This window comes from Stenotrophomonas sp. 2694, from assembly GCF_040548715.1.
GTDB lineage: Bacteria > Pseudomonadota > Gammaproteobacteria > Xanthomonadales > Xanthomonadaceae > Stenotrophomonas > Stenotrophomonas indicatrix.
On the sequence record NZ_JBEPSG010000027.1, the window covers coordinates 1 to 48,865 of the forward strand.

Consider the following 48,865-nt stretch of genomic DNA (forward strand, 5'->3'; position numbering starts at 1 on the left):
CTGCGGGGGGGGGGGGGGGGGGGGGGGGGGGGGGCGCGCGCGCGTGTGCGCGCCCCCGAGCCTCCATGGACGGATTTACGGCGGCCCCCGCAACCGGACCCACCCCGCCAACCCGCAGGAAGCCAGCTTTTGACGTTGCTTCGGCCGTTGCTTCGGCCTCTGCGGGTGCCGGGCGCAGCCCGGCCGAACTACAATCCCGCTCATGCTGAAATTCTCGAATGAACCTCGCCAGGGGCGGCTGTGAGCGGCCGCGGTGGCAACGAAGGCCAGGTGCGCATCATCGGTGGGCGCTGGCGCAATACCCGACTGCCGGTTCCGACCCTGCCGGGCCTGCGGCCCAGCAGCGACCGCGTGCGTGAGACCCTGTTCAACTGGTTGATGCCCAAGCTGGGCGGGGCGCGCGTGCTGGACCTGTTCGCCGGCAGCGGCGCGCTGGGGCTGGAGGCGGTCTCGCGGGGGGCCGCGCATGCCACCCTGGTCGAGCGCGACCCGCAGCTGGCGCGCAACCTGTCGGCGGCCGTGGCCAGACTGCAGGCGGGTGACGTCGTGACGGTCGCCCAGGCCGATGCGCTGCGCTGGCTGCAGGCCGCGCCGGCACAGCAGGCGGATCTGGTGTTCATCGACCCGCCGTTCGCCGATGGCCTGTGGCAGGACGTGCTGGCCCAGCTGCCGCGGCACCTGGCCGCCGATGCCTGGCTGTACCTGGAATCGCCGGCCAGCCACGTGCCGGTGCTGCCCCCGGAATGGCTGCTGCACCGCGATGGCGGCACCCGCGAGGTGCGCTTTGCCCTGTACCGCCGCGCCGCTGCTACACTTTGACCTCATCTGAACATCTGCTACCGCCCATGACCGTGGCCAACCGCCGCATCGCCGTCTATCCCGGCACGTTCGACCCCATCACCAACGGTCATATCGACCTGGTGAGCCGGGCCGCGCCGCTGTTTGAAAAGGTCGTGGTGGGCGTGGCGCAGAGCCCCTCGAAGGGACCGGCCCTGCCGCTGGAACAGCGCGTGCAGCTGGCGCGTGGCGCCCTGGGCCACCACAGCAACGTCGAGGTCATCGGCTTCGATACGCTGCTGGCCCATTTTGTGCGTTCGGTGCAGGGCGGTGTGCTGCTGCGCGGGCTGCGCGCGGTGTCCGACTTCGAGTACGAATTCCAGATGGCGAGCATGAACCGCCACCTGATTCCGGAGGTCGAGACCCTGTTCCTGACCCCCGCCGAGCAGCACAGCTTCATTTCGTCCTCGCTGGTCCGCGAGATCGCACGCCTGGGTGGCGATGTGTCCGGCTTCGTGCCGGCCGCCGTGCTCGAGGCGCTGCGCAAGGTCCGCGAAGCGAAGTCGGCGCAGTCGTAAGCCCTGGCCAGCAGTAGATCCTGTAGCACCACGCATTCCATTACGCACACCAACACGCAACATTCCGGGAGGAAACCCATGAACAACACCATGCGCGCGATGCTGATCGCTTCGTTTGCCCTGGCTTTCACCGCCTGCAAGAAGGAAGAAGCCGCTCCGGTCGACGAAGCCAAGCAGGCGCTGGTCGCGCCGGCCAAGGAAGACGACGCAGGCTGGAAGAAGTACCTGCAGGAAGTGGCCATCCAGAACATGGGCAACATCACCAACAGCCCGTTCCTGTACTACCTGTCGCCGGAATCGGATCCGGACTTCCAGGCCAAGTACGAGCGCCAGACCGAAAGCGCGACCCAGGCCGTGGCCCGTGGCGTGCAGCCGGGCAACATGCTGGCCTTCGGTTCGTCGGCCTCGGGCAAGATGGCTGACATGATCCAGACCGTGTTCAAGGATGTCTCGCCGGATTCGATGAAGGGCGTGCGCGTCGTCTTCATCGGCCAGTCCGCCGACAACGCCCGCGTGCAGGCCGTGGTCCAGCCGACCGGTGCCGAGTACATTTTCGTCGAAGCCAAGTAAGACCGAGCCGAGGCGGTCGTGCTTCGGCACGGCCCGGGCGGCGCCCTGCGATGGGCGCCGCTGATGACCTGACCGGCCCGCGCGCCCGCGCAGGCCGGTCCTTGTCCCAAGGCGCGGGCGTGGAGTATCGCCATGTCGCTGAAAATCAATGAGCTCTGCGTCAACTGCGACGTATGCGAGCCGGCCTGCCCGAACCAGGCCATCACGATGGGTGAAACCATCTACGTGATCGACCCCGCCCGCTGTACCGAGTGCGTGGGCCATTTCGACGAACCGCAGTGCGTGGTCGTCTGCCCGGTCGAATGCATCGACCCCGATCCGGACATCGTCGAAACCGAAATCGAGCTGCTGGCCAAGTTGCGCCAACTGCAGCACGATCATCCCGAACTCTATGCGGAGCCCCCATCCGAATGAAGTCGTTCGCCCGCCCCCTGTTGCTGCTCGGCCTGCTGCTGAGTTCCGTCGCCTGGGCTGATGCCCCGGTCCGTGCCGAGCGCCCCGATGGCGTGGCCATCGCCAGCGGTCACGCCCTGGCCACCCAGGCCGGTGTCGACATCCTGGCCCAGGGCGGCAACGCCTTCGACGCGGCGGTGGCGGTGTCCTCCACCCTGGCAGTGGTCGAGCCGATCAGCTCCGGTCTTGGTGGCGGCGGCTTCTTCCTGCTGCATGATGCGGCTACCGGCAAGGACGTGATGCTGGACGCGCGCGAGACCGCGCCGGCCGCGGCCACGCCGCAGGCCTTCCTCGACAAGAAGGGTGACCTGGACCGCGACCGCTCGGTCAACGGCCCGTGGTCGGCCGGCATTCCGGGCCTGCCGGCGGCGCTGGTCGAACTGTCGGCCAAGCACGGCAAGCTGCCGCTGGCGGCATCGTTGCAGCCGGCGATCCGCATCGCGCGTGAAGGCTTCCCGGTGTACGACCGCATGGCCAAGGGCTATGCCTCGCGCCGTGAAGTGATGGAGCGTTATCCCGGTACGCGCGAGGTCTACCTGCGCAATGGCAAGCCGATCGCCACCGGTGACCTGTTCAAGCAGCCGGAACTGGCGCAGACCCTGGAGCGCCTGGCGGCCGGTGGCTTCGACGGCTTCTACAAGGGCCAGACCGGCAAGCTGCTGCTGGCCGGCGTGAAGCAGGCGGGCGGCAAGTGGACCGCCGAAGAGCTGGCCGGCTACCGCGTCAAGCAGCGTGCGCCGATCGTCTTCAACTACAACGGCTGGAAGATCACCACCGCACCGCCGCCGTCCTCCGGTGGCATCGCCCTGGCCAGCATGCTGCAGATCCTGGAAGGCTGGGACATCAAGCAGATGGATGCCGCGCACCGCACCCATCTGGTGGTCGAGTCGATGCGTCGTGCCTACCGTGACCGCACCTTCTTCCTTGGCGATCCGGATTTCGTGCAGATCCCGCAGAAGGTGCTGGCCAGCAAGGATTACGCGCAGGGCCTGCGCGCCACCATCCACCCGGAAAAGGCGACCCCCAGCGACCTGCTGTCGGGCAACCCGACGCCACTGGAGGATGACGAGACCACCCATTTCTCGATCATCGACCGTGATGGCAACCGTGTCGGTGCCACCCAGACCGTCAACCTGCTGTACGGCTCGGGGCTGATTCCGAAGGGCACCGGCGTGCTGCTGAACAACGAGATGGACGACTTCGCGCTGAAGCCGGGAACGCCCAATGCCTTTGGCGTGATGGGCTACGCGGCCAACGCGCCGAAGCCGGGCAAGCGCATGCTCAGCTCGATGACGCCCACCTTCATGGAAAACGACGACAAGGTGATCGTGCTGGGCACGCCCGGTGGCAGCCGCATCATCACCATGGTGCTGCTGGGTATCCTGGGCTACGACGCTGGCCTGGATGCGCAGCAGGTCGCCGCGCTGCCGCGCTACCACCACCAGTGGCTGCCGGACCTGATCGAAGCGGAAAGCAATGCTTTCGACGCTGGCACCATCAAGCAGCTGCAGGCGATGGGCCACAAGATCGACCTGCCGGGCGAGGTCGCTGCCGGCGGCCGCGGCTCCAGCCACGTGTGGGGCAACCTGCAGACGGTGGAGTGGGACCGCAAGGCCAACAAACTGTTTGGCGGCAGTGACCCGCGCAACCCGGTCGGCAGTGCCCAGATTGTGACGGCTCCCTGATCCGGCGGTAGCGCCGGGCCATGCCCGGCGGACGCAAACCTGGGAACCCCGCCCGCAACGGCGGGGTTTTTCATTTTCCCACTAGCGATTATTTAACGAGCGGCCACCGATAATTGCGTCATGAAACTATGGTCGATCCGCGGTAATACCCAACGCCTGGATGGCGGTGCAATGTTCGGCAACGCGCCGCGCGCGTTGTGGGAAAAGTGGGCAGCACCGGATGAGCTCAACCGCATCGAGCTGGCCTGTCGTGCGTTGTTGGCGAGCCCGCTGGAAGGCAAGACGGTGCTGTTCGAAACCGGCATCGGTGCGTTCTTCGAGCCGCGCATGCGCGAGCGCTATGGCGTGCAGGAAAGCCAGCATGTGCTGATCGATTCGCTGCGCGAAGCCGGCTTCGAGCACGAAGACATCGACGTGGTGGTGCTCAGCCATCTGCACTTCGACCATGCCGGCGGCCTGTTGGCCGCGTGGCACGAAGGCCGTGAACCGGAACTGCTGTTCCCCAATGCGACGTACGTGGTCGGGGCGCAGCATTGGCAGCGCGCGCTGCAGCCGCACCCGCGCGATCGCGCCAGCTTCATTCCAGAACTGCCGGGCCTGCTGCAGGCCAGTGGCCGCCTGGAAGTGGTGGACGGCGAGTATTCGAAGGTGCTGGGCCACAGCGTGCGTTTCAGTTACAGCGACGGGCACACGCCGGGGCTGATGCTGGCCGAGATCGTCGGGCAGGCACGCACAGGCGAGGGGGCGCATGGCGGCGTGGTGTTCTGCGCCGATCTGATTCCGGGTCGCTCGTGGGTGCACGTGCCGATCACCATGGGGTACGACCGCAACGCCGAGCTGCTGATCGACGAGAAGCGACAGTTCCTGGAAGACAAGCTGGCGCGCAACGTGCATCTGTTCTTCACCCATGATCCGCAGGTGGCGCTGGCGCAGGTCGGGCGGGATGAGAAGGGACGTTTCGTGACGCTGCATGAGCAGGGCGAACTGAAGGCGCGCGCGCTGGGGTGAGGTTGGCCGGCAGGGCTGCGCCCTGCACCTGCTGTAGTGCCGGCCGCTGGCCGGCAACCTCAACAGCAACAGCAACAGCGGGCTATCCGTGGGGTGGCGGGGCGGTGTCGGATGGCGGGGACGCCGCAAGTACGTCCTTGTAGGCTTGGCAGCCGCATCCATGCGGCTGACACCCCGCAATCCGACACCGCCCCGCCTTCGACAGATTTCCGGCGACGGATGGGACACCCGTTGGATCTTTCGGGGTCGGATCCCGTTGCTGGGCAATGGGCTCTGACCCCATTCGACGGACAGGTTCCAAATGACGGTCAGTAGATCCACGCCATGCGTGGATGGGGCCTTTCTTCGCTGTCTTTACGATGCCTTGAGGCAGCTGCTCATGAAGGTCTTGCGGGCGTCGCCGGCGAGCTTTTGGGTGGCGGCGTCTGCGTTGCACTTCTTCATGCGCTCCTGCGGCGTGGCAGGGGTTGCCGGTGCGGCTGCGTGCGAACTCAGGCATGCGCTCTGCGCGGACTTGTAGGCGTCGCCTTTCAGCCCTTTGTTCTTTGCCGAACAGTCGGCCATGCGCTGCTGCTGTGGGGTGGCTGCGTTGGCGGCAAACGGTAGGCCGACCAGCAGGGCGGCGGCGAGCAGCAAAGAGGCTTTCATGGTGGCTCCAGGGCAGGGCGGGTGCGCGGAGCATTCGCCCGTTGCCGCAAAGCCGGCGTGAAGGTGCCTGGAGCAGGTGGAGCACTTCCTTTCGAAAGCGCTCCGACCCGGTCGATCTCAGCCCACGCGGGTACCGAAGATGCGGTCGCCGGCATCACCCAGGCCCGGCAGGATGTAGCCCTTGTCATTGAGCTGCGCGTCGATCGCGGCGGTGTAGATCTCCACGTCCGGGTGCACGGCCTTCACCGCTTCGATGCCCTCCGGCGCGGCAACCAGGAAGATGCCCTTGATCCGGCGGGCGCCGGCGCGCTTGAGCATGTCGATGGTGGCGATCAGGGTGCCGCCGGTGGCCAGCATCGGGTCGAGGATCAGCGCGTCGCGCTCTTCCAGGCGGCCGGTCAGGCGCTCGAAGTAGGGCACCGGCTGCAGGGTTTCCTCATCGCGCTGCAGGCCGACTACGCTGACACGGGCGGCCGGGATCAGCGACAGCACGCCGCTGAGCATGCCCAGGCCGGCGCGCAGGATCGGCACCACGGTGATCTTGGCGCCGGCGATGCGCTGCACGGTGACCGGGCCGGACCAGCCCGGCAGGGTGTGCGGCTCGGTTTCCAGGTCGGCGGTGGCCTCGTAGGCCAGCAGCGTGCCCAGTTCGTTGGCCAGTTCGCGGAAATCCTTGGTGCTGAGCGCGGCGTTGCGCATCAGGCCGATCTTGTGCTGCACCAGCGGGTGGCGCACTTCGACGATCTTCATGGGAGGGTCTGGCAGAAGGGGAGGCCCCCATTTTAAGCGGAATGCGCGGTGGTGCCGAGCCGGGTCCGGCAGGCCAGGCTTCACCGGTGTCATGCCCATGCAACCTGCCGGACATACCGTGCTGACCCAATCTTTACACCGTTGGGGATAGCTGTGCAGAAGAAGAATACGTTGGGCCTGGCAATCAGCCTCTCGCTGCTGGTGACGGCCAGCCCGTCGGTGCTGGCGGCCGAAAACGCTGCCGCTGCCGTGGCAGGGGGTGCCGCCGCAGCGACCGATCTGGAGCGCATCGAAGTGCGTGCACAGCTGGAATCGCAGGTACGCGCCGTCGACCTGAAGCGCAGCAGCGATGCCATCGAAGACGCCGTGTCCTCCGACGCGCTGGGCCAGTACCCGGACAAGAACGTGGCCGAGTCGCTGCAGCGCCTGCCAGGCATCAGCGTGACCCGCGACCAGGGTGAAGGCCGGTTCGTGGTGGTGCGTGGCCTGGATGCCAACCTCAACAGCGTCAGCGTCGACGGCATCGCCATCGGCACCCCGGAAGATTCCAGCCGCGCGGCGCCGCTGGATGTGATTCCGTCCGATTCGACCGAGCGCCTGCGCGTGGTCAAGTCGCCCACCCCGGACATGCCGGGCGACGCCATCGGTGGCGCGATCCTGGTTGAATCGGCCTCGGCCTTCGATCGTGACGGCCGCAGCCTGCGTGGCAAGATCGAAGCCAGCCACCAGCAGCTGTCCGGCGAAACCAGCCCGAAGGCGGCCTTCAACTACAGCGAAGTGTTCAACGACACCTTCGGCGTCGCGCTGGGCGTGAACTACCAGAAGCGCACGTTCGAATCGGACAACACCGAAGTGGAGTACGACGGCGAAGACGATGCCGCACCGGGCGACGTCACCGCGATCAACCTGCAGCACCGCAAATACGAAATCGAGCGCAAGCGCATCGGCGCCAACCTCAACCTGGACTGGCGCCCGAACGAGGACAGCAAGTACTACCTGCGTGCGCTGTACAGCCAGTTCGATGATGCCGAAACCCGCCAGCGGGTGATCTTCAACTTCGATGACGCCAAGATGGTGAAGACCGGTACCGACCAGTACCGGTTGGACGGCATGCCGAAGGATTCCATCGACAAGCGCATGCGCTACCGCACCAAGGAAGAGAACACCTTCGCGGCCAGCCTGGGCGGCGAGAACACGCTGACCAACGCCGTGGTCGATTACAAGGTTGGTTTCACCCGCACCGAAGAGCGGGTGAACGATGAAATGGAGGCGCGCTTCAAGCTCAACGGCAAGGCCTTCAACGGTACGCTGGACCAGAGCAGTCGAATGCCCAGCTACAGCTTCGACAATCCGCAGTGGCTGGACAACGCGAACTACGCGTTCGACCGCTTCGTGATTTCACCCAAGCAGGTGAACGACAAGGAGCACAGCGCACAGGTCAACGTCCGCTTCGACGGCGACAGCAGCAGCATCAAGTTCGGCCTGCTGGGGCGCTGGCGCGACCGCGACGTCAACGTCGACGAAAGCGAACTGCGCGTCGGCCCGAAGGTTGCCCTGTCCAGCTGGACCACCGGCTCCCCGGATCACCGCCACGGCACCCTGGGTGACGGCATGGATTCGGACGCGATGCGCGCGTACTGGGCGGCCAACCGTGGCCAGTTCAGTGCCCGTCCGCAGGATGCCGGCGCCAACGCGATGACCTCGCTGGAAGAGGACTACACCGCCAGTGAAGACATCTTCGCCAGCTACGCCATGGGGACCTGGGATGTCGGTGCGCTGCGCATCATCGGTGGCGTGCGTGTGGAGAACACGCGCTTCAGGGCCGAAGGCAACCAGGTCGATGTGGCGGCCAACGGCCGCAGCTACACCGTAACCCCGCGCGTGGCCAACAGCAGCTATACCAACGTACTGCCGGGCCTGCACCTGCGCTATGACGCGGCCGATGACTGGGTGCTGCGCGCCTCGGCCAACAAGACCGTTTCGCGCCCGTCCTTCGGCGATATCTCGCCGCGCGTCGGCTACAGCCGCGGCGACGAGGAAGTGCGCCTGGGCAATCCTGAGCTGGACCCGTACGAGTCGAAGAACATCGACCTGTCGGTGGAGAAGTACCTCGGCAGCACCGGCATCGTTTCGCTCGGTCTGTTCCACAAGTCCATCGACGGCTATATCGTCGAGACGGTGCGCACCAATGATCCGGCCTATGGTGGTTTCGACGTGACCCAGCCGATCAATGGCCGCAAAGCCACCGTGCGTGGTGCGGAGCTGAACTGGCAGCAGCAGCTGGCCTTCCTGCCCGCCGGCCTGGACGGCCTGCTGGTGGGCGCCAGCGGCACCTGGCTGGATACCGGATTCGACGCTGGCATCGAGGATCGCGCCGGTGAGGATTTCACCCTGCCGCGTGCCTCCAAGCACGTTTACAGCGCCCACATCGGCTATGAAAAGTACGGCCTGAGCACCCGTCTGGCGGCGGTGTACCGCAGCGAGTACCTGGACAGCATCGGCAAGGGCCGTGCGTTCGACATCTACGTCGCGCCCAACACCCAGCTCGACTTCTCGCTGGACTACAAGTTCAACGCGAACGTAAGCGTGTACTTTGAAGCGCAGAACCTGCTGGACAAGCCCCTGGAGCTCTACCAGGGCACGCGCTCGCGCACCCTGCAGATGGAGGAATATGGCCGCACCTACGCCGTGGGCCTGAAGGTGGCCCTGTGATGGCGCGTTGCATGATCCTGATGGCGGCCTCGCTGGCAGCCGTTCTTGCCGCCGGCTGCACGCCGGCCGCGGACAAGGCGCCGGCAGCGGCTGCAGCGACCGGCGCTGTGGCACCGGTCGAGCGCAACGTGGCGACCATCGCCGAGGCCTTCCTGACCCCGATGACCCCGGCCGACAACATCGATTCGCCCGCGTCCTGGCAGGCGCCGGATGGCAAGACCTGGCTGATCGCCACGGCCAAGACCACCGACAAGCTGGTGGTCTATGACGGCAGCAACGGCCAGCACCTGCGCGACGTCGGCAGCACCGGCACCGGCCTGGGCCAGTTCGATCGTCCCAACGGCATCGCGGTGATCGATGACCTGCTGTGGATCGTCGAGCGCGACAACCACCGTGTGCAGGTGCTTTCGCTGCCGGACTTCACTCCGTTGGCCACCTTCGGTGCCGACGACCTGCGCAAGCCCTACGGCCTGTGGGTGGACCGCCGTGCCGATGGCTACAGCGTCTACGTCACCGACTCCTGGGACAACGGCGAGGACGCACAGGGCAAGGACATCCTGCCGCCGCTGGCTGAGCTGGACAAGCGCGTGCGCCAGTACCACGTGTCCCGCGATGGCACGAAGGTGCAGGCAACACTGTCGGCCAGCATCGGTGATACCAGCGAAGCCGGCGCGTTGCGTGTGGTCGAATCGATCTGGGGAGATCCGGCCAATGATCGCCTGCTGATCGCCGAAGAGGACGAAAGCTACGCCAGCGAATTCAAGGTCTACACCCTGGCGGGGCGCTTCACCGGCACCACCTTCGGTCGCGACGTGTTCAAGGCGCAGGCCGAAGGCGTGATGCTGCGCACCTGCGGCAAGGACGGCTGGTGGGTCACCACCGAGCAGGGCAAGCAGCGCAGCGTGTTCCATCTGTTCGACCGCCATACGCTGAAGCCGGTGGGTGCGTTCCAGGGCAATACCGTGGCCAACACCGATGGCATCTGGATGATGCAGCAGCCGACGCCACGCTTCCCGCACGGTGCCCTGTATGCGGTGCACGATGACCAGGGTGTGGTGGCCTTCGACTGGGAGAGCATCGCCAAGCAGTTGGCCCTGCCGCTGGAGTGTGGCTCGTGAGCGCGCGTTTGGTGCGCTTGCTTGCGATCGGGCTGCTGCTGGCATTGCCATCGATGGCGACGGCTGCGGCCGAGCCCAATACGCAGGTGCCGTCGGGCAGCCGCTACTACGCGGCCACACCGGTGCCGGACCGCATCGTTGCCTCTCCATCGGTCGACCCCAGCCACGGCTTTGCAGTGGCCTGGCGCACCGATGGCAGCGTGCAGTCGCCGCTGCTGGAAATCGCACGGGCCGACGATTCGCCGGCCATCGAGGGCATCGTCCAGGTGCGCGCGAAGACCCAGGTGCTGCAGACCGAGAACGGCCTGTCGCATCATCATCGCGCCGACATCGATGGTTTGCAGCCGGACACCCTGTATGTCTACCGCGTACAGGGCAATGGCAGCTGGAGCGCGTGGAACCAGCTGCGTACGCTGGCCGCTGCCGACCAGCCGCTGACCCTGCTGTATTTCGGCGATACCCAGAACAAGAACGTCAGCCATGTAAGCCGCGTGGTGCGGGCTGCACAGAAGGCCGCGCCGGATGCACGGATCAGTCTGTTTGCCGGCGACCTGGTCAGCGGTGGCGACAACATGGACGACAGCGAATGGGGCGAATGGTTCGCCGCCACCAGCTGGCTGGCACAGGAGACGCTGGTGGCGCCGGCGATCGGCAACCACGAGTACTTCGAGGAATTCGAGGACACGCCACAGGAGCGCCGTGTGCTGGGCCGCCATTGGCCGGTGACCTTCGCCCTGCCGGGCAACGGTGCCAGCGCGGCGGCGGGTACCAGCTACTGGTTCGACGCACAGGGCGTGCGCGTGGCCGTGGTCGATGGCACGTCGGCGCTGGATCTCGGTACCGCCAAGGCGCAGGCACAGTGGTTGGACAAGGTGCTGTCCGGCAACCGGCAGCCGTGGACGATCGTGCTGCTGCACCAGCCGTTCTATTCGCCGCGCGAGGGCCGCGAGAATGCTGCCCTGCGCAAGGTGCTGCTGCCGGTGGTGCGCCGTCACAAGGTGGATCTGGTACTGCAGGGGCATGACCATACCTACGGCCGTCGCGGCGAAGGGCAGGCGGCAACACCGCAGTACGTTGTGACAGTGGCTGGACCGAAGCAGTACCGCCTGTCGGACGAGGCACGCAGGACGATGGACCCCGTGGGCGAAGACACCCAGCTGTTCCAGGTGTTGCGCATCGATCCGCAGCGCCTTCGCTACGAGGCCCGCACGGTGACCGGGCGCCTGTACGACGCCTTCGAGCTGAAGCGCGATGACAATGGCGGCAAGCAACGGGTGGAGCAGCGAGAGGGACGGATCACGCCGCGTGACTGCGCGCGTGCCCAGACCGCCAAGGGCCGCACCGACCGGTGCTGGGAGTGAGGAACGACCGATGAGCACGCGCCCGCGCCTCGTTCCGATGGCCGCCATTGCCGTTGCCCTGCTGCTGGTGGTGGGCGCGGTGGCTGCTGCCGATACCGTACTGCACCCGTTCCTGGCCGCTCAGCCGGAGCAGGTGCCGCAGGAAAGAACGACGGACGGGTGATCAGCGAAGCGATGCAGCAGTCCAGAAGTGGATCCATGCCACGCGTGGATTGAACCTTTCCGTGCACCATCCGCGCATGGCGTGGCTCTACTGCATCGCGTCCAGGAACAGTTCTGCTTCATCCGTGCTGCCCAGCACCACAGCGACAGCGCGCAGCGCCGCTTCGCGATGAACCGGACGGATCCCGCCATCATCGTCATCGCTGTACAGATCCTCATCGGCATCGAGGTAAACGCTGCCGGCCGCAGCCAACGCGGCCATCAGGGTCGGCACGTCGGCGGCGAACCCGCCGGCGTCCCAGTGGCCCGCACCATGACGGGCGAACAGTACGCGGCCGTCGTCGATGTCGAGGATGAGGGGATCGGCGCCACGGTCGGCGATCACCAGCCACTGCGCCGGCCAATCGCTGATCGGTTCGCCATCGTTGCCGTTCCAGCGATAGCCTGCCTGGTAGGCCCAGAGGCGCTGCAAGGGCGGTATCCACACCTCAAGGCCTGGAATGGTGATGCCGCAGGGGCCTTTTGCAGGATTGAATACCTCGCCGAACGGGCCGACGCGTGCGTAGAATCCGGCCAGCACGTCCGGCAGCGGGAACGGCCCCTGCCACGCGCCGGCGGATTGCGGTTGCAGGGCGCCGAAGCGGGCAAACGTGGCGCGAAGATCATCCATGACGAGGGCCGGGCGGAAGCGGAAGAGCGCGCAGCCTAGCAGAGCCGGTCGCACGCATCGCCTTCACCGTCACTGGCTATCATGGCCGCCCAGCAACTGAGAGGCAGTGCACGTGTCGGTAGCGTTGGTATGGTTCCGTCGGGACCTGCGGTTGCAGGACAATCCGGCGCTGCAGGCGGCGCTGGAAGCGGGCCACGCTGTGGTGCCGGTGTACATCCACGCGCCGCACGAAGAGGGAGAGTGGGCGCCGGGCGCGGCCTCCAATGCGTGGCGCCATCGTTCGCTGGCGGCACTGGATGCCGGCCTGCGTGCACGGGGTTCATCGCTGGTGCTGCGTGCCGGTGACAGCCTGCCTGCCCTGCAGGCGTTGATCGAGCAGACCGGCGCTGAAGCGGTGTACTGGAACCGCAAGTACGAACCGGCCACGCAACCGCGCGATGCCGCCATCAAACGCACGCTGCGCGAGCAGGGCATCGATGCGCAGAGCTGCAACGGCAGCCTGCTGTTCGAGCCTTGGGACATCGCCACCCAGCAGGGGCAGCCCTACAAGGTATTCACTCCGTACTGGCGCAACGTACTCAGCCACTGGCGTTTGCCCGCCTTGCGGGCCGCACCGGAGACGCTGCCGGCGCATACGGTCGACACCCTCGCGCTGGATACGCTGCAGCTGGCGCCCACGCTTCACTGGGATACCGGGTTCTGGGAACACTGGCAGCCGGGCGAGACCGGTGCGCTCGAGGCGTTGTCCGTGTTCGAGGATGGTGCGCTGCGCGGCTATCGCGAGCAGCGCGACCTGCCGGACCGGGTCGGTACCTCGCGGCTGTCGCCGCACCTGCATTTCGGCGAAATCGCGCCGTGGCGCATCGCCCACGCGCTGGAAGGCCTGCGCAGTGCCGGTACCGATGCTGACATCGATGGCTACCTGCGCCAGCTTGGCTGGCGTGACTTTGCCCATCACCTGCTGCACCACTTCCCGAAGACGCCCACCGACAACCTCAATCCACGCTTCGATCGCTTCCCGTGGGCCAGCCCCGGTGCCGCCCAGCTGCACGACTGGCAGCGCGGCAACACCGGTGTGCCCATCGTTGATGCTGGCCTGCGCGAGCTCTGGCATACCGGCTACATGCACAACCGGGTGCGGATGATCGTTGCCAGCTACCTGTGCAAGCACCTGCGCGCGCATTGGCTGCACGGTGCGCGCTGGTTCTGGGACACGTTGGTGGATGCCGACCTGGCCAACAACACGATGGGCTGGCAGTGGGTGGCCGGCACCGGTGCCGACGCGGCTCCGTATTTCCGCGTGTTCAATCCCGTCACACAGGCCGAGAAGTTCGATCCGCAGGCGCGCTACATCAGCCGCTGGGTGCCTGAGCTGGCGGTGCTGCCGGTGAAAGCGCGGTTCGCTCCATGGCAGCATCCGCACCTGCTGGCCGAACGCGCGCCGGGCTACCCACGCACGCCGCTGGTGGACCTCGCCGCCGGCCGGGATGCCGCTCTGGCCGCCTACCGTCAGTCGGCGGCGGGGTAAAGCGCTGGCTGAGCGGTCCAGACAGCTAGCTGAACACGCCCCTGTCGACCGGCGTGATCATCATCCCGACATCGCGTCCGGCTGTTTATCCTCGTTGCCGCCCGCAAGCCGCCGGCCCGACCGGAAACCAAGGAGAACACCATGATCCGCAACACCACCCGCAACGTCGCACTGGCCCTGATGAGTGCGGCCGTCCTGTCGGCCTGCGCCACCGGCGGCTCCTATGTGCAGAGTGATCCGTACGGCAACCCGACCGAGCAGCAGAACCGCACCGGCCGCAATGCCCTGATCGGTACCGCCATCGGCGTGGCCGCGGGCCTGCTGTCCGGCGACAGCGCGACCGAGCGTCGCCAGCATGCGCTGATCGGCGCGGGCATCGGCGCACTCAGTGGCGCCGCGGTGGGCCAGTACCAGGATCGCCAGGAGCGCGCGCTGCGCGAGCGCACCGCCAACACCGGCATCGACGTCGAGCGACAGGGCGACAACATCATGCTGAACCTGCCCGACGGCATCACCTTCGACTTCGGCAAGTCGGCACTGAAGCCGCAGTTCTACGGCTCGCTCAATGGCGTTGCCGGCACCCTGCGTGACTACAACCAGACCATGATCGAAGTGGTCGGCCACACCGACAGCATCGGCAGCGACGCGGTCAACAACCGCCTGTCCAAGGAGCGTGCTGATTCGGTGGCGCAGTACCTGATCGGCCAGGGCGTGCAGAGCGTGCGCATCGAAACCCTGGGCGCGGGCAAGGCCTACCCGATCGCTGACAACAGCACCGATGCCGGCCGTGCCAAGAACCGCCGCGTCGAGATCCGCGTGATTCCTCTCAAGCAATAACGCGCAGCGTTATCGCTGTTCCGGCGCAGCCGGAACGAAAATGCCGCCCTAGCAGGCGGCATTTTCTGTAGGTGCCGAGTGTGCTCGGCACGCCGATAGCCCATGTGGAGAGCCGTGCCGACCAAGGTCGGCATCTACCGGAGGCCATCCAGGAGAGCAGGGTACAGGCGGCATCGCTGCAGCTTACGCCGCCGAAGCAGCCACCTTCTCCAGGATACGCTTGCCGCTGCTCGCCAGCGCCGCTTCTTCCTGTTCCTGCTGCTGCCGCGCCAGCTTCGCACCGGGGCACTGCGCCAGCATGTAGTTGGCGTCGAAGTTGAGCTTCTCCACCAGGAAATCGACGAACGCGCGTACCTTCGGCGACACCAGGCGGCCACCGGCGAACACCGCGTTGAAATCCACTTCCGGGCCGGTCCAGCCGGCCAGAACCCGGCGCACCATGCCCGACTCGACGAACGGCTTGGCCATCACGTCGCCGGTCAGCAGCAGACCTTCGCCACACACCAGCGCGCCATTCAGCGCAGACATGTCGTTGGCCGTCATCAGCGGCGTCACCGGGAAGTCGCGCAGCTCACCACCGTTCTCGCCCAGCTGCCAGGTGAAGCGTGGCGAATTGCCGGTGTGGTACGGCTTGCGCATGGCCAGGATGCGGTGGAACTGCAGCTCTTCCGGATGCAGCGGCTCGCCGTAGCGCTCGATGTAGGCCGGGCTGGCGAACACCTGCGTGCGCAGGCTGCCGAGCTTGCGCGCCACCAGGTTGGAATCGGGCAGGGCACCCACGCGCAGGGCAAGATCGGCCTCACCGGCGATCAGGTCCAGCTTCTCGTTGCCCATGTGCATGTCCAGGCGGATTTCCGGGTACTGCGCATGGAACTGGCCCAGCAGCGGTGCGATCCAGGTGATGCCGATCGAATAGGGCACGGTGAAGCGCAACCATCCGCGTGGACCAGACTGCAGCTGGCTGACCGCGCTTTCGGCTTCTTCAAGTTCGCGCGCGATGCGCTGGCAATGCTCGTGATAGATCGAACCGGCTTCGGTGAGGCCGAGGCGGCGCGTGGTCCGGTGCAGCAGGCGCGCACCCAGGCGCGTCTCAAGTTCCTGCACTTTGCGGCTGACCGTGGTCTTGGGCAGGCCGAGCGATTTGGCAGCCGCGATGAAGCTGCCTTGCTCGACCACTTTGACGAAGATCAGCGTCTCGTTGAGATCGTGGGACATGGTCAGGGATCCTGGACGTCGGGGATGGGGCAATCGTGACAGAACGATTGGACCGGGGACGGGATGATTATTCCCCTTAATCAGGACTAATCAAGTAGGGGTTTGAGGTCTATCGTGGCGCCATTCGCTAATTGGAGCCCGTCCGCCATGAGCCTGCGCAACATTCTTGCCCGCTTCCGGATTGCCGGCCAGAACGCCTTGGACCTGGCAATGACCGTTGAATCCCGTCCCAGCTCCTTGGTTAACAAGGATTTTCGGGAGTTTACCGCACCCATGCGTCAGCAGCGTGGCGGTGCCTTGCACCTTGCTTCACACAAGGGTGACCGACTGCGCCGAATCGGGACTATCCCGGATTTGGGAGGAAATGTCCCGTGAATGGGATTCTGACGCCCGAGGTCCTGGTTCTCGGCGGCACCGGTGCCGTGGGCCAGGGTGTGGTCGGCGCATTGCTGGAGGCCGGCAGCCCCGTGCTGGTGGTCGGCCGCGATCCCGGCCGCCTGGCGGCGTTGCACGAGCAGTTCGCTGATGAGCCGGGCCTGCAGACGATGCTGGGCTCGCTCAGCGACGACAGTTCGGCACGCGTGCTGGCCGAACGCGTGGCGCAGCGCCCGCGCCCGCTGGCAGCGGTGGTTGCCGCGATGGGCGGCCCGTACAACCGTGGCCGCGTGGTCGAGCGTGGCGGTGACGCCCTGTCGGCGGCATTGCAGGCGGACCTGATGCCGCATGTGCACGCAGTGCACCACCTGCTGCCGCTGCTGCAGGACAACGTGCACGCCCGCCGCTACGTGATGATCGGCAGCCCGGCCGGGCTCAAGCCCTGGGCAGGCTATGGCGAGACCTCGATCACCACCGCCGCGCTGCGCATGTACGCGCAGGTGGTGCACCAGGAAGCGCAAGCCGTAGGCGTACGCGCGCAGATGCTGGAAGTGTGCAGTCCGGTCTGCACGCCGGCCAACGCTGCCAACGCCTGTATTGAATGGCCGAGTTCACTGCTGGTCGGTCGCCGCGTGGTGTCCCTGCTCGACGGGTGCCGCGACAACCGCGCAATCGTCCGTTGCGACAGCAGTGATGCCGAACTGCCACGCGGCCTGCTGCACCTGGAAATACCGCCGCTGTGGCGCGACACCGCAGGCGTTGCTTGACCTCGACTTTGGTTGAGGTCGCAGGATACGCCGCCGAAAGTTGATAGCAATTCTCAAATAGCTGTACCACCCCTCCGTACGGATGCATGCCATGACTTCCCCCAATACCACTCCACATCGTTTCGGTCATCGCATCGCGATGGCTGGCGTGTCGATCCTCGCTGCCGCCGTCCTGGCGGCCTGCAGCGGTGGCCATGCCGAAGAAGCCGGCGCGCCGCCCCCGCCGCAGGTCTCAGCTGCCCCCGTGCTGCTCAAGCAGGTCAGCCAGTGGGATGAATTCAGCGGTCGCGTCGAGGCCGTGCAGAGCGTCGAGCTGCGCCCGCGCGTGTCTGGCTACATCGACAAGGTCAACTACGTTGAAGGCGAAGAAGTGAAGAAGGGCGCCGTCCTGTTCACCATCGATGCCCGCAGCTACCAGGCCGAGTACGATCGCGCCAACGCCGAACTGGCCCGTGCGCGCACCCAGGCGGTGCTGGCCCGCAGCGAGTCCGAGCGTGCCAAGCGCCTGGCCGAACAGCAGGCGATTTCCACCGAGACCGCCGAACAGCGTCGTGCGGCCGCCGACCAGTCCGGTGCGGCGGTGCAGGCTGCGCAGGCCGCGGTGGATGCCGCCCGCCTCAACCTGGAGTTCACCAAGGTGCGTGCGCCGATCGACGGCCGTGCCGGCCGGGCGATGGTCACCGCCGGCAACCTGGTGACCGCCGGCGACAGCGCCAGCGTGCTGACCACGCTGGTCTCGCTGGATACGGTGTTCGTGTACTTCGATGCCGACGAAAGCACCTTCCTGCGCTACGCGCAGATGGCACGCAAGGGCGAGCGCCCGAGCGAGCGCGACAGCGAGCTGCCGGTGAAGATCGGCCTGTCCGGTGAAGAAGGCTACCCGCACTCGGGCAAGGTCGACTTCCTCGACAACCAGGTGACCCGCAGCACCGGCACCATCCGCGTCCGCGCACTGCTGGACAACGCCGATCGCCAGTTCACCCCGGGCCTGTTCGCCCGCGTGCAGCTGCTCGGCAGCGGCCAGTTCCAGGCCATGCTGATCGACGACAAGGCCGTGCTGACCGACCAGGACCGCAAGTACGTCTATGTGGTCGACAAGGATGGCAAGGCCCAGCGCCGTGACATCCGCCTCGGCCGCACCGCCGAAGGCCTGCGCATCGTCGAGCAGGGCCTGGCCGCCGGTGACAAGGTGATCATCGATGGCGTGCAGAAGGTCTTCATGCCCGGTATGCCGGTGCAGGCGAAGGCGGTGGCGATGCAGCCCACCGCTGCGCCGGCGCCGGGTCGCGATGCAACTGCCGCACTGAACCACTGATCCGCCGGCTCCTGATCCGCGTCCCCGCTTAGCTGCCGGTGCCAGCGGCAGCCGTCACTGCCTTCGCCAGATTGGCGAGGGGCAGGGCGGCTGTTGCCCGCCGACGGCCTTTTCCAGGAATTCTTCCATGGACTTTTCCCGTTTCTTCATCGACAGGCCGATCTTCGCGGCGGTGCTGTCGATCGTGATCTTCGCCGCAGGCCTGATCTCGATTCCGATGCTGCCCATCGGTGAGTACCCCGAAGTGGTGCCGCCGTCGGTGGTCGTACGCACGGTCTACCCGGGCGCCAACCCGAAGGTGATCGCTGAAACCGTGGCCACCCCGCTGGAGGAGGCCATCAACGGCGTTGAGGGCATGATCTACCTCAAGTCGGTGGCCGGTTCCGACGGCGTGCTGCAGATGACCATCACCTTCCGCCCGGGCACCGACCCGGACGAAGCGGCGGTGAAGGTACAGAACCGCGTTGCCCAGGCCCAGGCGCGACTGCCCGAGGACGTGCGCCGGCAAGGCGTGACCACCCAGAAGCAGTCACCCACCTTCCTGATGGTGGTGCACCTGACCTCGCCCAACGGCAAGTACGACACCCTGTACCTGCGCAACTACGCCCGCCTGCACGTCAAGGACGCGCTGGCACGTATCCAGGGCGTCGGCGACGCACAGATCTTCGGCGGTGGTGACTATGCCATGCGCGCCTGGCTGGACCCGGACAAGGTTGCCGCGCGCGGCCTGACCGCCAGCGATGTGGTGCGCGCCATGCGCGAGCAGAACGTGCAGGTCTCGGCCGGCCAGCTCGGCGCCGAGCCGATGCCCAACAGCCAGTTCCTGACCCTGATCAATGCCCAGGGCCGCCTGCGCAGCGAGCAGGAGTTCGGCGACATCGTGCTCAAGAGCGGCACCGACGGTGAAGTGGTGCGGCTGGCGGACGTGGCCCGTGTCGAACTGGGTGCCGGTGACTACACGCTGCGCTCGCAGCTGGACGGCAAGAACGCGGTGGGTATCGGTATCTTCCAGGCCCCCGGCGCCAATGCGTTGGAGATCCGCGATGCGGTGATGGCCAGCATGGATGAGATGCAGAAGACCATGCCGGCCGACGTGAAGTACGAAGCGGTGTATGACACCACCATCTTCGTGCGCGACTCGATCAAGGCCGTGGTCTCCACCCTGCTGGAAGCCATCGCGCTGGTGGTGCTGGTGGTGATCCTGTTCCTGCAGACCTGGCGTGCTTCGATCATCCCGCTCATCGCGGTGCCGGTGTCGATCGTCGGTACGTTCGGCGCGCTGTACCTGCTGGGCTTCTCGATCAACACGCTGAGCCTGTTCGGCCTGGTGCTGGCGATCGGCATCGTGGTCGATGACGCGATCGTGGTGGTGGAAAACGTTGAGCGCAACATCGAAGAAGGCCTGACCCCGCTGGCCGCTGCGCATCAGGCGATGCGCGAAGTGTCCGGGCCGATCATCGCCATCGCGCTGGTGCTGTGTGCGGTGTTCGTGCCGATGGCGTTCCTGTCGGGCGTCACCGGTCAGTTCTACAAGCAGTTCGCGGTCACCATCGCCATCTCCACGGTGATCTCGGCGATCAACTCGCTGACCCTGTCGCCGGCCCTGGCGGCCCGCCTGCTCAAGCCGCATGGCGCGCCGAAGGATGCCCCGACCCGCATCATCGACCGTCTGTTCGGCTGGGTGTTCCGTCCGTTCAACCGCTTCTTCAAGTCCAGCTCTGAAAAGTACGAGCGTGGCGTGTCGAAGATCCTCGGTCGTCGTGGTGCGGTGTTCGTGGTGTATGCGGTGCTGCTGGTCGGTACCGGCTTCATCTTCAAGCTGGTGCCGCCGGGCTTCATTCCGACCCAGGACAAGCTGTACCTGATCGCCGGCGTGAAGCTGCCGGAGGGCTCGTCGATCGCGCGTACCGATGAAATGCTGCGCAAGGTCGCCAAGATCGCCCAGGAAACCGACGGTGTGGCTCACACCATCTCGTTCCCCGGTCTGAATGCCCTGCAGTTCACCAACACGCCCAACACCGGTGTTGCGTTCATTCCGCTCAAGCCGTTCAGTGAGCGCCATGGCCGCACCGCGGCGCAGATCAATGCGGAGATCAACCAGAAGATCGCAGGCCTGCAGGAAGGATTCGCCTTCGCCATGATGCCGCCGCCGATCCTCGGCCTCGGTAACGGCAACGGCTACCAGATGTTCATCCAGGACCGTGGCAACCTCGGCTATGGCGCGTTGCAGAACGCGGTGCAGTCGATGCAGGGCGCGGTTGCGCAGACCCCGGGCATGGCCTTCCCGATCACCAGCTACCAGGCCAACGTGCCGCAGCTGGATGCCGAGGTGGACCGTGTCAAGGCGAAGGCCCAGGGCGTACAGCTGACCGAGCTGTTCGACACGCTGCAGACCTACCTGGGTTCGGCCTACGTCAACGACTTCAACCAGTTCGGACGTACCTGGCAGGTGATCGCACAGGCCGATGGCCAGTTCCGTGACAGCGTCGAGGACATCGGCAAGCTGCGGACCCGCAACGACCGTGGCGAGATGGTGCCGATCGGCTCGATGGTCACCGTCAAGGAAACCTACGGTCCGGACCCGGTGCTGCGCTTCAACGGCTACCCGGCCGCTGACCTGGCCGGTGAAGCCGACCCGCGTGTGCTGTCCTCGGCCGAAGCGATGAACAACCTCACCGCCATCGCCGCCAAGGTGCTGCCGGTGGGCATGGCTACCGAGTGGACCGACCTGAGCTACCAGCAGGCGACCCAGGGCAAGGCGGCCTTCATCGTGTTCCCGGTGGCGATCATGCTGGCGTTCCTGGTGCTGGCCGCGCTGTACGAAAGCTGGTCGCTGCCGCTGGCGGTGATCCTGATCGTGCCGATGACCCTGCTGTCCGCGCTGTTCGGCGTGTGGATGACCGGCGGCGACAACAACGTGTTCGTGCAGGTCGGCCTGGTGGTGCTGATGGGCCTGGCGTGCAAGAACGCGATCCTGATCGTCGAGTTCGCCAGAGAGCTGGAAATGGGCGGCAAGGGCATCGTCGAAGCGGCACTGGAAGCCTGCCGCCTGCGTCTGCGCCCGATCGTGATGACCTCCATCGCCTTCATCGCCGGCACCGTGCCGCTGGTGCTGTCGCATGGCGCTGGCGCCGAAGTGCGCTCGGTGACCGGCATCACGGTGTTCGCCGGCATGCTGGGCGTGACCCTGTTCGGCCTGTTCCTGACCCCGGTGTTCTACGTGGCACTGCGCAAGTTCGTCACCCGCAACGGTGGTGGCCAGCTGGTGCAGCACGGCGAGCCGACCATCCATCACTGACATGGAAAACAGCGGCGCCGGCAATCACCGGCGCCCGCTTCCCCCTACCAAGGCAACGAATCCATGAACACCCATCAGAACAAGATCGCGCTGGTCACCGGCGCAACCCGCGGCATCGGCCTGGAAACCGTGCGCCAGCTGGCACAGGCCGGCGTGCACACGCTGCTGGCCGGGCGCAAGCGCGAAACCGCAGTGGAACTGGCGTTGAAGCTGCAGGCCGAGGGCCTGCCGGTGGAAGCGCTGCAGCTGGACGTCAATGATGGCGCCAGCATCGCCGAGGCGGTCGAGCAGGTGCGTCAGCGCCACGGTCGTCTGGACATCCTGGTCAACAACGCCGGCATCATGATCGAGAACCCAGCGCAACTGCCGTCGGAGCAGTCGCTGGACACCTGGCGTCGCACGTTCGAGACCAACGTGTATGCGCTGGTGGCGGTGACCCAGGCCTTCCTGCCGCTGATCAAGGAGGCCAAGTCCGGCCGCATCGTCAACGTCTCCAGCATGCTCGGCTCGCAGACCCTGCATGCCGATCCGACCTCGGGCATCTACGACTTCAAGATCCCGGCCTACAACGCGTCCAAGGCCGCGGTGAACAGCTGGACCCTGGCCCTGGCCCATGAACTGCGCAGTACGCCGATCAAGGTCAACACCGTGCACCCCGGCTACGTGAAAACCGATATGAACGGTGGCAACGGCGAGATCGAAATCGCCGAGGGCGCGCGTTCCAGCGTGCAGATGGCGCTGATCGGCGAGTCCGGCGCCAGCGGCAGCTTCACCTACCTGGGCGAGGTGCTGCCATGGTGATCCGCACCCTGGCGATGGCCGTCTCCAGCCTGGTGCTGGCGGGCTGTGTCAGCGTCGGCCCCAACTACAAGGCACCGGTGCAGGAGCCCGTCGTCCTGCAGGGTGCACAGCAGCCGGTCTTCAGCACCACCTCGCCGGTGGCCAGCTGGTGGGCGCAGTTCGATGACCCCGTGCTTGAAGAACTGGTGCACGGCGCGCTGTCGGACAACCTGGACCTGCGCGTGGCTGTCGCCCGTGTCAGCCAGGCCCGTGCCGTGTTTGTCGAGAGCCGCTTCGACCAGGCGCCACACGTTACCGCTGGCGGCAGCTACGACCGCCGCAAGCAACCCGATCCGCAGCTGGGTGGGCAGCGGGTGTTCAGTGAAAGCTACCAGCTCGGCTTCGATGCGGGCTGGGAGCTGGATCTGTTCGGCCGCAAGCGCCGTGCTGCAGAGGCCGCGCGTGCCGACCTGGACGCCGAGCAGGCCAACCTTGCCGACGCGCAGGTGCTGATCGCTGCCGAAGTGGCACGCAACTACTTCGAACTGCGTGGCACCCAGAAGCGCATCGCGGTGGCCCAGCGCACCCTGGTCAACCTGCGCGATACGCAGCGGCTGACCGAGGCGCGCTGGGAACTGGGTGCCGGCAGCGAACTGGACGTGCAGAGCAGCCGCGCACGGTTGAAGGCCATCGAGGCCGACATCCCGCTGCTGGAAGTGGCCGAGACGCAGTCGCGCAACCGGTTGGCTGTCCTGCTTGGCCAGCGTCCGGAAGTATTGACCGCCATGCTGGCGCCGCACGAAGTGCCGGCGTTTGCCAAGGCACTGCCGCTGGGTGATACCCGCGAACTGCTGCGCCAGCGTGCCGACGTGCGCGTGGCCGAGCGTCGCCTGGCTGCCGCCACCGCGCGTGTCGGCGTGGCCACGGCCGATCTGTTCCCGCGGCTGTCGCTGTCCGGTTTCGTCGGCTTCCTCGGCGGCGATGCCAGTGGCCTGGTCAACGGCAACAACAAGGCCTGGTCGCTGACCCCGTCGTTGAGCTGGGCGGCATTCGACTTCGGTACGGTCAAGGCACGCCTGCGTGCCAGCAAGGCCGAGGCCGAGGGCGTGGCCGCGCAGTACGAACAGGCGGTGCTGCTGGCGTTGGAAGACACCGAAAACGCGTTGACCCGCTACTCCAAGCAGCAGGCACGGTTGGCCATCGTGGTCGAGCAGGCGCAGGCGGCGCGGCGTGCCGAATCGCTGGCGCAGATCCGCTACCGCGAAGGGTCGGAGGACTTCCTGACCCTGCTGGACGCGCAGCGCACGCAGCTGGTGGCCGATGATGCACTGGCGGCCGCCGAATCAGAGGTCAATGTCAGTGTCGTGGGTGTGTACAAGGCACTTGGTGGCTGGGGCCAGTCACCGCAGGCGCCGAGCGTGGCGCAGGCGCGCTGATCGACAGGGGACGGAAGCATCTGCTTCCGTCCCTTTTTTCATCATGGCCAGTGGTTGGCCGGAGCATCGTGATCACGCATGCGCACGATGCAGAATCGATGACCGGTGGGCGCTTCCATCACCCACCAGCGTTTGACGAAACCGACCCGGCGGGCACCGAGTTTTTCCAGCCTTTCGGCTTCGGCGTCGATGTCGTCGCTTTCGATATCCAGATGCACCCGCGACGGGTGATCGACCCGCTGCACCTCCACGTTCAATCCCGCCGGCGCGCCCGTCAGATCGGCATACTCTGCGTCGCCTTCAGCACGGGCGGGCTCGGCCTGCAGGCCCAGCGCTGCCGCCCAGAAGCGCGCGCTGTCTGCGGCGGGTGTGTCCTGGCAATCGATGATGAACCCGGCCAGTCGGCTGCGATGGGTCATGCGTTGTCTCCGCTCAACGAGGATGCTGGCAGGGTAGCGCGTGGGCCGCCGTGGACGTTCTCGCCGCTGTGACGTTTCTGACTCTGCCGGAAGTGCCGCCCGCCGTGTAACTAGTGGGGAAAACCACGGGAGGACAGGACATGGGCGAACAGAAGCAATCGGCGCAACGGACGCTGCTCGGTGATCCCGGCCTGCCGGGGGCCGGGCTGTCGGTCGGCGTGGTGGTGTTGCTGGTACTGGCAGCGATGGCCGCGGTGATCGGCTTCGTGCGCCTGCCCGATTCAATGCTGGGTGTTGGCCTTGTCGGCATTGCGGTGTTCCTTGCCGTCGGCGCACGCATCTGCCAGGCGCGCGACCAGCACCAGGCGCTGTACCGCCTGCTGGGCAAGCGACCGTCGCCGTAGCGAGGGTCGCTGCATTGTTCAGTGCTTCGGCCAGTCCAGCTCAACCACCAGCGGGAAGTGGTCGGAGGGCAGTACGCCGTCGATGCGGCGGTCATCGGTCAGGAAGCTGCGCGCGTGGAAGCCACGTACCAGCACCCAGTCCAGCTCGGCGGTCGCCGTTCCTGTGAAGTTGTGGAAGGTCAGGCGCGGACCCTGCGGCGACTTGACCTGGCGACGGGTGTCCTGAAGCACCCGGGTGAAGGCCTGATAGGTGCCGCCGCCGGGCTCGCTGTTGAAATCACCGGTCAGTACCACCGGCAGGTCGGAAGGCAGCGCGGCCACGCGCGTGGCAATCAGTTCGGCTCCCTTGATCCGGCGCGGTTCGTCCTCGTCGCGGTAGGGCAGGTGGGTGTTCATGAAGTAGAAGCGACGGCCATCATCCAGGCGGCGGAACACGGCCCAGGTGACCATGCGCGGGAACAGGTTGCCCCAGCTGATGCTGCCTGCGACCTCGGGCGTATCGGACAGCCAGAAGTTGCCTGACTCTTCCACCGCCAGCACCTTGCTGTCGTAGAACACGCCCATGTGTTCGTCGCCACTGCCACCGCGGCGGCCTTCGCCGAACCAGCGATAGTCGGGCAGGTGTTCGGCCAGGTAATTGGCCTGCTCCAGCACCAGCTCCTGGGTGCCGATCACCGCCGGATGCGCCTGCTGGATCACCTTGACCATGGCATCGCGGCGGTCTTCCCAGCGCTTGCCAGGGTCGGTGTCGGCAGGCGTGCGTACGTTGAAGGACATCACCTTCAACGGCGCGGGCGATGCTGCCCAGGTGGCGGCGGGCAGTGCAAAAGCCAGGAGTGCGCAGAGCGCGGACGTGCGGAAGCGAGACAACATCGTGGAATCCCTCCATTCCATGAAAGCGGTTTCATGGAGGATGCCATGGAAGGCAAGGGCAGCGGTATGCCGGGATGGGCGGCTGCAAGGGCCGGGCGGACGGCGTGCGGCCGCCCGGCTGATGCCACTGGGCGATCAGGGGTCGTACATCATCCCGTTCTCGTCGCGGTTGTAGTGGTCGCTGGCCACGCGGGTGCCATCGTCATAGACCACGTACAGCGTGCAACGCTGGTGGATGCCGAAGCCGGCCCGGAAGGGCACGCACTCTTCCTGCAGGCCGACCTCTTCGGCGGCATTTGCCGGTGCCGAAGGCACCAGCGCGGCAAGCGCCAGCACGGCACCGAATGAACACGCGAACAGTTTCTTGTGCAGCATCATCGATCACACTCCTTGTAGTCGTAGTCGGTGTCCAATGCAGTTCAGTCTGCCGGGAGGTACCACTGGCCGTTCTGGTCGATCCAGTACACCCAGGTATAGGGATTTCCGTTCTCGTCGATGTCGTGGATCTCGCACCGCTGGTGATAGTGGGGGCCCATTTTCACTGGTACGCAGATGGCACCGCCCGAGGGGTCTGCGTGGGCGTCTCCCATCGCCGCCAAGCTGCCGATTGCCAACACCAATGCGGCCATCGAGGCCAGTTGCAGTTTCATAAGCATCATCCTTGCTTTCTGCAATCGCGCACATGCGCCTGGCCTGTTTAACATGCGACCGCAGTAGCCGGAAGTGCCGCGCCTGCGCTCAGTCCCCGATCTCACCGCGCCGGCTGGCCGCGCGCACTGCCTGCGCCGTGGTCGCCACGCCGAGCCGCTGGCGTGCTCTGCGCAGGTGGTTTTCCACCGTGCGTGTGGACAGCCCCAAAGTCGCAGCAATATCGGCCTGGCGACGACCAGCGGCAACCCAGCGCAGGACCTCACGCTCGCGGGCGCTGAGGGTGCCGGCAGGCACAACCGCCGGGGCGACAGACAGCCGATGCGCCATACGGAAGGCGGCGGTGCCAATCAGCTCCAGCAGCAACCGTGCCGATGGAGATGCGTCGATCGTGCGTCCTCCCCAGCTGACTGCCCCTTCCAGGCCAGTCGCACCGAACACCGGCACCTGCAGGCCGTGCAGTCCTTCGCCGCGCGGTTGCCGCACGACCTGGTAGCGCTCGCCGCGCACGCCCTGCTGCTTGCTCCAGAAGAACGGCGCATCGCTGTCCAGCACATGGCGATTGACCGGGCACGCATGCAGGTAGTGCGCCACGCCACTGCTGGCGCCCTCGCCGAACCAATCGCCATCGATCCAGTACAGGCGCTGCGCGCCTCGGTCCAGATCGGTGCCGGTAGCGAACATCAGCGTGCGGTCATAACCCAGCGGCGCGCCGACGCCGCGCAGTACGGTACCGATGGCTGCCAGCGAACGTGCACGTTCCAGCACCAGCAATGACTGCACGACGGTATCCATGCCGGTCAGCGTGCGGCCAACGCATCCAGCAGGGTGCGCGCAGCCAGCTTGCCCAGCGCATTGCCCGCCAGCGGGCTGTCGCCGGTCAACAGCAGGCGGTCCTGCATCACGCTGCCATCGATGCCCTCGTTGACGATCTGCACGCCCTGCTGGGCCAGGCGCTCACCGAAGAACCACGGCAGTTGACCAGGCATGTAGCCGATATCCGGGGTCTGCCGGTCCATCGCATCGGGGAAGGCGCAGATCCGATGCCCGCGGAACAATGAACCGCCACCGGCTTCATCCACGCCGGCCGCCAGCAGCGCGGCAGGGCCGTGACAGAGGGTGATGATGTGACGTTGATTGTCCACCGCCCACTGCAGGGTGGCCTTCACCGCGCGGCTTTCCGGCAGGCCGATCAACGCACCGTGACCGCCGGGAATGAACACCGCGGCGTAGTCCGAACCGGCATCGAGTGCCCTCGCCACGTCGTCCAGGTGCAGAGGCTGGCGGAAGCGGGATTCGTAGCGTTCGTACAGGCCGCCGATCTCGCGGTCTTCGCGTGGGAACGCCCACCATTCAAACTTCACCGGGTTGCCCGACAGCGTCGCCACGTCGATCCCGAAACCGGCCTTGTGCAGGTGATACATCGGCAGCAGCGTCTCCACCGGATGGTTGCCGGTCGAGAACAGGTGGCCGTTGGCGGTCGGCAGATAGCGTTCGTCGGCGGCGATCATCAGCACTTTCCAGCGTCCGTCACGGCGGGCATCGGGATAGTCCGCGCCGGACAGATCGGTGGTTGCCGAAGTGAACTGGGACAGCGAGTACGGCGACGGGAAAAACGCATCGCGCTCGGCCGGATCGGGGCTGGGCTGACGGCTGGGTTCTGACGTGTTCATGCGGACCTCCTGCGGAAGAGAGTGGTCACCTTAGCCAGAGCGATGCGTACGCACGATGAGGGATTTCCCCCAATGCGATCAGGCAGGGTGCGCTTGCTGAACCCGCTGGTAGGCGTCGTCCAGCATTGCCAGGAAAGCCTGTCGCTGCGCGGCATCAAGCACCACCGCGCGTTCGAACGCATCCACGCTCGCACTCCAGTCCGCCAGTGTGTCGTCGTTGTAGAGGGCCTGATGCCGTTCCCATGCTCCGCCTGCCTTCAGGTACAGCCACTTGTCGAACAGGTGCAGCGGGCTGCCGTTGTCCACTCGCAGGGGGCGGGTGGTCCTGGTGTGGGCCAGCACGCTGCGCAGCGCAGGTGAATCGTGAAGCTGGCCTGCCCAGACGTGGTTGCCAAGATGTTGCTCGGCAAAGCGCAGGATCGCTTGGTGATCATCCTCCAACCCGGCCTCGTAGAGTGCCTGCGGCACCCGCAGGTGCCGGCGATCGAACAGCCACTTCAGTACCAGCGTTGCCGCCTGCGGGGTGGTGTTGTGTTCATTGCCAGGGTCGAAATCATGATGGCCGATGAACTCGCGGTCCTCATGCAGATTGAGCTGGATGGTGTCCACGCGCTGCCTGCGCTTGCAGAACCAGAGCTTGATGTCGACGTCCCCGGTAAGCGGCTTTTCAAAGTAGGCGGTGTCGCCGAATTCTTCCAAACGGCCGTTGAAGTACGCCAGGCAGTCCTGGAGCGTGGCTGATGGCTGCACGTATCCGTCCCAGAAGCCTTCGGGCTTTGGCGGATTGCCCTTGGGCCGGCGACTGAACAGGGTGGCGGACTTGAAGTGGCTCAGCAGGCTGCCGCGCGCTCCGACGGTGGGCGGATAGAAGCGATCATTGATGATGTCGAAGGCAAAGTAGAACTCCATGTCGTGGAGCTTGTCCTTGACCGATTTCTGCCCCTGGTTCGCGCTGATCGTGGTCGGGGGCTTGCCGATACCGTGCTGCGCGAACCATGCCTGCAGATGAGCATCCGAGCCCTTGCTGCCGAGCAGCTCGACCAGTGTTGAGATATGCATTCCATTGCCTCGTTGTCGGTGGCCCGGTCGGGAAAGCACGGGCCATGGTTGCTGTAAGTCGTGCGCTACTTTGCCGGCAGAGGATGAGCCTCCATGTCCTCATGCAGGATGCGGCGGAGTTCGACGATGGCCGGCGTGGCTTCCTGCACGCTGTGACCGGACACGATCACCTTTTCCGAGACGGCCTTCGGCAGATGCGAGCTCCAGTAGGGAACCAGTCCATCGTCGGTCTTTTCCAGCGGACCTTCAGCCTGGGTGCGCGCGATGATCGAGTGGTAACGCACCTTCGGCGATATCGGCAGATCGGCCACGGCCTTGACGAAGGCATCGTCCTTGTCCAGGTTCTGGATGCTGTTCATCTGGTAGCCGTGCTTGTCATCGTTGCGCTCGACCTTGCCGTCGTTTGCCAACGTCGCGACATCCTCCAGCACGGTCAGCGGCAGGCGCACGAAGCGGCCGAGCCAGCGCCCCAGGCGCGTGCCGGCAACATCGGTGCCGCGATGGGGGGTAGCGATGAACACCACCCGCGAGATTTCCGGTTCCGGCTGGAATGTCAGCACCGGCGCGCCCTTCGTACGCAGCAGTTCGCGCTGCGCCGGGGTCATCTGCGCGGTCGCCAGCAGGGTGTCGACCAGATGGTCACCGGAGGAGGACACCATCAGCCGCGAAATCACCCCGCCCATGCTGTGCGCGACCACCACCATGTCGTGCGATGCCAGCGCCTTGCCGGTTGGGTCGAAGTGCTGCAGTGCCTCGTGCAGGATCCGCCGGATCTCATCGTGGCTGAGGGCGATCGGCATGTTGGTCGGGTAGTAGAACTGCCAGATCTGGAAGTCGCCGCGGATCTCATCGTCACGCATCAGTTCGTTGGCCACGTTGACCCACGCCTCCGGGCTGCTGGCCAGGCCATGGATCATCAGCAGCACGCGGCGGTCCGGATCGTACGGCTGCATCATGAACAGATGCGGCTTGTCGATGCCGCCCTTGCCGCCGAACAGCGTACGCAGCGATTGCCGGCTGAAGTTGGAGCGGGCCAGCCACAGCGCGTACCCGGCGGTGAAGTTCGCCGCCAGTGGCACCTGCTCGCCGTGCAGTTCCACCACCGCTACCTGGTACGGGTCGTGGATCTCCAGTTCCGGCTCGTCGTCGTGCAGCACTTCCCACAGGTTGTTGCCGGAAAAACGCAGCAGCACGGTCATCGACGGCGACGGCATCTCGCTCCAGTCGCGCTCGGCCGTCGTTGCGGTACCAGCGGCGGCGGCCGCCAGCCCGGTGCTGGCCGGGTCTGCCATCACCGCCACCAGTTCGGCGCCGAAGCCGTCGCGGCGATGCACGCTGCGCAGGGTGCCGGTGAAGGACATCGATGCGGCCGGTACCAGTTCCAGCGGCTCGCGGGTGTCCGCTGCCGGGCCATCGTCGGCAGGCGCGAGCACGAAGGTCCAGCGTCCCAGCTGGAACCGCCCGTTGTCGTTGCGCACCTGCTTGCTCGAATAAGCTTCGAACAGCAGCACGGCTGATTCCTGCACAGCCAGGTTGTAGTAGTCGCGCACCTGGGTCTGGCGGTCTTCGAAGCCACGCTGGTTGGCGGTGCGTTCGGTGAAGAACAGATATGCATAGGATTGCCGCGCGATCTGCATCCACGCATCCAGGCGCGGCTGGAAGGTCGGGTCAGGCGGGGCGGTCGCGGCCTTGCTGCGGGCCACCGACGCCGACTCGCGCTTCGGCGCCGGCATCGTCATCGCGTACTGCACCCACAGTTCGGCCAGCGCCGAGCGCTTGTCTTCCTCGCGGACGACGATGCTGCCCTCCATCGCCTCGATGCAGGGCAGGCCGGGCTTGGCACAGGCGCCCTCGTCCAGGCCAGCCACGCGCAGGGTCTCCATGGTGGCCGCGCTGAGCTTGCCGCTGGTGAGAATGTCACCGCGCTTGAGCGCGATGTACTGTCCTGGCGTGACCGTGCCCACCTGCACCGATGGGCCGAACTGACGCAGCGTCGCGCACCCGCTCAGGGCGAGCAGGGCAACGAGGACGAAGGTGGTGCGGATGACGCCGATGCCTGTTCTTTCCATGTGAACTCCCTGCGCTGGCGCCACTCTAGCGGCAGGCGTGTCAACGCGGAAGCAGGCCTGCGGCAGCGCCGGACCGTGCCCGGCGAACCCCGCCTGTCAGCCGGTCTCCCCGCAGATCATCCTTCGATCAGGCAGGTCACCGCAGCCGAATAACCTTCGTAGTCGTCACCGGCACCCACATGCAGCGTGTGCGTGGCATCAATCTTCTTGAGGTAGGAAGGCGCTTCGGTCTCGGCCGCGTCGTTGACCGTCGTCACTCCCCAGGATCGGGCCAAACGCTGGTGATCGACGCCCTGCAGATACACATGCAGGCTCTTGTAGGGCTTGGAAATGCTCACATCCGCGCTGGCTACGGTGCCTCCGAACAGCGCCACCGGCTTGCCCTTGGGCTCGAACACGCTGCCGGGGTCGCGGTTCAGGCCGGCGGCATGGAATGCCTGCTCCACCTGCGCTTCGGTGAAATCGGAACCCGCCTTGCAGGCCAGCAGGGCTTCCAGCGCGGTGGTGCTGGTTGCCGGAGGTGCGGCAACAGCGGCGGTTGTTAAGAGCAGTCCCAGCATCAGGGCGATAAGCGGCTTGTTCATTGCAGATCCTTCTGTATGTCGCGGAGCAGCGGAGGCGCCGGCACCAAGTCCGGGAAGACAGGCTGAAGTGTGGGGCAGGGCAGCGTTGTCGGCTAGGCCCCCTCGCTGGGCTGCCAAGGGATTCCCCGATCAAGGGCATCCAAGGCCAGTTGCGCCCACTGGCGGACCTCTTCCAACGGATGCTGCAGCTCAGCCCGCAGGGTCGGGCTGACCGTGCTGTCGCCTGATTCGCCTAGCAGTTCCAGCAGCTTTCCGCGCGAGTAACCATCATCCACCGCCGGCAGCCGGGCAAGCAGGTGGGGCACCGCAATGGCCACGGCCGGGCGAAGACCCCAATAGGCGTCTTCGAAGGTTGCCGGATCCTGATCCAGGATCTGGTCGAGCCAGGAGACAACGTCGATTCTGTCGAGATCCATGGCAGCCCCTTCCGTAGCCAGGGATTACACCATCTGAACGCCAGAGGCGTCGGTTTCCACTGTGATCATTTCCACCAGTGCCCATAGGCCGGTGAACAACACGCCGATCAAGAGCCAGCCCAACAACAGCGTGATCAGTAGTTGGCAGACCGCGCGTCCGTGGTAACCGGCATAGAAGTTGTGGACGCCGAAAATGCCCAGGAACAAGGCGAGCAGGATGTAGATGGCACGGTTCCTGGCGGTAGGCGGGGATTGCGATACCGGTGCCGCATAGACAGCGTCGATTGGCTGCTGAGAGGCCGGTGGGGCAGCTGCATCGCAGGTCGGGCAGATCGCCGTATCGCTGCGTGCCTTGCAGTTGCATTCGGAGCTGTTCATCAACGCCACGGTGCTTCTCCTTGTCGAGGCAGCGGTTCTGGACCTGATGCGGCCAACAAAAAAGCCAGACCCCAATCGACGGGAGATCTGGCTTTTCGTGCCCCGAAGGGCGGTACAAATGGTGGAGGTGGGCGGAATTGAACCGCCGTCCGAAGGCACTCCATCCCCAGCACTACATGCTTAGCTCACCGTTGAATCTCATCCCCGAGCAGCACGGTGTGCAAAGCGCACCCGGGAACCAGCCTGTTGTGTTCTTGTGCCGGACTGACAGGCAGCCGCCCAGCGCGATTCCATGATAATGACTCTACGCTGCGAGCATGGACACAAGCAGTTTCGAGGCTCCGCCTAAGTCGGCAGAAGGTCACGCACCGCAGTTTTTAGGCTGCGAGAGCGACCGGAGCGTAGTTGTCGTCGTTGGCAACTAGAGTTTTGCAGCTGGATTTACGAGGAAAGCTACCCCCTCGGCATGCGCCAGGCGACTTCACAACCCCCGTCGAAACCAATGCACCCCCGGTTTCTTCAAGTTCTGCAAGGTACGAGGCCTGTTCCGTGTCGCCACGGTCAGTACCTGCCCAACGCTGCGCATGCTACGCCAAAAAACCTGAACAGTCACCCGCTTCCGCAGGTCGCTTGTTAGCATCGGCGGTTCCGATAGTCGCCCAGGGAATGGACCGCATGCAGCTCGAAATCGCCGTGACCGACGCCCCCAGCCCGCAAGCACTGGAGCTGATTGCTGATGGCTTGGATCAGTTCAATCTGCAGGCGGCCGGCCATGCCGATCGACGCACCTTGGCCGTGCTGGCCACCGATCCGGCCAGCGGCGAAGTGGTGGGTGGCTTGAGCGGGCGCACCTCGCTGGGCCTGTTGTTCATCGACCTGTTCTACTTGCCGCCCGCACAGCGGGGTAATGGCCTGGGGTCGCAGATGCTTGCCGCTGCCGAAGAGGAAGCGCGCCGGCGCGGCTGCCGTTCCGCCGTGCTCTACACCATCAGCTTCCAGGCGCCGGACTTCTATGTGAAGCATGGCTGGACCGTATTCGGCCAGGTCCCGTGCGATCCACCGGGGACCAGTCGCGTGTTCCTCAGCAAGGATCTCCGCGCGGCGTGAATGGCAGGCGTCGGCCGGTCGTCACGCCAATCCGCAACATGTTGTAGAGCGTCCGTCATAGCGGATTGCTAACGTCGTGGGCACGAATTTGCGACACACTGGCTACGACCATTCCAGCCAGAACAGATACGGAGACGGCCGGTGACCGAAGCAATGCAACAGCGCAGCCTGCGTCAGCTGGTTGGCCCGGTAGGGGCCGATTACCAGCGGCGGGCACTGCCGCCCGGCTGGGTCTGGGCGGTGCTGGCGGTGTTGTTGGCTGCAACCTGGGCAACCGAGTTGCCGGCCACGGCTGCAGCCGCGCTGATCGCCAGTGCGGTGGTGGTGCATTGGCCTCGGCGTGGCCGCTTCCATTGGCTGGGCTGGCGGCTGCCGGCCCTGGCGGTACTGGCCGCACTCCTGTGGGGTCCGGATGTACTGTCACAGTGGTTCGAACATGGCCTGGCCTTGACCCTGATGTCGCTGGCCAGTCTCAGTATTGCCGTGCACGTGTGGCAGTCGCGGCAACTGGCGCGGCAGCTGCAGGCCTCCGCCGACGCGCTGGACGACGCCCAGTTGCTGGCCCTGCTGCCCGTCGACGCCGCGCGGCTGGCGCAGCAGTGGCGTGCCGGTGATGATCGCCATGCCCCGGAGCTATCGGTGGTGATGCACCTGGCGGTGATGCACGCGGCGCTGTCACCGCGTCTGCGCGGGCAGGGCATGCTGGCGGGTTGAGTCGTTGCCCGTAACGGTGGGCGATGCCCCGCGCTGGGGCAGTCTGGCGCAGTCCTTCGAAAACCGACGGAGGTGCCGTGGGCTAAAGGCCTGGCAGCACCTTGCGCAGATAGATCCGCTCGTGGCCCGGCGGGCAATCGGGGAGCCGCCCGAACACTTCATAGCCCTGTCGCAGGTAGAAGTGTTCGGCCTGCCAGTCGAAGGTGTCGAGCATCACCCCGCACGCACCAGCGTCACGGGCCCGGGTCTCGGCATCCGCCAACAGGCGCTGGCCGATGCCACGCCCGCGAAGTTCCGGGTCGACCCACAGGACATGCACCTGCAGCCAGCCTGCGCAGACATCGGCAAGCAGTCCGCCGCGCAGTTCACCTTGTTCATCGCGCCAGGCCAGCCGGACCGGCACGTCTTCGAAGTCGATACCGCTGCTGGCGCGGTTGAACGCAGACAACCGCGCGCACAGCTCGCGCGCGTCTTCAGCATTGGCCGCCGCAGCAGCGTCGGCGCGCTCCATCAGGCGTCGCGGTTGCCGCGACGCATTACCCGCTGCTTCTCGATCGCCCAGTCACGATCCTTGGCGGCATCGCGCTTGTCGTGGGTCTGCTTGCCCTTGGCCAGCGCCACTTCCAGCTTGATCTTGTTCTTGCTCCAGTACATGGCGGTGGGCACGATCGTGTAGCCATCACGCTCGACCTTGCCAACCAGCTTGTCGATCTCGCTCCGGTGCAGCAGCAGCTTGCGCTCGCGCCGGTCGTTGGCCACCACGTGGGTGGAGGCCTGGATCAGCGGGGTGATCTGCGCGCCGATCAGGAAGATCTCGCCGTCCTTCACATAGGCGTAGGCGTCGACGATGTTGCCGCGGCCAGCGCGGATCGACTTCACTTCCCAGCCCTGCAGGGCCAGGCCGGCTTCGAAGCGGTCTTCGATGTGGTACTCGTGACGGGCACGCTTGTTCAACGCGATGGTCTTGTTGGCCGTCGCGCTCTTTGCTTTATCCTTGCCGGTGTTCTTGCTCATTTCCGTATTGTCTCCGATTCGGGCCCGCCCGGTCGATTGCCGAAGCGTCCTGTATTCATGCCTACTATCCGCCGCAGTGCCCTGGTCGAACATTCGGCCGCGCGCATGTTCGATCTGGTCAACGACGTCCAGGCCTATCCGCGCCGCTTCCGCTGGTGCTCCGACGCCCGCATCCTCGAGCAGGGCGAAGACCGGCTGGTCGCTCGCCTGGACCTGGGCCTGGGTTCGTTCAGCACCTGGTTCCAGACCGAAAACACCCTGCAACGCCCGCACAGCATCGACATGCAGCTGCGCGAGGGGCCGTTCAAGCAACTGCACGGCCGCTGGGAATTCCACGCCCTGGCGGAAGATGCCTGCAAGGTCACCCTCACCCTGGACTTCGAGCCGAGTTCACGCCTGCTGGGTCCGGCGCTGGCCATCGGCTTCCAGGGATTGGCCGATCGCATGGTCAACGATTTCGTCCGCGTCGCCGACGAGGGCTGAACGATGATCGAGGTCGAGGTCGTGCTGGCCTGGCCACACCAGGTGCTGTCGCGCCGGCTGCAGCTGGAGGAGGGGGCGACCGTGGCTGATGCCGTGGCAGCGGCCCGGCTCGAAGGCAGTGCCGACTGTCCTGCCGCCGCCGTGCATGGCGTACTGGCGCAGCCGCATCAGGTGCTGCTGGATGGTGATCGCGTGGAGCTGCTGCGTGGCCTGCAGGCCGACCCGAAGGACAACCGCCGGCGACGCGCGCGCGGCGGTTGATCCCCAAGGCCCGTCCGGAGGACGGGCAGGGTGGCTCAGCGGCCGCCCTTCTTCTTCTTGTCCTTCGGCAGATTGCGGCCGAACTGGCGCACGGTCTGCTGGGCAAGGGCCTTGTCGTTGGCCGGGAAGTAATCGCCTTCCCAGCGGGTGACCACATCATTTTCGAAGTACACGACGAAATTCTTCACGTCGGTACGGCCCAGGCGGTTCACGCGCTCGGTCGAGGTGTAGTCCCAACGCTGGGCGTGGAACGGATCCGGCACCGACGGGGTGCCCAGCAGGGCAGTGACCTGCTGCTTGCTCTGCCCGACCTGCAGTTTGGCAACGGCATCTTCCCGGATCAGGTTGCCCTGGTAAATGGGTTGCTTGTAGATGATGCCGCACCCGGTGGTGGACAAGGCGACGGCGGCGACCAACAGGAGATTGCGCATCGGGACTGGCGGTTGGGGAAATCAATCCGATGATACACTCCCGGCGTGCCACCGCGACCCAATCCGAGGCAGCTGGCGCTAAATCGCCAATGAACGGAGACCTATGGAAACCCACGACCTGCGTAAAGTCGGCCTGAAGGTGACCCATCCGCGGATGCGGATCCTGGCGCTGCTCGAGCAGCGCAATGCCCAGCACCACATGACCGCCGAAGACATCTACCGCCAGCTGCTGGAGCATGGCGACGAGATCGGCCTGGCCACGGTGTACCGGGTGCTGACCCAGTTCGAGGCTGCCGGCCTCGTGCTCAAGCACAATTTCGAAGGCGGCCAGGCCGTCTACGAACTCGACCGCGGCGGCCACCACGACCACATGGTCGATGTGGACAGCGGCAAGATCATCGAGTTCGAAAGCACTGAGATCGAAGACCTGCAGCGCAAGATCGCGGCCGATCACGGCTACGAGCTGGAAGAGCACTCGCTGGTGCTGTACGTGCGCAAGAAGCGCAAGTAAGCCCCGCAGCCAGCTGATTGCGACGAAACCCCGGGCATGCCCGGGGTTTTTGTTTGTCTGGCCTCAGCGTCGCGGTAGATCCACGCCCTGCGTGGATGGCCCCATCAGGACGTCCAGATCCACCGCCTCGGCCATCGCCCGGTTCCCCGCATCGCCCGGGTGCAGGTGGTCGCCGGAGTCGTAGGCAGCCGCCATCCGTGAGGGGTCGACCGGATCGCGCAGGGCCGCGTCGAGGTCGATCACCGCGTCGAACGGGCTGTCCGTGCGCAGCCAGGCGTTGAGCTGCTGGCGCAGGGCGTCCTTGTCCGCGGCGTAGTAGTCGTCCAACGGGGTGCCGGGCAGGGCGCCGGCAAACGGGGTCAGGGTCGTGCCGAGGATGCGCAGGCCGCGTGCGTGGGCGCGCTGGGCCAGGTCGCGGTAGCCGGCCTGCAGCTCGGCCAGGCTGGGCCGGGCCTGCGCGCGGGCAAAGGCCGTGCCTGGCCAGCTGATGTCGTTGATGCCGATCAGTACGATCACACTGGCGACACCGGGCTGGTCGAGCACGTCACGCTGGAAACGCTTGCGGGCCGATTCGCCCATGCCATCGCGCAGCAGGCGACCGCCGGATATGCCGGCATTGACCACCGCTACACCTTCTGGTGCCAGCCGCGCGGCGAGGTGATCGGTCCAGCGCTGGTCCTGGTCGAGGCTGGCGGTGGCGCCATCGGTGATTGAATCGCCGATCACCACCACGCTGCGCGCGATGGCCGGGGCCTCGATTTCGATAGCCGACAGGAGCAGGCGGGCCGTGGTGCTGCTGGCGTCCCGCAGCGCGGGCCGTTGATGCTGGTCGCCCGGCGCAATCCAACTGGTCTGCCGCCCTTCCCAATGGAAGGTCTGCAGCGGCGTGCGGTCGGGCAGGTAAACGCTGACCTGCACCGCCTGCCGATCAGCGGTGGGAAGGGGGAGCGGATCGCTCAGGCGGTCCTGCCCGGGCGCAATCACGACCCCGGGCTGGCCGTCGAAGCGCAGCGGCTGCGGCGTGTCCCCGGTATGGGCGGCGATGCTGGCAGCGCCGATCCGCAAAGGTTGGGTGCCGTAGGCATTGCTCAGGCGGATCCGCAGGCGCGACCCGCCCAGACTGATGCGAGCGCTCTGGCGAAAGGTCTGGTCCTGCAGTTGGCCGGGAATGAGGGTAGGAAACAGGAAATCGCTGCCCCACACCGGCTGCGGGCTGGCTTGCCAGCTGGCCACCCAGTGCGGGGCAGGTGACGCGGCGGCGGCGCCGGACAGGGCAAGCAGGGCGGTGGCGGTCAGTTGGCTCAGGCGATTCATCGGGATGACCCGGTGGGAGGGACGGTCATGGTGCGTCCAGGGTTATCTGTGAACTAGACTGCGCATGGACAATCATCTGTGAATCGAATTCATTGACATGGCACGCACCGACATCAACCGATCCGGCGAACTGGAAGTGTTCGTACGGGTGATCGAAACCGGCGGCTTTTCCGCCGCCGCCCGCAGCCTGGAGATGACACCGTCGGCGGTCAGCAAGCTGGTTGCGCGGCTGGAACAACGGCTGGGCACGCGTCTGCTGCAGCGCTCCACCCGCCAGTTGCAGCTGACCCCGGAGGGCTGCGCGTTCTATGAGCGCGGCCTGCGGGTGCTGGCCGATCTGGAAGAGGCCGAACGCTGCGCCAGCGCCCACGCCGAGCCGCGTGGGCGGCTGCGGGTCAATGCCAACGTGCCGTTCGGCCAGCACTTCCTGCTGCCACTGCTGCCGGAATTCCTGCAGCGTCATCCGCAGGTCGGTGTGGACCTGACGCTGACCGACGAGGTGATCGATCTGCTGGAGCAGCGCACGGACGTAGCGGTGCGGGCCGGTCCGTTGAAGAGTTCCAGCCTGGTCGCGCGCCGGCTGGGTGCAACGCGGATGATGATCGTGGCGGCACCGGCCTATGCGGCACGACACGGACTGCCGGCCAATGCCGACGCGCTGCTGGCGCACAACCGGTTGGATATCGGCCATGCACGGTCGGTGCAGGGCTGGCCGCTGCTGCAGGATGGCCAGCAGTTGCGGGTGCTGCCGAGCGGGAATGCGCGCGCCAGCAACGGCGACGCGCTGCGTCAGCTGGTGCTGGGTGGGCTGGGCCTGGCCCGGCTGGCGGCGTTCCAGGTGCAGGCCGACATCGCGGCAGGCCGGTTGCTGCCGGTGCTGGAGGACGCCAACCCGGGTGACCTGGAAGAGGTGCACGCGGTGTTCCTGGGGCAGGGGGGCTACCTGCCGCTGCGGGTGCGCGCGTTCCTTGATTTCCTGGTGGAGAACGTCGACCTGACGCAGCCGCGGGGGTAGTGCCGGCCGCTGGCCGGCAGCGTCATGACCTTCGTCCACGTGCGTCGGGTTGCCGGCCAACGGCCGGCACTACCAGGTCTTCGTCCGCGTGCGTCGGGTTGCCGGCCAGCGGCCGACACTACCAGGTCTTCGTCCACGTGCGTCGGGTTGCCGGCCAGCGGCCGGCACTACCAGGCGTCAGGCCTGTAGTAGATCCACGCCATGCGTGGATGAATGCCCGCGATTCACGCGCGCCAACAGGCGTGCAGGGGCCTACACCTGCAGCAGCTTGCGCGCGGCGGCGCGGGCTTCCTTGCTCACTTCCACGCCACCCAGCATGCGCGCCAGCTCTTCCTCGCGGGCCTTTGCGTCGAGCTTCTCCACCGCGCTCTGGGTCATGCCTTCCACCGGTGCCTTGCTGACCCGGTAATGGGCGTGGCCCTTGGAGGCGACCTGCGGCAGATGGGTCACGCACAGCACCTGGCGCTTTTCGCCGAGGGCGCGCAGCTTCTGGCCGACGATATCGGCCACCGCGCCACCGATGCCGGAGTCGACTTCGTCGAACACCATGGTCGGCACTGCATCCAGGTCGAGCGCGGCCACTTCGATGGCCAGCGAAATACGTGACAGCTCGCCACCGGAAGCGACCTTGCGCAGCGCACGCGGTGGCTGGCCGGCATTGGCAGCCACCAGGAACTCGACGCGCTCGGCGCCCTGCGGGTCCGGCTTGCCGTTGTCCTGCGGCTCCAGCTCGATCAGGAACTGGCCGCCGCCCATGCCCAGCTCGGCGATGATGCCGGTGGTGGTGGCCGACAGCTCGGCAGCAGCGGTGCGACGGCTGGTGGTCAGTGCTGCAGCCTCGACACGCCAGGCCGCTGCGGCCTTTTCAATTTCGCCGGCCAGACGCTGCAGGCGCTCGTCGGCGCCGCGCAGCTGTTCCACTTCGGCGTGCATGCGCTCACGCTGCGCACCCAGCTCATCCATCGGCACGCGGTGCTTGCGGGCCAGGTCGTGCAGGCGGCCGAGGCGGCGCTCGTTCTCCTCGAACTGGTCCGGATCGGCGTCCAGGTCGTCATGCACCCGGTCGAGCAGGGCCAGCGCCTCGTGCAGCTGGATGGAGGCGCTGTCGATCAGGGCATCGACGTCGCCCAGCCGCGGGTCATGTTCGGCCACCCTGGCCAGTTCATGCCGCACCTGCTGCAGCTGATCCAGCGCCGAGTGGCCTTCGTCGCCGTTGAGCTGGTCCGAAGCTGCCTGGCAGGCGGCCAACAGGGCGCTGGCATGCGCCTGACGGCGATGGCTGGCGCCGAGCGCGGTGATCGACTCCGGCTCCAGATCCTCACGGTCCAGTTCGCGCAGCTGATGTTCGAGGAAGCCGATGCGGTCACTCACGTCGCCCTGTTGCGACAGTGCCAGGGATTCATCGACCAGCGCCTGCCAGGTGGCGGCAGCGCGGCGCACCTGGCGGCGTTCGCTTTCGTTGCGGGCATAGGCGTCCAGCAGGGCCAGCTGCGACGGACGCGTCAGCAGGGCCTGCTGCTCATGCTGGCCATGGATCTCCACCAGCAGGCCGGCGAGGTCGGCCAGCTGCGCCAGGGTGACCGGGCGACCGTTGATCCACGAGCGCGAGCCGCCGTCGGCGCGGATCACGCGGCGCAGCTGGCATTGGTCTTCATCGTCCAGCTCATTGCTGGCCAGCCACTGGCGGGCGGCCTGCAGCTGGTCCAGCGCGAATTCGGCCGACAGTTCGGCCCGGGCCGCGCCATGGCGGACCACGCCGCTGTCGGCGCGCAGGCCGGACAGGAAGCCCAGGGCGTCGACCATCAGCGATTTGCCCGCGCCGGTCTCGCCTGAAACCACGGTCATGCCCGGCCCGAACTCCAGTTCGGTGGCGCGGACGACGGCGAAATCCTTGATTGAAAGATGTCTGAGCATGGGTAAGGGGGTGTCTGCAGCCGCGCAACGCTAGCACGCGCGGCGGGGTCGTCCAATGACTTGCCAAGGGGATGCGTCGCCATTATCTAATGTCCCTGTCTCACAGGTTGATTCCATGCACGGTTCTCCCGACCAACTTGCCCCGCGCGCGCGGCACCTGCTGCGCACGCTGATCGCGCGCTACATCCAGGATGGCGAGCCCGTGGGTTCGCAGACGCTGGCGCGCGTGGCCGGCCTGGAGGTCAGTCCGGCCACCATCCGCAACATCCTCGGTGACCTGGAAGACCTGGGCCTGCTGGCCTCGCCGCATACGTCGGCGGGCCGGATTCCGACCGCGCATGGCTACCGGGTGTTCGTCGACAGCCTGTTGCAGATGCAGCCGCCGGGCGAAGGGGAGCTGGCCCGACTGCGTCAGGAGCTGGCCGGAGGCGGCAGTACCCAGGCGCTGCTCGGCAGTGCGTCGGAGCTGCTGTCGGCGATGAGCCACTTCGTTGGCGTGGTCAGCGCGCCGCGCCGCGAGCAGTTCGCCTTCCGCCAGATCGATTTCGTGGCGCTGGACGGGCGCCGGGTGCTGGCGATCCTGGTGTTTGCCGACAATGAAGTGCAGAACCGGGTGATCGAGACCCGCCAGGACTTCGCACCGGGGCAGCTGGAGCAGGTGGCAAACTACCTCAATGCCCACTTTGCCGGGCTGCCCCTGGCCGAGATCCGTACCCGCCTGCTGCTGGAGCTGCGCGACGCCCGTTCCGAGCTGGAACAGGTGCTGGCGCACAGCGTCGAGCTGGCCGAGCAGGCCTTGCAGCCGCCGGCCGACGACATGCTGGTGGCCGGCCAGACGCGTCTGATGGGGGTGCAGGACCTGTCCGACCTGGAGCGCCTGCGCGAGCTGTTCGAGCTGTTTTCCAGCAAGCGCGAGATCCTGCAGCTGCTGGAGCGGACCATCCAGGCCCCCGGCGTGCGCATCTTCATCGGCGAGGAAACCGGCGTGGTACCCCTGCAGGGCGTCTCGCTGGTCACCGCGCCGTACACCGCCAACGGCCAGGTACTGGGCGTGCTGGGCGTGATCGGGCCGAAGCGGATGGCTTACGACCGCATGATTCCGCTGGTCCAGGCCACCGCCGATGTGCTCGGCGCGGCCTTTTCGCCGGGCGGGCGAACTCCGGGTGCATCGGACGCTTGAAACGCAGCATCCCGCCCACACTAGGGTGGGTGGAGGCGGAGAGTGACCGCCAGGGACCCAGACATGAATCAAGATCAGCCAGACATCGCCGCCCAGCAGGCCGCCGCCGACGCAGCTGCCGCCGAGGGCGTCAACGAACAGATCGAACAGCTCCGTGCCGAAGTGGAGCAGGTCAAGGCCGAAGCGCTGCGTGAGCGCGCCGACCTCGACAACCAGCGCAAGCGCGTGGCCCGCGACATCGAACAGGCGCGCAAGTTCGCCAACGAGAAGCTGCTGGGCGAACTGCTGCCGGTATTCGACAGCCTCGATGCCGGCCTCAAGGCCGCCGGCGACGATGCCCATCCGCTTCGCGAGGGCCTGGAGCTGACCTACAAGCAGCTGCTGAAGGTCGCTGGTGACAACGGCCTGGTGCTGCTGGACCCGACCGGGCAGCCGTTCAACCCGGAACACCACCAGGCGATCAGCCAGGTCGCTGCCCCCGGCGCCGCCCCGGGCAGCGTGGTGACCGTGTTCCAGAAGGGCTACCTGCTCAACGAGCGCCTGCTGCGGCCGGCGCTGGTGGTGGTTGCCGCCGATTGACCGCGGGCGCCGGGCCTGGCCTGGCGCGGGTTTTCCCGCCGCGACCGGGGCATCGGCACGACCGACGCTGAACGTGTTGGGCGAACGGAAACACAGCGTTCGGGGGATGGCTTGAATGTTCCACGAGCCTCCCCCACATCCCATTCATCCACCGGCCGAACGGCCGGACTGACAAAAACAACATCCTTCAAGGAGTCTCCCCCATGGGCAAGATCATTGGTATCGACCTCGGCACCACCAACTCGTGCGTGGCGATCATGGACGGCGGCAAGGCCCGCGTCATCGAAAATTCGGAAGGCGATCGCACCACCCCGTCGATCGTCGCCTACACCAAGGACGGCGAAGTCCTGGTCGGTGCCTCGGCCAAGCGCCAGGCCGTGACCAACCCGAAGAACACCTTCTACGCAGTGAAGCGCCTGATCGGCCGCAAGTTCACCGACGCCGAAGTGCAGAAGGACATCGCGCACGTCCCGTACAGCATCCTGGCCCATGACAATGGTGATGCCTGGGTGGCCACCAGCGATGCCAAGAAGATGGCACCGCAGGAAATCTCGGCCAAGGTGCTGGAGAAGATGAAGAAGACCGCCGAGGACTTCCTCGGTGAGAAGGTCACCGAAGCGGTCATCACCGTGCCGGCCTACTTCAACGACAGCCAGCGCCAGGCAACCAAGGACGCTGGCCGCATCGCCGGCCTGGACGTCAAGCGCATCATCAACGAGCCGACCGCGGCCGCGCTGGCCTATGGCCTGGACAAGGGCGACAACAAGGATCGCAAGATCGTTGTGTACGACCTGGGCGGCGGCACCTTCGACGTCTCGGTGATCGAGATCGCCAATGTCGACGGCGAGAAGCAGTTCGAAGTGCTTGCCACCAACGGCGACACCTTCCTGGGTGGCGAAGACTTCGACAACCGCGTCATCGAGTACCTGGTTGAAGAGTTCAACAAGGACCAGGGCATCGACCTGCGCAAGGATCCGCTGGCCCTGCAGCGCCTGAAGGATGCTGCCGAGCGCGCCAAGATCGAGCTGTCCAGCGCCCAGCAGACCGAAGTGAACCTGCCGTACGTCACCGCTGACGCGTCGGGTCCGAAGCACCTGAACATCAAGCTGACCCGCGCCAAGCTGGAATCGCTGGTGGAAGAGCTGATCAGGAAGTCGATCGAGCCGTGCCGCGTTGCGTTGAATGACGCCGGCCTGCGTTCGAGCGACATCAGCGAAGTGATCCTGGTCGGCGGCCAGACCCGCATGCCGAAGGTGCAGCAGGCTGTCACCGAGTTCTTCGGCAAGGAACCGCGCAAGGACGTCAACCCGGACGAAGCCGTGGCACTGGGTGCTGCGATCCAGGGCGGCGTGCTTGGCGGCGACGTCAAGGATGTGCTGCTGCTGGACGTGACCCCGCTGTCGCTGGGCATCGAAACCATGGGCGGTGTGTTCACCAAGATCATCGAAAAGAACACCACCATCCCGACCAAGGCCTCGCAGGTGTTCTCCACCGCCGAGGACAACCAGTCGGCCGTGACCGTGCACGTGCTGCAGGGTGAGCGCGAACAGGCCCGCTTCAACAAGTCGCTGGCCAAGTTCGACCTGTCCGGCATCGAGCCGGCCCCGCGCGGCCTGCCGCAGGTGGAAGTGTCCTTCGACATCGACGCCAACGGCATCCTGCACGTGTCGGCCAAGGACAAGAAGACCAACAAGGAACAGAAGGTCGAGATCAAGGCTGGTTCGGGTCTGTCCGAGGAAGAGATCGCACGCATGGTCGCCGACGCGGAAGCCAACCGCGAAGAAGACAAGAAGTTCCAGGAGCTGGTGCAGGCCCGCAACCAGGCCGATGCCCTGATCCACGGCACCCGCAGCGCGATCACCGAGCACGGCAGCAAGGTTGGTGGCGAAGTGATCGGCAAGGTGGAAGCGGCCCTGGCCGATCTGGAAACCGCGATGAAGGGTGACGACAAGGCGCAGATCGAAGCCAAGTCGAAGGTGCTGGAAGAAGCTGGCCAGTCGCTGTTCGCTGCGGCTTCGGCCGACCAGGGCGGTGCCGCCCCGGGTGCCGACGCCGGCAATGCGGGCAAGGCGCAGGATGACGTGGTGGACGCCGAGTTCACCGAAGTCAAGGACGACAAGAAGTCCTGATCCGGACCGACACGGGACGCTGGTTTCCAGCGTCCCGTTGTCGTACCAGGGTCCTGACCGCCCTCTGGCGTGTCGGGGCGCCCGACGCAAGAGCGGACCTGGTTCCGCTCTTCCGCTTTGACGAATCCCGACTTTCCGGAATGCGATCCACGATATGAGCAAGCGCGATTACTACGAAGTGCTGGGCGTTGCCCGCACCGCCACCGACGAAGAACTGAAGAAGTCCTACCGCCGTTGCGCGATGAAGTTCCACCCGGACCGCAACCCGGGTGATGCGGCGGCCGAAGCCTCCTTCAAGGAGTGCAAGGAAGCCTACGAAGTCCTGTCCGACGGCAACAAGCGCCGCATGTACGACAGCCATGGTCATGCCGCGTTCGAACACGGCATGGGCGGTGGTGGCGGTGGTCCGGGCGGCCCGGACATGAACGATATTTTCGGCGACATCTTCGGCAACATCTTTGGTGGTGCCGGCGGTGGTGGCCCGCGCCAGGCGCGTCGCGGCGCCGACATCGGTTACGTGATGGAGCTGGACCTGGAAGAAGCGGTGCGTGGCGTCGAGCGCCGCATCGAGATTCCGACCCTGGCCGAATGCGGCGACTGCGATGGCAGCGGCTCGGAAGACGGCAAGGTCGAGACCTGCAACGTCTGCCATGGTCGTGGCCAGGTGCGCATCCAGCGCGGCATCTTCGCCATGCAGCAGGCCTGCCACAACTGTGGTGGCCGTGGCCAGATCATCGCCAAGCCCTGCAAGACCTGCCACGGCAACGGCCGTGTCGAAGAAGACAAGGTGCTGTCGGTGAAGGTGCCGGCGGGCGTGGATACCGGCGACCGCATCCGCCTGGCGGGTGAGGGCGAGGCCGGCCCTGCGGGGACGCCACCGGGCGATCTGTACGTGGAAGTGCGCGTGCGCGAGCACCACATCTTCCAGCGCGACGGCGACGACCTGCACTGCGAAGTGCCGATCCGCATTTCGCAGGCCGCACTGGGCGATACCGTGCGCGTGGCCACCCTCGGTGGTGAAGCGGAAATCCGTATCCCGGCCGAGACCCAGACCGGCAAGCTGTTCCGCCTGCGCGGCAAGGGCGTGCGTTCGGTGCGCAGCCGCAGCGAGGGTGACCTGTACTGCCGCGTGGTGGTGGAGACCCCGGTCAACCTCACCAGCGACCAGCGCAAGCTGTTGGAGCAGTTCGAAGCCACCTTCAACGGCGAGGATGCGCGCAAGCATTCGCCGAAGTCGGCGACCTTCATCGACGGCGTCAAGGGCTTCTGGGATCGGATGACGTCCTGATCCCTTGAGGGAAATGTTGAACGACAGCGCCGGGCCATGCCCGGCGTTTTCGTTTCCGGCGCAGCAGATCCGCGCCATGTGTGAACGCGGTGCAACGGATCAACGGAAGAATGCCGCCGGCGTCTGCCCCAGCTGGCGCTTGAACATGCTGGTGAATGCACTGGGGCTGTCGTAGCCCATCGCCAGCGCAACATCGATCACCTTCTCGCCGCGGGCCAGCCGTTCCATCGCGGCCAGCAGGCGCGCCTGCTGCCGCCACTGGCCGAAGGTCATGCCCAGTTCGCTGGCGAAGTGGCGCTGGATCGTTTTCACGTCGATCGCCAACGCCTGCGCCCAGTCCTGCAGGGTCGCCTCGTCGCCGGGATGTTTCTGGATGTGCTGGCAGATCCTGTGCAGGCGCGGGTCGACGGGCTCGGGCAGGTGCAACGGCAGTACGTCCATGCGGCGCAGTTCGTCGAGCATCAGCCGCACCACGCGGCCATCGCGGCTGTCTTCTTCATGCGGCCCGTCGATCAGGATGGCTGCCTGCAGCAGTTCGCGCAGCAGGGGGGGCACCTGCACGGCGAAGGGCTCGGCGGGGAGCTGCGGGGCGAATGACGGTTCGATGTACAGGCTGCGCATGTGCACCTCGGCGATGCAGTCCACCGCATGCGCCATGCCCGCCGGCATCCAGATGGCGCGGGTAGAGGGCACCACCCAGCGGCCGACCTCCGAGCGCACCACCATCAGCCCGGACATGGAATAGACCAGCTGGTGCCGCCGGTGCTTGTGCGCCGCGATGTGGGTGCCGGCGCGGTAGTCGCGTGCGCGGCAGGTGACCGGGCGATGCACCGGCACCTCGTTCCACGGCGCGGTTTCGCGGATGGGGCAGGGGGTGTCCTTTTTGCGATAGGCCATGACCAGAACGCGGCAGAAGGGAGCGGATGCCCACCGTAGCATGCACGGCTCGCCCCCATCCTGACCGTGCGCAATGTCGACTCTGGCTTCTCCCGCCGTATCCGCCCGCCCCGTATCGCCCGGAGTGCTGGCGGCAATCTCCAGCTCGCACATGGTCAACGACATGATGCAGTCGCTGATCCTGGCCATCTATCCGGTGATCAAGGGCGGCTTCAATCTCAGCTTCACCCAGATCGGCCTGATCACGCTGACCTACCAGCTCACCGCCTCGATCTTCCAGCCGCTGGTCGGCCTTGCCACCGACCGGCGGCCGGCCCCGTACTCGCTGCCGATCGGCATGGCCTCGACCTTGTGCGGCATGCTGCTGCTCGGCTTTGCGCCCAACTACGCGATGGTGCTGCTGGCCGCCGCGCTGGTCGGTATCGGTTCGGCCATCTTCCATCCGGAAGCCTCGCGCATCGCCCGCCTCGCCTCCGGCGGCCGTCATGGCCTGGCGCAGTCGGTATTCCAGGTGGGAGGCAACTTCGGCACGGCGCTGGGGCCGCTGATCGCCGCAGCGGTGATCGTGCCCTATGGCCAGCATTCCGCATCGTGGTTTGCCGGTGCAGCGTTGATCGGCATTGCCCTGCTGACCTATGTCGGTCGCTGGTACTCGCTGCATCTGGGCGCGCCCCGGCCAGCAGCGCATGGTGTGACTGCCGCGCGCCATCCGCCGCGCACGATCGCCCGGGTGCTGGCCATCCTGCTGGTGCTGATCTTCAGCAAGTACTTCTACATGGCCAGCATCGGTAGCTACTTCACCTTCTACCTGATGCATCATTTCGGCATTCCGGTGGCGCAGGCGCAGCTGCATCTGTTCGCCTTCCTGGTGGCGTCCGCCGCGGGTGGATTCTTCGGCGGGCCGTTGGGCGATCGTATCGGTCGCAAGCCGATCATCTGGGCCTCGATCCTGGGCGTGGCACCGTTCGCGCTGATGCTGCCGCATGCCGACCTGCTGTGGACGACGGTGCTGGCGGTGCTGATCGGCTTCGTGCTGTCTTCGGCCTTCTCCGCGATCGTGGTCTATGCGCAGGAAATGATGCCGCACCGCATTGGCATGGTGTCCGGGTTGTTCTTTGGCTTTGCCTTCGGCATGGGCGGCCTCGGCGCAGCGGTGCTCGGTCTGCTGGCTGACAAGACCAGCATCGAATTCGTCTACCAGCTGACCGCGTTCCTGCCGTTGCTGGGCATCGTCGCGGCCTGGCTGCCGCCGTCCAGGCCTGCTGCGCACTGAGGGGTGTTCTTCGGCAGGGCTGCGCCCTGCACCTGCAGAGGCCAGAGCAACGGCAACGGCAACGGCAAAAGCGTGCATTTCGTGGGATGGCGGGGTGGGTCCGGTTGCGGGGGACGCCGTGAATCCATCCCTGGAGGCTTGGCCGCGGCATCCATGCCGCGGACACCCCCGCAACCGGACCCACCCCGC

Annotated in this window: 50 protein-coding genes, 1 other RNA gene and 1 pseudogene; 30 read left to right on the forward strand and 22 right to left on the reverse strand. The window is 66.2% G+C overall.

Annotated elements, in window-relative coordinates:
• Positions 1-240 precede the first annotated feature (240 nt).
• The 6 genes from rsmD to ABIA73_RS19755 all read left to right on the forward strand — a co-directional run bounded on the left by rsmD (position 241) and on the right by ABIA73_RS19755 (position 5,071).
• Positions 241-819 (forward strand): 16S rRNA (guanine(966)-N(2))-methyltransferase RsmD, encoded by a 579-nt coding sequence (gene rsmD, locus ABIA73_RS19730; RefSeq protein ID WP_033830840.1) that lies wholly within the window; start codon positions 241-243, stop codon positions 817-819.
• Between the two features lie 26 nt (positions 820-845).
• On the forward strand, positions 846-1,355 hold the full coding sequence (coaD, locus tag ABIA73_RS19735) for a pantetheine-phosphate adenylyltransferase (RefSeq protein WP_008267036.1): 510 nt from the start codon (positions 846-848) through the stop codon (positions 1,353-1,355).
• Between the two features lie 78 nt (positions 1,356-1,433).
• Positions 1,434-1,925: a hypothetical protein gene (locus ABIA73_RS19740; RefSeq protein WP_025878827.1), complete on the forward strand. Its 492-nt coding sequence runs from the start codon at positions 1,434-1,436 to the stop codon at positions 1,923-1,925.
• Positions 1,926-2,057: 132 nt separating this feature from the next.
• Entirely contained in the window at positions 2,058-2,339 is a 282-nt protein-coding gene (locus tag ABIA73_RS19745) for a YfhL family 4Fe-4S dicluster ferredoxin (protein WP_025878828.1), read from the forward strand.
• Complete coding sequence (gene ggt / locus ABIA73_RS19750) at positions 2,336-4,063, forward strand: gamma-glutamyltransferase (RefSeq protein ID WP_354276192.1); 1,728 nt, start codon at positions 2,336-2,338, stop codon at positions 4,061-4,063. The genes ABIA73_RS19745 and ggt overlap by 4 nt, the downstream gene beginning before the upstream one ends.
• Positions 4,064-4,183: 120 nt before the next feature.
• The gene (locus ABIA73_RS19755; RefSeq protein WP_354276193.1) at positions 4,184-5,071 is read left to right on the forward strand and encodes an MBL fold metallo-hydrolase; all 888 of its coding nucleotides are present in this window, start codon (positions 4,184-4,186) and stop codon (positions 5,069-5,071) included.
• A 354-nt stretch (positions 5,072-5,425) separates the two neighbouring features.
• Here the strand turns inward: ABIA73_RS19755 and ABIA73_RS19760 are convergent, their stop codons facing one another.
• Together ABIA73_RS19760 and upp are read right to left on the reverse strand one after the other, a co-directional pair.
• On the reverse strand, positions 5,426-5,719 hold the full coding sequence (locus tag ABIA73_RS19760) for a PsiF family protein (protein ID WP_309910716.1): 294 nt from the start codon (positions 5,717-5,719) through the stop codon (positions 5,426-5,428).
• A 117-nt stretch (positions 5,720-5,836) separates the two neighbouring features.
• A complete protein-coding gene (upp, locus tag ABIA73_RS19765; RefSeq protein ID WP_025878832.1) occupies positions 5,837-6,469 on the reverse strand; it encodes a uracil phosphoribosyltransferase in 633 nt (210 codons plus the stop codon).
• Between the two features lie 153 nt (positions 6,470-6,622).
• On the opposite strand from upp, the gene ABIA73_RS19770 reads away from it, so the two are divergent.
• The 4 genes and pseudogenes from ABIA73_RS19770 to ABIA73_RS19785 form a co-directional block, all read left to right on the forward strand.
• Positions 6,623-9,181, forward strand: a complete 2,559-nt coding sequence (locus tag ABIA73_RS19770; protein ID WP_354276194.1) for a TonB-dependent receptor — start codon at positions 6,623-6,625, stop codon at positions 9,179-9,181.
• On the forward strand, positions 9,181-10,299 hold the full coding sequence (locus ABIA73_RS19775) for an NHL repeat-containing protein (RefSeq protein ID WP_313283203.1): 1,119 nt from the start codon (positions 9,181-9,183) through the stop codon (positions 10,297-10,299). Before ABIA73_RS19770 ends, ABIA73_RS19775 begins: the two co-directional genes overlap by 1 nt.
• 53 nt (positions 10,300-10,352) lie before the next feature.
• On the forward strand, positions 10,353-11,660 hold the full coding sequence (locus tag ABIA73_RS19780; protein ID WP_081323693.1) for a purple acid phosphatase family protein: 1,308 nt from the start codon (positions 10,353-10,355) through the stop codon (positions 11,658-11,660).
• Positions 11,661-11,670: 10 nt separating this feature from the next.
• A pseudogene (locus tag ABIA73_RS19785) lies at positions 11,671-11,805 on the forward strand (inorganic diphosphatase); the annotation flags it as partial.
• 105 nt (positions 11,806-11,910) lie between these two features.
• Here the strand turns inward: ABIA73_RS19785 and ABIA73_RS19790 are convergent.
• Positions 11,911-12,492 carry a hypothetical protein gene (locus tag ABIA73_RS19790; RefSeq protein WP_354276195.1) on the reverse strand — a complete coding sequence of 194 codons (582 nt, stop codon included), beginning with the start codon at positions 12,490-12,492 and terminating at the stop codon, positions 11,911-11,913.
• Between the two features lie 112 nt (positions 12,493-12,604).
• On the opposite strand from ABIA73_RS19790, the gene ABIA73_RS19795 reads away from it, so the two are divergent.
• Positions 12,605-14,020, forward strand: a complete 1,416-nt coding sequence (locus ABIA73_RS19795) for a cryptochrome/photolyase family protein (RefSeq protein ID WP_354276196.1) — start codon at positions 12,605-12,607, stop codon at positions 14,018-14,020.
• Between the two features lie 141 nt (positions 14,021-14,161).
• Positions 14,162-14,857 carry a YiaD family glycine zipper/OmpA-like lipoprotein gene (locus ABIA73_RS19800; protein WP_025878838.1) on the forward strand — a complete coding sequence of 232 codons (696 nt, stop codon included), beginning with the start codon at positions 14,162-14,164 and terminating at the stop codon, positions 14,855-14,857.
• A gap of 183 nt (positions 14,858-15,040) precedes the next feature.
• On the opposite strand, the gene ABIA73_RS19805 is transcribed toward ABIA73_RS19800, so the two are convergent.
• Complete coding sequence (locus ABIA73_RS19805; RefSeq protein ID WP_025878839.1) at positions 15,041-16,072, reverse strand: LysR family transcriptional regulator; 1,032 nt, start codon at positions 16,070-16,072, stop codon at positions 15,041-15,043.
• A gap of 147 nt (positions 16,073-16,219) precedes the next feature.
• On the opposite strand from ABIA73_RS19805, the gene ABIA73_RS19810 reads away from it, so the two are divergent.
• The 6 genes from ABIA73_RS19810 (at position 16,220) to ABIA73_RS19835 (ending at position 24,043) form a co-directional block, all read left to right on the forward strand.
• The gene (locus ABIA73_RS19810) at positions 16,220-16,447 is read left to right on the forward strand and encodes a hypothetical protein (protein WP_025878840.1); all 228 of its coding nucleotides are present in this window, start codon (positions 16,220-16,222) and stop codon (positions 16,445-16,447) included.
• A complete protein-coding gene (locus ABIA73_RS19815) occupies positions 16,444-17,214 on the forward strand; it encodes an SDR family NAD(P)-dependent oxidoreductase (protein ID WP_354276197.1) in 771 nt (256 codons plus the stop codon). The genes ABIA73_RS19810 and ABIA73_RS19815 overlap by 4 nt, the downstream gene beginning before the upstream one ends.
• Before the next feature lie 91 nt (positions 17,215-17,305).
• A complete protein-coding gene (locus ABIA73_RS19820; RefSeq protein ID WP_025878842.1) occupies positions 17,306-18,529 on the forward strand; it encodes an efflux RND transporter periplasmic adaptor subunit in 1,224 nt (407 codons plus the stop codon).
• Between the two features lie 127 nt (positions 18,530-18,656).
• Positions 18,657-21,827, forward strand: coding sequence for an efflux RND transporter permease subunit (locus ABIA73_RS19825; protein WP_025878843.1), 3,171 nt, complete (start codon positions 18,657-18,659; stop codon positions 21,825-21,827).
• Positions 21,828-21,890: 63 nt separating this feature from the next.
• Positions 21,891-22,628, forward strand: a complete 738-nt coding sequence (locus ABIA73_RS19830) for an SDR family oxidoreductase (protein ID WP_354276198.1) — start codon at positions 21,891-21,893, stop codon at positions 22,626-22,628.
• Positions 22,622-24,043, forward strand: coding sequence for an efflux transporter outer membrane subunit (locus ABIA73_RS19835; protein WP_025878845.1), 1,422 nt, complete (start codon positions 22,622-22,624; stop codon positions 24,041-24,043). The genes ABIA73_RS19830 and ABIA73_RS19835 overlap by 7 nt, the downstream gene beginning before the upstream one ends.
• A 41-nt stretch (positions 24,044-24,084) precedes the next feature.
• On the opposite strand, the gene ABIA73_RS19840 is transcribed toward ABIA73_RS19835, so the two are convergent.
• On the reverse strand, positions 24,085-24,462 hold the full coding sequence (locus ABIA73_RS19840) for a VOC family protein (protein ID WP_033830848.1): 378 nt from the start codon (positions 24,460-24,462) through the stop codon (positions 24,085-24,087).
• A gap of 140 nt (positions 24,463-24,602) precedes the next feature.
• On the opposite strand from ABIA73_RS19840, the gene ABIA73_RS19845 reads away from it, so the two are divergent.
• Positions 24,603-24,866, forward strand: a complete 264-nt coding sequence (locus ABIA73_RS19845; RefSeq protein WP_025878847.1) for a hypothetical protein — start codon at positions 24,603-24,605, stop codon at positions 24,864-24,866.
• Positions 24,867-24,884: 18 nt separating this feature from the next.
• Here the strand turns inward: ABIA73_RS19845 and ABIA73_RS19850 are convergent, their stop codons facing one another.
• The 11 genes from ABIA73_RS19850 to ssrA form a co-directional block, all read right to left on the reverse strand.
• Complete coding sequence (locus ABIA73_RS19850; RefSeq protein ID WP_033830850.1) at positions 24,885-25,739, reverse strand: endonuclease/exonuclease/phosphatase family protein; 855 nt, start codon at positions 25,737-25,739, stop codon at positions 24,885-24,887.
• A 135-nt stretch (positions 25,740-25,874) separates the two neighbouring features.
• Positions 25,875-26,114 carry a hypothetical protein gene (locus tag ABIA73_RS19855; RefSeq protein ID WP_223485122.1) on the reverse strand — a complete coding sequence of 80 codons (240 nt, stop codon included), beginning with the start codon at positions 26,112-26,114 and terminating at the stop codon, positions 25,875-25,877.
• Positions 26,115-26,158: 44 nt separating this feature from the next.
• The gene (locus ABIA73_RS19860; protein ID WP_025878850.1) at positions 26,159-26,389 is read right to left on the reverse strand and encodes a hypothetical protein; all 231 of its coding nucleotides are present in this window, start codon (positions 26,387-26,389) and stop codon (positions 26,159-26,161) included.
• 88 nt (positions 26,390-26,477) lie between these two features.
• On the reverse strand, positions 26,478-27,182 hold the full coding sequence (locus tag ABIA73_RS19865; RefSeq protein WP_025878851.1) for a PA1136 family autoinducer-binding transcriptional regulator: 705 nt from the start codon (positions 27,180-27,182) through the stop codon (positions 26,478-26,480).
• 5 nt (positions 27,183-27,187) lie between these two features.
• Complete coding sequence (gene hchA / locus ABIA73_RS19870) at positions 27,188-28,060, reverse strand: glyoxalase III HchA (protein WP_025878852.1); 873 nt, start codon at positions 28,058-28,060, stop codon at positions 27,188-27,190.
• Positions 28,061-28,138: 78 nt separating this feature from the next.
• Complete coding sequence (locus tag ABIA73_RS19875; RefSeq protein ID WP_354276199.1) at positions 28,139-29,119, reverse strand: hypothetical protein; 981 nt, start codon at positions 29,117-29,119, stop codon at positions 28,139-28,141.
• A gap of 65 nt (positions 29,120-29,184) precedes the next feature.
• Positions 29,185-31,188 (reverse strand): esterase/lipase family protein, encoded by a 2,004-nt coding sequence (locus tag ABIA73_RS19880; protein WP_099842291.1) that lies wholly within the window; start codon positions 31,186-31,188, stop codon positions 29,185-29,187.
• Positions 31,189-31,304: 116 nt separating this feature from the next.
• Positions 31,305-31,772 (reverse strand): hypothetical protein, encoded by a 468-nt coding sequence (locus ABIA73_RS19885; protein WP_227417074.1) that lies wholly within the window; start codon positions 31,770-31,772, stop codon positions 31,305-31,307.
• A 92-nt stretch (positions 31,773-31,864) separates the two neighbouring features.
• A complete protein-coding gene (locus ABIA73_RS19890; RefSeq protein ID WP_140227143.1) occupies positions 31,865-32,188 on the reverse strand; it encodes a HEAT repeat domain-containing protein in 324 nt (107 codons plus the stop codon).
• A gap of 24 nt (positions 32,189-32,212) precedes the next feature.
• Positions 32,213-32,566, reverse strand: coding sequence for a TM2 domain-containing protein (locus ABIA73_RS19895; protein ID WP_227417087.1), 354 nt, complete (start codon positions 32,564-32,566; stop codon positions 32,213-32,215).
• A 119-nt stretch (positions 32,567-32,685) separates the two neighbouring features.
• Positions 32,686-33,078: a transfer-messenger RNA gene (gene ssrA / locus ABIA73_RS19900) on the reverse strand.
• Between the two features lie 163 nt (positions 33,079-33,241).
• Here ssrA and ABIA73_RS19905 point away from each other — a divergent pair.
• Positions 33,242-33,673, forward strand: a complete 432-nt coding sequence (locus ABIA73_RS19905) for a GNAT family N-acetyltransferase (RefSeq protein WP_025878858.1) — start codon at positions 33,242-33,244, stop codon at positions 33,671-33,673.
• Between the two features lie 141 nt (positions 33,674-33,814).
• Positions 33,815-34,387 carry a hypothetical protein gene (locus tag ABIA73_RS19910; protein WP_301866486.1) on the forward strand — a complete coding sequence of 191 codons (573 nt, stop codon included), beginning with the start codon at positions 33,815-33,817 and terminating at the stop codon, positions 34,385-34,387.
• 82 nt (positions 34,388-34,469) lie between these two features.
• Here ABIA73_RS19910 and ABIA73_RS19915 read toward each other — a convergent pair whose 3' ends face one another.
• Positions 34,470-34,898: a GNAT family N-acetyltransferase gene (locus ABIA73_RS19915; RefSeq protein WP_025878860.1), complete on the reverse strand. Its 429-nt coding sequence runs from the start codon at positions 34,896-34,898 to the stop codon at positions 34,470-34,472.
• Positions 34,898-35,401 (reverse strand): SsrA-binding protein SmpB, encoded by a 504-nt coding sequence (smpB, locus tag ABIA73_RS19920; RefSeq protein ID WP_025878861.1) that lies wholly within the window; start codon positions 35,399-35,401, stop codon positions 34,898-34,900. Before smpB ends, ABIA73_RS19915 begins: the two co-directional genes overlap by 1 nt.
• 57 nt (positions 35,402-35,458) lie before the next feature.
• Here smpB and ABIA73_RS19925 point away from each other — a divergent pair, with 57 nt between their 5' ends.
• Together ABIA73_RS19925 and ABIA73_RS19930 are read left to right on the forward strand one after the other, a co-directional pair.
• On the forward strand, positions 35,459-35,884 hold the full coding sequence (locus ABIA73_RS19925) for a type II toxin-antitoxin system RatA family toxin (RefSeq protein ID WP_025878862.1): 426 nt from the start codon (positions 35,459-35,461) through the stop codon (positions 35,882-35,884).
• A 3-nt stretch (positions 35,885-35,887) separates the two neighbouring features.
• Positions 35,888-36,145: an RnfH family protein gene (locus ABIA73_RS19930; protein ID WP_032977653.1), complete on the forward strand. Its 258-nt coding sequence runs from the start codon at positions 35,888-35,890 to the stop codon at positions 36,143-36,145.
• 35 nt (positions 36,146-36,180) lie between these two features.
• On the opposite strand, the gene ABIA73_RS19935 is transcribed toward ABIA73_RS19930, so the two are convergent.
• Positions 36,181-36,576 carry an outer membrane protein assembly factor BamE gene (locus tag ABIA73_RS19935; RefSeq protein ID WP_032977650.1) on the reverse strand — a complete coding sequence of 132 codons (396 nt, stop codon included), beginning with the start codon at positions 36,574-36,576 and terminating at the stop codon, positions 36,181-36,183.
• 103 nt (positions 36,577-36,679) lie between these two features.
• On the opposite strand from ABIA73_RS19935, the gene fur reads away from it, so the two are divergent.
• Positions 36,680-37,087: a ferric iron uptake transcriptional regulator gene (gene fur / locus ABIA73_RS19940; protein WP_025878865.1), complete on the forward strand. Its 408-nt coding sequence runs from the start codon at positions 36,680-36,682 to the stop codon at positions 37,085-37,087.
• A gap of 63 nt (positions 37,088-37,150) precedes the next feature.
• Here fur and ABIA73_RS19945 read toward each other — a convergent pair whose 3' ends face one another.
• Positions 37,151-38,401 carry an SGNH/GDSL hydrolase family protein gene (locus ABIA73_RS19945; protein ID WP_354276200.1) on the reverse strand — a complete coding sequence of 417 codons (1,251 nt, stop codon included), beginning with the start codon at positions 38,399-38,401 and terminating at the stop codon, positions 37,151-37,153.
• Between the two features lie 97 nt (positions 38,402-38,498).
• Here ABIA73_RS19945 and ABIA73_RS19950 point away from each other — a divergent pair, with 97 nt between their 5' ends.
• Positions 38,499-39,416 carry a LysR family transcriptional regulator gene (locus tag ABIA73_RS19950; protein WP_033830868.1) on the forward strand — a complete coding sequence of 306 codons (918 nt, stop codon included), beginning with the start codon at positions 38,499-38,501 and terminating at the stop codon, positions 39,414-39,416.
• Positions 39,417-39,668: 252 nt separating this feature from the next.
• Here ABIA73_RS19950 and recN read toward each other — a convergent pair whose 3' ends face one another.
• Complete coding sequence (gene recN / locus ABIA73_RS19955) at positions 39,669-41,330, reverse strand: DNA repair protein RecN (protein WP_059063844.1); 1,662 nt, start codon at positions 41,328-41,330, stop codon at positions 39,669-39,671.
• 115 nt (positions 41,331-41,445) lie between these two features.
• Here recN and hrcA point away from each other — a divergent pair, with 115 nt between their 5' ends.
• The 4 genes from hrcA (at position 41,446) to dnaJ (ending at position 46,506) form a co-directional block, all read left to right on the forward strand.
• Positions 41,446-42,510: a heat-inducible transcriptional repressor HrcA gene (gene hrcA / locus ABIA73_RS19960; protein WP_025878869.1), complete on the forward strand. Its 1,065-nt coding sequence runs from the start codon at positions 41,446-41,448 to the stop codon at positions 42,508-42,510.
• A gap of 63 nt (positions 42,511-42,573) precedes the next feature.
• The gene (gene grpE, locus ABIA73_RS19965; protein ID WP_025878870.1) at positions 42,574-43,089 is read left to right on the forward strand and encodes a nucleotide exchange factor GrpE; all 516 of its coding nucleotides are present in this window, start codon (positions 42,574-42,576) and stop codon (positions 43,087-43,089) included.
• Between the two features lie 203 nt (positions 43,090-43,292).
• Positions 43,293-45,218 (forward strand): molecular chaperone DnaK, encoded by a 1,926-nt coding sequence (gene dnaK, locus ABIA73_RS19970; RefSeq protein WP_025878871.1) that lies wholly within the window; start codon positions 43,293-43,295, stop codon positions 45,216-45,218.
• 154 nt (positions 45,219-45,372) lie between these two features.
• A complete protein-coding gene (gene dnaJ, locus ABIA73_RS19975) occupies positions 45,373-46,506 on the forward strand; it encodes a molecular chaperone DnaJ (RefSeq protein ID WP_025878872.1) in 1,134 nt (377 codons plus the stop codon).
• 99 nt (positions 46,507-46,605) lie between these two features.
• Here dnaJ and ABIA73_RS19980 read toward each other — a convergent pair whose 3' ends face one another.
• Entirely contained in the window at positions 46,606-47,403 is a 798-nt protein-coding gene (locus ABIA73_RS19980; protein ID WP_354276201.1) for an AraC family transcriptional regulator, read from the reverse strand.
• A 73-nt stretch (positions 47,404-47,476) separates the two neighbouring features.
• Between ABIA73_RS19980 and ABIA73_RS19985 the strand changes: the two genes are divergently transcribed.
• Positions 47,477-48,676 carry an MFS transporter gene (locus ABIA73_RS19985; protein ID WP_093819922.1) on the forward strand — a complete coding sequence of 400 codons (1,200 nt, stop codon included), beginning with the start codon at positions 47,477-47,479 and terminating at the stop codon, positions 48,674-48,676.
• The last annotated feature ends 189 nt before the right edge of the window (positions 48,677-48,865 follow it).

What these genes read in the sequence shown, in the direction of transcription:
- ABIA73_RS19825 (WP_025878843.1), top strand. Translation starts at nt 18,657, where the DNA reads ATGGACTTTTCCCGTTTCTTCATCGACAGGCCGATCTTCGCGGCGGTG.
- ABIA73_RS19935 (WP_032977650.1), bottom strand. Translation starts at nt 36,576, where the DNA reads ATGCGCAATCTCCTGTTGGTCGCCGCCGTCGCCTTGTCCACCACCGGG.
- ABIA73_RS19835 (WP_025878845.1), top strand. Translation starts at nt 22,622, where the DNA reads ATGGTGATCCGCACCCTGGCGATGGCCGTCTCCAGCCTGGTGCTGGCG.
- coaD (WP_008267036.1), top strand. Translation starts at nt 846, where the DNA reads ATGACCGTGGCCAACCGCCGCATCGCCGTCTATCCCGGCACGTTCGAC.
- ABIA73_RS19760 (WP_309910716.1), bottom strand. Translation starts at nt 5,719, where the DNA reads ATGAAAGCCTCTTTGCTGCTCGCCGCCGCCCTGCTGGTCGGCCTACCG.
- ABIA73_RS19880 (WP_099842291.1), bottom strand. Translation starts at nt 31,188, where the DNA reads ATGGAAAGAACAGGCATCGGCGTCATCCGCACCACCTTCGTCCTCGTT.
- ABIA73_RS19810 (WP_025878840.1), top strand. Translation starts at nt 16,220, where the DNA reads ATGAGCCTGCGCAACATTCTTGCCCGCTTCCGGATTGCCGGCCAGAAC.
- smpB (WP_025878861.1), bottom strand. Translation starts at nt 35,401, where the DNA reads ATGAGCAAGAACACCGGCAAGGATAAAGCAAAGAGCGCGACGGCCAAC.
- grpE (WP_025878870.1), top strand. Translation starts at nt 42,574, where the DNA reads ATGAATCAAGATCAGCCAGACATCGCCGCCCAGCAGGCCGCCGCCGAC.
- ABIA73_RS19775 (WP_313283203.1), top strand. Translation starts at nt 9,181, where the DNA reads ATGGCGCGTTGCATGATCCTGATGGCGGCCTCGCTGGCAGCCGTTCTT.
- ABIA73_RS19830 (WP_354276198.1), top strand. Translation starts at nt 21,891, where the DNA reads ATGAACACCCATCAGAACAAGATCGCGCTGGTCACCGGCGCAACCCGC.
- recN (WP_059063844.1), bottom strand. Translation starts at nt 41,330, where the DNA reads ATGCTCAGACATCTTTCAATCAAGGATTTCGCCGTCGTCCGCGCCACC.
- ABIA73_RS19895 (WP_227417087.1), bottom strand. Translation starts at nt 32,566, where the DNA reads ATGAACAGCTCCGAATGCAACTGCAAGGCACGCAGCGATACGGCGATC.
- ABIA73_RS19950 (WP_033830868.1), top strand. Translation starts at nt 38,499, where the DNA reads ATGGCACGCACCGACATCAACCGATCCGGCGAACTGGAAGTGTTCGTA.
- hchA (WP_025878852.1), bottom strand. Translation starts at nt 28,060, where the DNA reads ATGAACACGTCAGAACCCAGCCGTCAGCCCAGCCCCGATCCGGCCGAG.
- ABIA73_RS19930 (WP_032977653.1), top strand. Translation starts at nt 35,888, where the DNA reads ATGATCGAGGTCGAGGTCGTGCTGGCCTGGCCACACCAGGTGCTGTCG.
- upp (WP_025878832.1), bottom strand. Translation starts at nt 6,469, where the DNA reads ATGAAGATCGTCGAAGTGCGCCACCCGCTGGTGCAGCACAAGATCGGC.
- ggt (WP_354276192.1), top strand. Translation starts at nt 2,336, where the DNA reads ATGAAGTCGTTCGCCCGCCCCCTGTTGCTGCTCGGCCTGCTGCTGAGT.
- ABIA73_RS19755 (WP_354276193.1), top strand. Translation starts at nt 4,184, where the DNA reads ATGAAACTATGGTCGATCCGCGGTAATACCCAACGCCTGGATGGCGGT.
- ABIA73_RS19945 (WP_354276200.1), bottom strand. Translation starts at nt 38,401, where the DNA reads ATGAATCGCCTGAGCCAACTGACCGCCACCGCCCTGCTTGCCCTGTCC.
- ABIA73_RS19745 (WP_025878828.1), top strand. Translation starts at nt 2,058, where the DNA reads ATGTCGCTGAAAATCAATGAGCTCTGCGTCAACTGCGACGTATGCGAG.
- ABIA73_RS19980 (WP_354276201.1), bottom strand. Translation starts at nt 47,403, where the DNA reads ATGGCCTATCGCAAAAAGGACACCCCCTGCCCCATCCGCGAAACCGCG.
- ABIA73_RS19820 (WP_025878842.1), top strand. Translation starts at nt 17,306, where the DNA reads ATGACTTCCCCCAATACCACTCCACATCGTTTCGGTCATCGCATCGCG.
- ABIA73_RS19790 (WP_354276195.1), bottom strand. Translation starts at nt 12,492, where the DNA reads ATGGATGATCTTCGCGCCACGTTTGCCCGCTTCGGCGCCCTGCAACCG.
- ABIA73_RS19805 (WP_025878839.1), bottom strand. Translation starts at nt 16,072, where the DNA reads ATGTCCCACGATCTCAACGAGACGCTGATCTTCGTCAAAGTGGTCGAG.
- ABIA73_RS19865 (WP_025878851.1), bottom strand. Translation starts at nt 27,182, where the DNA reads ATGGATACCGTCGTGCAGTCATTGCTGGTGCTGGAACGTGCACGTTCG.
- ABIA73_RS19985 (WP_093819922.1), top strand. Translation starts at nt 47,477, where the DNA reads ATGTCGACTCTGGCTTCTCCCGCCGTATCCGCCCGCCCCGTATCGCCC.
- ABIA73_RS19845 (WP_025878847.1), top strand. Translation starts at nt 24,603, where the DNA reads ATGGGCGAACAGAAGCAATCGGCGCAACGGACGCTGCTCGGTGATCCC.
- ABIA73_RS19905 (WP_025878858.1), top strand. Translation starts at nt 33,242, where the DNA reads ATGCAGCTCGAAATCGCCGTGACCGACGCCCCCAGCCCGCAAGCACTG.
- ABIA73_RS19740 (WP_025878827.1), top strand. Translation starts at nt 1,434, where the DNA reads ATGAACAACACCATGCGCGCGATGCTGATCGCTTCGTTTGCCCTGGCT.
- ABIA73_RS19860 (WP_025878850.1), bottom strand. Translation starts at nt 26,389, where the DNA reads ATGAAACTGCAACTGGCCTCGATGGCCGCATTGGTGTTGGCAATCGGC.
- ABIA73_RS19855 (WP_223485122.1), bottom strand. Translation starts at nt 26,114, where the DNA reads ATGCTGCACAAGAAACTGTTCGCGTGTTCATTCGGTGCCGTGCTGGCG.
- ABIA73_RS19885 (WP_227417074.1), bottom strand. Translation starts at nt 31,772, where the DNA reads ATGAACAAGCCGCTTATCGCCCTGATGCTGGGACTGCTCTTAACAACC.
- ABIA73_RS19800 (WP_025878838.1), top strand. Translation starts at nt 14,162, where the DNA reads ATGATCCGCAACACCACCCGCAACGTCGCACTGGCCCTGATGAGTGCG.
- ABIA73_RS19915 (WP_025878860.1), bottom strand. Translation starts at nt 34,898, where the DNA reads ATGGAGCGCGCCGACGCTGCTGCGGCGGCCAATGCTGAAGACGCGCGC.
- ABIA73_RS19925 (WP_025878862.1), top strand. Translation starts at nt 35,459, where the DNA reads ATGCCTACTATCCGCCGCAGTGCCCTGGTCGAACATTCGGCCGCGCGC.
- dnaJ (WP_025878872.1), top strand. Translation starts at nt 45,373, where the DNA reads ATGAGCAAGCGCGATTACTACGAAGTGCTGGGCGTTGCCCGCACCGCC.
- ABIA73_RS19875 (WP_354276199.1), bottom strand. Translation starts at nt 29,119, where the DNA reads ATGCATATCTCAACACTGGTCGAGCTGCTCGGCAGCAAGGGCTCGGAT.
- ABIA73_RS19890 (WP_140227143.1), bottom strand. Translation starts at nt 32,188, where the DNA reads ATGGATCTCGACAGAATCGACGTTGTCTCCTGGCTCGACCAGATCCTG.
- ABIA73_RS19780 (WP_081323693.1), top strand. Translation starts at nt 10,353, where the DNA reads ATGGCGACGGCTGCGGCCGAGCCCAATACGCAGGTGCCGTCGGGCAGC.
- ABIA73_RS19840 (WP_033830848.1), bottom strand. Translation starts at nt 24,462, where the DNA reads ATGACCCATCGCAGCCGACTGGCCGGGTTCATCATCGATTGCCAGGAC.
- dnaK (WP_025878871.1), top strand. Translation starts at nt 43,293, where the DNA reads ATGGGCAAGATCATTGGTATCGACCTCGGCACCACCAACTCGTGCGTG.
- ABIA73_RS19850 (WP_033830850.1), bottom strand. Translation starts at nt 25,739, where the DNA reads ATGTTGTCTCGCTTCCGCACGTCCGCGCTCTGCGCACTCCTGGCTTTT.
- fur (WP_025878865.1), top strand. Translation starts at nt 36,680, where the DNA reads ATGGAAACCCACGACCTGCGTAAAGTCGGCCTGAAGGTGACCCATCCG.
- hrcA (WP_025878869.1), top strand. Translation starts at nt 41,446, where the DNA reads ATGCACGGTTCTCCCGACCAACTTGCCCCGCGCGCGCGGCACCTGCTG.